At 63.8% G+C, this 56,403-nt stretch carries 55 protein-coding genes (2 of these 55 running past the window's edge); 18 read left to right on the plus strand and 37 right to left on the minus strand.

What is annotated here, in order from left to right; translation table 11 throughout:
• Positions 1 to 550: the 3' portion of a hypothetical protein gene (locus UB31_RS32890; RefSeq protein WP_045013940.1), read on the plus strand. Its footprint begins 443 nt before the window's first position; 550 of the gene's 993 nt are visible here — the last part of the coding sequence; the start codon falls outside the window, past its left edge; its stop codon occupies positions 548 to 550.
• Here UB31_RS32890 and UB31_RS32895 read toward each other — a convergent pair whose 3' ends face one another.
• From UB31_RS32895 to UB31_RS32920, 6 genes are all read right to left on the minus strand, one after another.
• Positions 551 to 2,578 carry a methyl-accepting chemotaxis protein gene (locus tag UB31_RS32895; protein ID WP_045002766.1) on the minus strand — a complete coding sequence of 676 codons (2,028 nt, stop codon included), beginning with the start codon at positions 2,576 to 2,578 and terminating at the stop codon, positions 551 to 553.
• A 16-nt stretch (positions 2,579 to 2,594) separates the two neighbouring features.
• Positions 2,595 to 3,578 (minus strand): TRAP transporter substrate-binding protein, encoded by a 984-nt coding sequence (locus UB31_RS32900; protein ID WP_045013811.1) that lies wholly within the window; start codon positions 3,576 to 3,578, stop codon positions 2,595 to 2,597.
• Between the two features lie 103 nt (positions 3,579 to 3,681).
• The gene (locus UB31_RS32905; RefSeq protein ID WP_045002764.1) at positions 3,682 to 4,179 is read right to left on the minus strand and encodes a DUF6622 family protein; all 498 of its coding nucleotides are present in this window, start codon (positions 4,177 to 4,179) and stop codon (positions 3,682 to 3,684) included.
• A 13-nt stretch (positions 4,180 to 4,192) separates the two neighbouring features.
• A complete protein-coding gene (locus UB31_RS32910; protein WP_045013812.1) occupies positions 4,193 to 5,005 on the minus strand; it encodes an ABC transporter permease in 813 nt (270 codons plus the stop codon).
• Between the two features lies 1 nt (position 5,006).
• Positions 5,007 to 5,918 carry an ABC transporter permease gene (locus UB31_RS32915; protein WP_045013813.1) on the minus strand — a complete coding sequence of 304 codons (912 nt, stop codon included), beginning with the start codon at positions 5,916 to 5,918 and terminating at the stop codon, positions 5,007 to 5,009.
• Positions 5,915 to 7,087, minus strand: a complete 1,173-nt coding sequence (locus UB31_RS32920) for an ABC transporter ATP-binding protein (RefSeq protein ID WP_045013814.1) — start codon at positions 7,085 to 7,087, stop codon at positions 5,915 to 5,917. The genes UB31_RS32915 and UB31_RS32920 overlap by 4 nt, the downstream gene beginning before the upstream one ends.
• Positions 7,088 to 7,209: 122 nt before the next feature.
• On the opposite strand from UB31_RS32920, the gene UB31_RS32925 reads away from it, so the two are divergent.
• Positions 7,210 to 7,425 carry a hypothetical protein gene (locus tag UB31_RS32925; protein WP_045013815.1) on the plus strand — a complete coding sequence of 72 codons (216 nt, stop codon included), beginning with the start codon at positions 7,210 to 7,212 and terminating at the stop codon, positions 7,423 to 7,425.
• A 3-nt stretch (positions 7,426 to 7,428) separates the two neighbouring features.
• On the opposite strand, the gene UB31_RS32930 is transcribed toward UB31_RS32925, so the two are convergent.
• A complete protein-coding gene (locus tag UB31_RS32930; RefSeq protein WP_045013816.1) occupies positions 7,429 to 8,889 on the minus strand; it encodes a glycerol-3-phosphate dehydrogenase in 1,461 nt (486 codons plus the stop codon).
• A 141-nt stretch (positions 8,890 to 9,030) separates the two neighbouring features.
• The gene (locus tag UB31_RS32935; RefSeq protein ID WP_045013817.1) at positions 9,031 to 11,718 is read right to left on the minus strand and encodes a sensor domain-containing protein; all 2,688 of its coding nucleotides are present in this window, start codon (positions 11,716 to 11,718) and stop codon (positions 9,031 to 9,033) included.
• Between the two features lie 205 nt (positions 11,719 to 11,923).
• Between UB31_RS32935 and UB31_RS32940 the strand changes: the two genes are divergently transcribed.
• Complete coding sequence (locus UB31_RS32940; protein ID WP_045002758.1) at positions 11,924 to 13,027, plus strand: NAD(P)/FAD-dependent oxidoreductase; 1,104 nt, start codon at positions 11,924 to 11,926, stop codon at positions 13,025 to 13,027.
• Positions 13,028 to 13,147: 120 nt separating this feature from the next.
• Here the strand turns inward: UB31_RS32940 and UB31_RS32945 are convergent, their stop codons facing one another.
• A complete protein-coding gene (locus tag UB31_RS32945; RefSeq protein ID WP_027532476.1) occupies positions 13,148 to 13,330 on the minus strand; it encodes a YdcH family protein in 183 nt (60 codons plus the stop codon).
• 330 nt (positions 13,331 to 13,660) lie between these two features.
• Between UB31_RS32945 and UB31_RS32950 the strand changes: the two genes are divergently transcribed.
• From UB31_RS32950 to UB31_RS32960, 3 genes are all read left to right on the plus strand, one after another.
• Positions 13,661 to 13,867 (plus strand): YdcH family protein, encoded by a 207-nt coding sequence (locus UB31_RS32950; RefSeq protein ID WP_045013818.1) that lies wholly within the window; start codon positions 13,661 to 13,663, stop codon positions 13,865 to 13,867.
• A gap of 103 nt (positions 13,868 to 13,970) precedes the next feature.
• Positions 13,971 to 14,183 (plus strand): hypothetical protein, encoded by a 213-nt coding sequence (locus tag UB31_RS32955; RefSeq protein ID WP_045002756.1) that lies wholly within the window; start codon positions 13,971 to 13,973, stop codon positions 14,181 to 14,183.
• A gap of 24 nt (positions 14,184 to 14,207) precedes the next feature.
• Positions 14,208 to 14,459, plus strand: a complete 252-nt coding sequence (locus UB31_RS32960; RefSeq protein ID WP_045002755.1) for a hypothetical protein — start codon at positions 14,208 to 14,210, stop codon at positions 14,457 to 14,459.
• Positions 14,460 to 14,461: 2 nt separating this feature from the next.
• Here the strand turns inward: UB31_RS32960 and UB31_RS32965 are convergent, their stop codons facing one another.
• Positions 14,462 to 15,172: a GGDEF domain-containing protein gene (locus UB31_RS32965; RefSeq protein ID WP_082078708.1), complete on the minus strand. Its 711-nt coding sequence runs from the start codon at positions 15,170 to 15,172 to the stop codon at positions 14,462 to 14,464.
• 142 nt (positions 15,173 to 15,314) lie between these two features.
• Here UB31_RS32965 and purE point away from each other — a divergent pair, with 142 nt between their 5' ends.
• Both purE and UB31_RS32975 read left to right on the plus strand, forming a co-directional pair.
• On the plus strand, positions 15,315 to 15,803 hold the full coding sequence (gene purE, locus UB31_RS32970) for a 5-(carboxyamino)imidazole ribonucleotide mutase (protein WP_045002753.1): 489 nt from the start codon (positions 15,315 to 15,317) through the stop codon (positions 15,801 to 15,803).
• Positions 15,800 to 16,906, plus strand: a complete 1,107-nt coding sequence (locus UB31_RS32975; RefSeq protein ID WP_045002752.1) for a 5-(carboxyamino)imidazole ribonucleotide synthase — start codon at positions 15,800 to 15,802, stop codon at positions 16,904 to 16,906. The genes purE and UB31_RS32975 overlap by 4 nt, the downstream gene beginning before the upstream one ends.
• A gap of 36 nt (positions 16,907 to 16,942) precedes the next feature.
• On the opposite strand, the gene aqpZ is transcribed toward UB31_RS32975, so the two are convergent.
• Complete coding sequence (gene aqpZ, locus UB31_RS32980) at positions 16,943 to 17,665, minus strand: aquaporin Z (RefSeq protein WP_045013820.1); 723 nt, start codon at positions 17,663 to 17,665, stop codon at positions 16,943 to 16,945.
• Positions 17,666 to 17,928: 263 nt separating this feature from the next.
• Here aqpZ and rpsU point away from each other — a divergent pair, with 263 nt between their 5' ends.
• Together rpsU and UB31_RS32990 are read left to right on the plus strand one after the other, a co-directional pair.
• Complete coding sequence (rpsU, locus tag UB31_RS32985; RefSeq protein ID WP_014439827.1) at positions 17,929 to 18,237, plus strand: 30S ribosomal protein S21; 309 nt, start codon at positions 17,929 to 17,931, stop codon at positions 18,235 to 18,237.
• Positions 18,238 to 18,379: 142 nt separating this feature from the next.
• Entirely contained in the window at positions 18,380 to 19,027 is a 648-nt protein-coding gene (locus tag UB31_RS32990; RefSeq protein WP_045013821.1) for a tetratricopeptide repeat protein, read from the plus strand.
• A 27-nt stretch (positions 19,028 to 19,054) separates the two neighbouring features.
• Here UB31_RS32990 and UB31_RS32995 read toward each other — a convergent pair whose 3' ends face one another.
• The 12 genes from UB31_RS32995 to UB31_RS33050 form a co-directional block, all read right to left on the minus strand.
• The gene (locus tag UB31_RS32995; RefSeq protein ID WP_045013822.1) at positions 19,055 to 19,981 is read right to left on the minus strand and encodes a hypothetical protein; all 927 of its coding nucleotides are present in this window, start codon (positions 19,979 to 19,981) and stop codon (positions 19,055 to 19,057) included.
• A gap of 117 nt (positions 19,982 to 20,098) precedes the next feature.
• A complete protein-coding gene (locus UB31_RS33000) occupies positions 20,099 to 20,383 on the minus strand; it encodes a cupin domain-containing protein (RefSeq protein ID WP_045002748.1) in 285 nt (94 codons plus the stop codon).
• A gap of 11 nt (positions 20,384 to 20,394) precedes the next feature.
• A complete protein-coding gene (locus UB31_RS33005) occupies positions 20,395 to 21,492 on the minus strand; it encodes a calcium:cation antiporter (protein ID WP_045013823.1) in 1,098 nt (365 codons plus the stop codon).
• Between the two features lie 59 nt (positions 21,493 to 21,551).
• Positions 21,552 to 22,352, minus strand: coding sequence for an alpha/beta hydrolase (locus tag UB31_RS33010; protein WP_045013824.1), 801 nt, complete (start codon positions 22,350 to 22,352; stop codon positions 21,552 to 21,554).
• 21 nt (positions 22,353 to 22,373) lie between these two features.
• Entirely contained in the window at positions 22,374 to 23,771 is a 1,398-nt protein-coding gene (locus UB31_RS33015) for an NAD(P)(+) transhydrogenase (Re/Si-specific) subunit beta (protein WP_045013825.1), read from the minus strand.
• A gap of 42 nt (positions 23,772 to 23,813) precedes the next feature.
• Positions 23,814 to 24,131, minus strand: a complete 318-nt coding sequence (locus tag UB31_RS33020; RefSeq protein ID WP_018453812.1) for a proton-translocating transhydrogenase family protein — start codon at positions 24,129 to 24,131, stop codon at positions 23,814 to 23,816.
• 10 nt (positions 24,132 to 24,141) lie between these two features.
• Complete coding sequence (locus UB31_RS33025) at positions 24,142 to 25,269, minus strand: Re/Si-specific NAD(P)(+) transhydrogenase subunit alpha (protein ID WP_045013826.1); 1,128 nt, start codon at positions 25,267 to 25,269, stop codon at positions 24,142 to 24,144.
• Positions 25,270 to 25,406: 137 nt separating this feature from the next.
• On the minus strand, positions 25,407 to 25,559 hold the full coding sequence (locus UB31_RS33030; RefSeq protein WP_008136857.1) for an aa3-type cytochrome c oxidase subunit IV: 153 nt from the start codon (positions 25,557 to 25,559) through the stop codon (positions 25,407 to 25,409).
• A gap of 96 nt (positions 25,560 to 25,655) precedes the next feature.
• Positions 25,656 to 26,051: a type II toxin-antitoxin system death-on-curing family toxin gene (locus tag UB31_RS33035; protein ID WP_082078709.1), complete on the minus strand. Its 396-nt coding sequence runs from the start codon at positions 26,049 to 26,051 to the stop codon at positions 25,656 to 25,658.
• A 13-nt stretch (positions 26,052 to 26,064) separates the two neighbouring features.
• Positions 26,065 to 26,289 (minus strand): AbrB/MazE/SpoVT family DNA-binding domain-containing protein, encoded by a 225-nt coding sequence (locus UB31_RS33040; RefSeq protein ID WP_045002743.1) that lies wholly within the window; start codon positions 26,287 to 26,289, stop codon positions 26,065 to 26,067.
• Between the two features lie 97 nt (positions 26,290 to 26,386).
• Positions 26,387 to 29,350: a patatin-like phospholipase family protein gene (locus UB31_RS33045; protein ID WP_045013827.1), complete on the minus strand. Its 2,964-nt coding sequence runs from the start codon at positions 29,348 to 29,350 to the stop codon at positions 26,387 to 26,389.
• A 157-nt stretch (positions 29,351 to 29,507) separates the two neighbouring features.
• The gene (locus tag UB31_RS33050; RefSeq protein WP_045013828.1) at positions 29,508 to 31,370 is read right to left on the minus strand and encodes a M3 family oligoendopeptidase; all 1,863 of its coding nucleotides are present in this window, start codon (positions 31,368 to 31,370) and stop codon (positions 29,508 to 29,510) included.
• Between the two features lie 139 nt (positions 31,371 to 31,509).
• On the opposite strand from UB31_RS33050, the gene UB31_RS33055 reads away from it, so the two are divergent.
• The 3 genes from UB31_RS33055 (at position 31,510) to UB31_RS33065 (ending at position 37,472) form a co-directional block, all read left to right on the plus strand.
• Positions 31,510 to 33,006 (plus strand): sigma-54-dependent transcriptional regulator, encoded by a 1,497-nt coding sequence (locus tag UB31_RS33055; protein WP_045013829.1) that lies wholly within the window; start codon positions 31,510 to 31,512, stop codon positions 33,004 to 33,006.
• A gap of 346 nt (positions 33,007 to 33,352) precedes the next feature.
• Entirely contained in the window at positions 33,353 to 35,560 is a 2,208-nt protein-coding gene (locus UB31_RS33060) for a L,D-transpeptidase family protein (RefSeq protein ID WP_045013830.1), read from the plus strand.
• A gap of 271 nt (positions 35,561 to 35,831) precedes the next feature.
• Complete coding sequence (locus UB31_RS33065) at positions 35,832 to 37,472, plus strand: peptidoglycan L,D-endopeptidase MepK (RefSeq protein WP_045013831.1); 1,641 nt, start codon at positions 35,832 to 35,834, stop codon at positions 37,470 to 37,472.
• Between the two features lie 15 nt (positions 37,473 to 37,487).
• Here the strand turns inward: UB31_RS33065 and UB31_RS33070 are convergent, their stop codons facing one another.
• From UB31_RS33070 to UB31_RS33080, 3 genes are all read right to left on the minus strand, one after another.
• Complete coding sequence (locus tag UB31_RS33070) at positions 37,488 to 37,907, minus strand: hypothetical protein (protein WP_050044896.1); 420 nt, start codon at positions 37,905 to 37,907, stop codon at positions 37,488 to 37,490.
• Positions 37,908 to 37,969: 62 nt separating this feature from the next.
• Entirely contained in the window at positions 37,970 to 38,242 is a 273-nt protein-coding gene (locus tag UB31_RS33075; RefSeq protein ID WP_007596286.1) for a DUF2312 domain-containing protein, read from the minus strand.
• A 199-nt stretch (positions 38,243 to 38,441) separates the two neighbouring features.
• Positions 38,442 to 38,744 (minus strand): DUF1244 domain-containing protein, encoded by a 303-nt coding sequence (locus tag UB31_RS33080; protein ID WP_045013832.1) that lies wholly within the window; start codon positions 38,742 to 38,744, stop codon positions 38,442 to 38,444.
• A gap of 164 nt (positions 38,745 to 38,908) precedes the next feature.
• Here UB31_RS33080 and UB31_RS33085 point away from each other — a divergent pair, with 164 nt between their 5' ends.
• The gene (locus UB31_RS33085; RefSeq protein WP_045002736.1) at positions 38,909 to 39,493 is read left to right on the plus strand and encodes a DUF1036 domain-containing protein; all 585 of its coding nucleotides are present in this window, start codon (positions 38,909 to 38,911) and stop codon (positions 39,491 to 39,493) included.
• Positions 39,490 to 40,926, plus strand: coding sequence for a pyruvate kinase (gene pyk, locus UB31_RS33090; protein WP_045013833.1), 1,437 nt, complete (start codon positions 39,490 to 39,492; stop codon positions 40,924 to 40,926). Before UB31_RS33085 ends, pyk begins: the two co-directional genes overlap by 4 nt.
• 470 nt (positions 40,927 to 41,396) lie before the next feature.
• On the opposite strand, the gene UB31_RS33095 is transcribed toward pyk, so the two are convergent.
• The 4 genes from UB31_RS33095 to UB31_RS33110 form a co-directional block, all read right to left on the minus strand.
• Positions 41,397 to 42,200: a hypothetical protein gene (locus tag UB31_RS33095; protein ID WP_045013834.1), complete on the minus strand. Its 804-nt coding sequence runs from the start codon at positions 42,198 to 42,200 to the stop codon at positions 41,397 to 41,399.
• 136 nt (positions 42,201 to 42,336) lie between these two features.
• The gene (locus UB31_RS33100) at positions 42,337 to 43,017 is read right to left on the minus strand and encodes a TetR family transcriptional regulator (RefSeq protein WP_045002733.1); all 681 of its coding nucleotides are present in this window, start codon (positions 43,015 to 43,017) and stop codon (positions 42,337 to 42,339) included.
• A 148-nt stretch (positions 43,018 to 43,165) separates the two neighbouring features.
• Positions 43,166 to 44,392: a glycosyltransferase family 87 protein gene (locus UB31_RS33105; RefSeq protein ID WP_045013835.1), complete on the minus strand. Its 1,227-nt coding sequence runs from the start codon at positions 44,390 to 44,392 to the stop codon at positions 43,166 to 43,168.
• A gap of 240 nt (positions 44,393 to 44,632) precedes the next feature.
• Positions 44,633 to 44,797, minus strand: coding sequence for a Flp family type IVb pilin (locus UB31_RS33110; protein ID WP_045002731.1), 165 nt, complete (start codon positions 44,795 to 44,797; stop codon positions 44,633 to 44,635).
• A gap of 397 nt (positions 44,798 to 45,194) precedes the next feature.
• Between UB31_RS33110 and UB31_RS33115 the strand changes: the two genes are divergently transcribed.
• Entirely contained in the window at positions 45,195 to 46,712 is a 1,518-nt protein-coding gene (locus tag UB31_RS33115) for a hypothetical protein (protein ID WP_045013836.1), read from the plus strand.
• 11 nt (positions 46,713 to 46,723) lie between these two features.
• Positions 46,724 to 48,529 carry a hypothetical protein gene (locus UB31_RS33120; RefSeq protein WP_045013837.1) on the plus strand — a complete coding sequence of 602 codons (1,806 nt, stop codon included), beginning with the start codon at positions 46,724 to 46,726 and terminating at the stop codon, positions 48,527 to 48,529.
• Positions 48,530 to 48,828: 299 nt separating this feature from the next.
• On the opposite strand, the gene UB31_RS41790 is transcribed toward UB31_RS33120, so the two are convergent.
• Positions 48,829 to 49,116 carry a hypothetical protein gene (locus tag UB31_RS41790; protein WP_045013838.1) on the minus strand — a complete coding sequence of 96 codons (288 nt, stop codon included), beginning with the start codon at positions 49,114 to 49,116 and terminating at the stop codon, positions 48,829 to 48,831.
• Between the two features lie 143 nt (positions 49,117 to 49,259).
• Positions 49,260 to 49,412, minus strand: coding sequence for a hypothetical protein (locus tag UB31_RS42720; RefSeq protein ID WP_245305455.1), 153 nt, complete (start codon positions 49,410 to 49,412; stop codon positions 49,260 to 49,262).
• 102 nt (positions 49,413 to 49,514) lie between these two features.
• Between UB31_RS42720 and UB31_RS33130 the strand changes: the two genes are divergently transcribed.
• Positions 49,515 to 50,711: an acyltransferase family protein gene (locus UB31_RS33130; protein ID WP_050044897.1), complete on the plus strand. Its 1,197-nt coding sequence runs from the start codon at positions 49,515 to 49,517 to the stop codon at positions 50,709 to 50,711.
• A 78-nt stretch (positions 50,712 to 50,789) separates the two neighbouring features.
• On the opposite strand, the gene UB31_RS33135 is transcribed toward UB31_RS33130, so the two are convergent.
• The 5 genes from UB31_RS33135 to ybgF form a co-directional block, all read right to left on the minus strand.
• A complete protein-coding gene (locus UB31_RS33135; protein WP_045013839.1) occupies positions 50,790 to 51,989 on the minus strand; it encodes an ABC transporter substrate-binding protein in 1,200 nt (399 codons plus the stop codon).
• A 192-nt stretch (positions 51,990 to 52,181) separates the two neighbouring features.
• Positions 52,182 to 52,568, minus strand: coding sequence for a DUF3052 domain-containing protein (locus tag UB31_RS33140; protein WP_245306110.1), 387 nt, complete (start codon positions 52,566 to 52,568; stop codon positions 52,182 to 52,184).
• 40 nt (positions 52,569 to 52,608) lie between these two features.
• Positions 52,609 to 54,531 carry an ATP-dependent zinc metalloprotease FtsH gene (gene ftsH, locus UB31_RS33145; protein ID WP_007596301.1) on the minus strand — a complete coding sequence of 641 codons (1,923 nt, stop codon included), beginning with the start codon at positions 54,529 to 54,531 and terminating at the stop codon, positions 52,609 to 52,611.
• Between the two features lie 266 nt (positions 54,532 to 54,797).
• On the minus strand, positions 54,798 to 55,913 hold the full coding sequence (gene tilS / locus UB31_RS33150; protein WP_045013841.1) for a tRNA lysidine(34) synthetase TilS: 1,116 nt from the start codon (positions 55,911 to 55,913) through the stop codon (positions 54,798 to 54,800).
• A gap of 76 nt (positions 55,914 to 55,989) precedes the next feature.
• Positions 55,990 to 56,403, minus strand: the 3' portion of a protein-coding gene (ybgF, locus tag UB31_RS33155) for a tol-pal system protein YbgF (protein WP_045013842.1). It continues 618 nt past the right edge of the window; 414 of the gene's 1,032 nt are visible here — the last part of the coding sequence; the start codon falls outside the window, past its right edge — the gene reads right to left on this strand; it ends in the stop codon at positions 55,990 to 55,992.

Raw genomic sequence — 56,403 nt, forward strand, 5'->3', positions numbered from 1 at the left:
CCGGTCCGGCAGCCGGGTACAGGCCGCACTGGTGGTCGTCTACCTGCTCGCGATCGCAACGATCCTGCTGCTGCCGCCGACAGCCGAAATCCGCATCGCAAGCTTCGCCCGCGTCGGGCAGGATTATTTCGGCAATGTCGGCCCGGCGCTGGGCCGGCTGTTCGGCATGCCCGGTCTCGTGCTCGACACCAGGCTGACGAGCCTGCTCGCCTTCGTCTACACCTATCACTACCTCAACTGGTTCATCAAAGCCGACGTGATCCGTTGGGCGGAGGTGCCGAAGGCACGGCTCGCAACCATGATTGCCGCCAGTGCCGCCTCCACCGCGCTGTATTTCTACGACTACGCGTTCGGCTTCACGTTCCTGCTGGCGCTGAGCCTGATCCACATCCTGCTCGAGTTTCCACTCAACGGCCTCGCGCTGCGGCAGCTCGGCGCCGCCGTCCAGGGCGCAGTGCGCGCGCGATATGCCGGGCCCGTCGCGACCTCCGCAACGCGGTCGCGCATGACCGGCGCAAAGGCGTCGAAACGGGTACCCCGGTCGCGCTGATTACCCCGCCTTGCGCACAGTCTGCAGAAACTCTGCGACGTCTTTCTTGAGCGCGCGTGCCTGATCTTGCAACGCCGAAGCCGCTGTGAGCGTCGCTTCAGCGCCGGCATCGGTCTCTCCGGCCACGGTGCGGACGTCGTCGACCTGGTCGGTCACGGCCGCCGTGCCGTTCGCTGCCTGCTCGACATTGCGGGCGATCTCGCTGGTTGCCGCGCCCTGCTCCTCGACGGCGGAGGCAATCGTCGTTGCGATCTCCGTCATCTCGGCGATGGTTTTACCGATCTGGCCGATCGCGGCGACGGACTGTCCGGTCGAGCCCTGGATCTCGGCGACGAGCCCTGCGATCTCCTCAGTGGCGCGCGCGGTCTGGGTTGCAAGGCTCTTCACTTCGTTTGCGACCACGGCAAAGCCCTTGCCGGCGTCGCCGGCTCGCGCCGATTCAATCGTGGCATTGAGAGCCAAGAGATTGGTCTGGCTTGCGATCGCCTGGATCAGTTGGACTACCGTGCCGATCCGCTCGGCGGAATCCGACAGCGCACGCATCAGCGTCTCGGTACGGGACGCCTCTTCCTTGGCCTTGTCCGACACCGATACGGAGCGCGAGACCTGGCTCGAAATCTCCTTGATGGAGGCGGCGAGTTGATGCGTCGCGGCCGCAACGGTCTGCACATTCGACGAAGCCTGGGCCGATGTCGCGGCGACCTGCTCGGCGAGCGAGCGACCGCGCTCGGCAACACGGGCGAGACTTTGGGCGCTCTGTCCCATCTCCTCGGCACGGCTTGAGACGCCGCCAATGACGCCCTCCATGCCACGATCGAAGCGATCGGCAAGTTGAGCCATCATCGATGCACGTTCGGTCTCGGCCGCGGCACGCTGCGCGGCAGCCTCCTGCTCCATGCGCCGGACGGTCTGTGCATTCTGGCGGAACACTTCGACCGCTCCGGCGATATGACCAATTTCGTCGCCGCGCTCGCCACCCGGGATCGCCTCATCGAGCTCGCCCGCCGCGAGGCTCTGCATGCGCAGGGTCATCTGGCCGATTGGCCGCGACACGCTGCGTCCGATCAGCCAGGCCAGCAATGCGCCCAGGACGAGTGCGGATGCGGCGACCGTGAACACGAGATTGCGGGTCTGATCGACCGATTCAGCCGTCAGCCGGCTCTGCTCGGTGCGCGTCGCGCCGAGGGCCCGGCTGATCTCAGCCGCCTTGGCATCGATCGCACCGCTGGATTTGACGAGATCGGCTTGCGCCTTGCGCAGCTCGCCTATCGCGGCAGACAGCTCCGTCAGCGTCGCCGATTGATCGGCGAGCACCTTCTTCAAGGCTGCGATCAGGCTCTTCAGTCGCGGCGCCTCGACATCGGCGATCTCTGCCTCGCTATCGGCAGCCGCGGCCAGCGCATAACCGATCGTCAGCGAAACGTCATCGGCGTCGACCTGGGCCTGGGTGATGGTGAAACGCAGCACCGCGACACGCATCGCATCCACCGTGCCGGCCAGACGCAGCGGCTGGAGCAGACGGTCGGGCTGGTTGGCGAGCGTCACATTGATCGCGCCGACGTCGAGGCCTGCCGAGGCGCCGAGCGCCTCGCCCTTGGTGCTCGCGTTGCGCAGACGATCGACGGCGCCGGCGACTGCCGTGAAGGATTTTCGATAGGTACCAAGCGCATCCACCAGCGCGCTTCGGCCCGCGGCAATAGCCGGCAGGCGCGCGAATTGCTGGTCGACCTGGTCAAAGGTCTGGCCAAAGCCGTCGATCGCCTTCGTGGCGCTATCGCGGTCGCCGAGATTGCGCGTACGGATGAATTTCTCGACAGCGACGTTCGACGAGAGCAGCGCGGCATGCACCCTTGCCATACCGGCATCACCATCAGCGCTGGTGACGAGCTCTCCGACGGTGCCGCCGATCTCGGACAGCCGCAGCACGGCGAGCAGCGCCAACACGCAGAGAAAGCCCAGGACCAGCGCGAAGCCGCCGAAGATGCGCGGGCGGATACCGATGCGCGACAGGAGCAATGACAGGTTCATGATGTTTCCAGGAGAATTACGGCGTAGCCCGGATCCGGGCGAGCAGATCCTTGCCGAAGCGCTTCTCGAATTCCGGCTCCAAGGGCTTCACGGCATCGATGAAGGGCTGGCGATCGACCTTCTCGATGATCTCCATGCCGGCCTTGCGCAGCTCCTCGAGCTTCTTCGTCTCGTCCGCGGCACCACTCTGCCAGGTCGCCTCCGCACCGGCCTTGGCTGCGGCAATGAGGGCGGCTTGGTCGGCGGGCTTAAGGGCCTGGAACACATCGCGATTGGCGACGAAGGCGATGGGGGCAAAGAAATGCCCGGTCAGGCTGGCATATTTTTGCACTTCTTCGAGATGGCTGGTGGCAATCGTCATGACCGGATTCTCTTGCCCGTCGATGCGGCCGTCCTTGAGTGCGGAATACACCAGCGTGAACTCCATCGGCACGACCTCGGCGCCCAGCGCCTTGAAGGTCATCTGATAGACCTCGTTCGGCAGGACGCGGATTTTCAACCCTTGGAGGTCCGCGGGCGAACGAATCGGCCGTTTCGAATTGGTGACGTTGCGAAAGCCCTGTTTGCCGATCGCGAGCAGCACCAATCCCTTATCGGCGAAAGGTTTGGCGAACAGAGCCCCGACCGGCCCGTCCGCGACCGCTTTGGCCTGCGCGGCATCGCGGAACAGGAACGGCACGTCGAAGACACCGAATTCCGGCACAGCGGAGCTGACGACCGAGCCAGACAGCGTCGCCATGTCGACCACACCATTACGCATAGCGGCAAGGAGCGCCGTCTCGCTGCCCAACGCGTTGCCGGCGCGTTCATCGACGATGATGCGGCCCTGTGCGATCTCGGCGAGCTTGCGGCGAAATTCGTCCGAGCCAATCTGCTGCGGCGACTGCGGCGAGCCGTTGTACAGCAGCGACACCATCTGCGTCGCGCCAACCGATGGCCGAACAGCGAAACAAAATAACGCCAGCGCAGTGCTGGCCACACCAATATAACGCCGCTTCATCGTCCCCACTTCCCCAAGCGATGCGACGATAACCAGATAAGCTATACGAACGGTTAACCTAGATACCCCGGAAGCCTCAATACGGGCGCCCCGGTCGCGCCGATCACTCCACTGCGCGTTTGCGTCGATATGCGATCAGCAATGCGATTGTCGAGCCGATGAAATAGCCGGCTGTCGCGCCGGAGATAGCACGGCCGACGATCAGCGCCAGCGCACGGTCGCTGGCGTCGATCGCGGAGATCACGCCGACGGCATATTGCAGGACAAACACGATGAGGTTGCGGACCAGGGCGAATGCGCTGCCCGGGCGGATGATTTGTCCGGTGGTGTGATCGACCTCAAACGGGCGCGGCGTCAGCACCCCAAGGGGAAACAGCGCCAAAGCCGCCACGATCCAGGCGACCAGCGGCCATGCGCCGTCCTGGTGCCCGAAGCCGATCCGCGAGATCCCCCAGACGATGAACACGACCGGGACGATCAGCGCACGCCAGATCGGCGTCGTACGCGGCTGCATCGCCTGGATGCCCTGCCAGACGAGATAGGCAAACAGGACGAAAACCCAGAGCGGCGTGTGGGTCAGGATCTGGTAGGCGAATGTCATAATCGCCCCCGATTCATAATGGCGCTGCGCTCTCGCCCTGCGAGCTCGATAGTTTTGAGGCAAGCGAGGCGACGACGATGACCATTGCGATCAGGCCGATCACCAGCGTGCAGATCGCGTTGATCTCGGGCTTCACGCCCAGCCGGACCTCCGAATAGATCCGGATCGGCAAGGTCGCCGAGCCCGGGCCGGTGGTGAAGCTCGCGATCACGAGATCGTCGAGCGACAGGGTGAAGGCGAGCATCCAGCCGGCGACGATTGCGGGCGCGATCAGCGGCAGCGTGACGGCCACGAACGCGCGAACCGGGTCGCAGCCGAGGTCCATCGCCGCCTCCTCCAGCGAGCGGTCGAGCGAGCCGAGGCGGGACTGTACGACCACGGCGACGAAGCACATCGTCAGCGTGGTGTGTGCGATCGTCACCGTCCAGAAGCCGCGCTCGGCGTTCAGCGCCACGAACAGCAGCAGCAGCGACAGGCCGGAGATCACCTCCGGCATCACCAGCGGCGCGTAGAGCATGCCCGAGAACAGCGTGCGGCCGCGGAATCGCTCGCCGCGCGACAACGCCACCGCTGCGAGCGTGCCGATCAGCGTGGCGATGCTCGCGGAGGAGACCGCGACCTTGAGGCTCATCCATGACGCCTCGATCATGGCGCGGTCGTTGAAGAACTCCTGGTACCAGCGCAGCGACCAGCCGCCCCACACCGTCACCAGCCGCGAGGCGTTGAAGGAATAGATGACGAGAATGAGGATCGGCAGATAGAGGAATGCCAGCCCCAGCGCCAGCGAAGCGACGTTGAAACGGGACAGGCGAGAGAATTTGCGCATCTCACCGCTCCTCCAGCTGCCGGCGCTGGAGCCGCTCGTAAAGCAAGAGCGGCAACAGCAGCACCACGAGCAGCACGATCGCCGCTGCGGAAGCGACAGGCCAATCCTTGTTGGTGAAGAATTCAAGCCACAGCGTCTGGCCTATCATCAGCGAATTGGAGCCGGCGAGAAGATCCGGAATCACGAACTCGCCGACGATCGGGATAAAGCAGAGCAGCACGCCGGCTCCGACGCCAGGCAGCGACAGCGGAAAGGTGATGAGCCAGAACACCTGCCAGGGCGGCGCACCGAGATCGGAAGCCGCCTCTTCCAGCACCGGCTCCATCTTGGCGAGCGTGGCATAGAGCGGCAGGATCATGAACGGCAGATAGGAATAGACGATGCCGAGATACATCGCGCTGTCGGTCGAGAGCCACACCACCGGCTGGCTGACCAGATGCAGCGCCAGCAGGATCTGATTGAGCAGGCCGTCGTGCTGGAGGATATTGATCCAGGCATAGATGCGGATCAGGAACGAGGTCCAGAACGGCACGATGACCAGCACCATCGCCACTGCCTGCCAGCGCCGCGGCAGCCGCGCCATGCCATAGGCGATGGGGTAGCCGATCAGGAGCAACAGCGTCGTCGCCGTGATCGCCACGGTGAGGCTGCGCACATAGGCGTAGACATAGAGGTCGTCGGAGGCGAGCAGCCTGAAATTGTCGAGAGACAGCGCGGCAAAGGCCACCCTGATCGCCGTCCATCCCGCCGTCAGGTCGAACACCGGCTCGTAAGGCGGCTGCGCGATCGCGGTCTGCGACAGGCTAATCTTCAGCACGAAGCCGAACGGCACCAGGAAGAACAGCACCATCCAGACATAAGGCGCGATGGCGGCGAAGCGCGCCGGTCGGGCAAAGATGCGGCGCGCGCTCATGACGGCAGCACCACGCAATCATCAGGCGTGAACCAGGCGACGACGTGCTGATTCAGACTATAGGCATCGACATCGAGGCGCGCGCTATTGGCCACCGAGGCCTGCACCATCCCGCCGGAATCGAGCTTCACCTTGTAGGTGGTGGTGCCGCCGAGATAGCAGATGTCCGCGACCACGCCCTCCAGCCGGTTGATCGCCGTTTCGTGACCGGCCTCGCTCACCGGGCCGCGGCGCGACAGCTTGATCTTCTCGGGGCGAATCGCGACCGAAAATTTTCCCGCGCCGACCGGCTCGCGCGGCTCGGCCACCACCAGCGCACCCGCGTCACGCGTGCCAATGACCAGACGATGACCGTCGCGTAATTTGGACTCGCCGTCGAACAGATTGATGTCGCCGACGAATTCCGCGATCCAGCGCGAGCGCGGCGCCTCGTAGAGCTCGCGCGGAGTTGCGACCTGGGCAAGCTTGCCGGCGTTCATCACGCCGATCCGGCTTGCCATCGTCATCGCCTCTTCCTGGTCGTGGGTGACGATGATGAAGGTCATGCCGAGCCGGCGCTGGAGCTCCATCAGCTCGCCTTGCGTGCTCTCGCGCAGCTTCTTGTCCAGCGCTGCGAGCGGCTCGTCGAGCAGCAACAGCTGTGGCCGGCGTGCCAGCGCACGGGCCAGCGCGACGCGCTGGCGCTGGCCGCCGGAGAGCTGGTCCGGCTTGCGCTTCTCCAGTCCTTCGAGCTTCACCAGCGCGACCATCTCCGCGACGCGAGTGGCGATTTCGACGCGCGCCATCCCGGTGCGCTTCAGGCCGAAGGCGATGTTGTCGCGCACTGACAAATGCGGAAACAGCGCATAGTTCTGGAACATCATGTTGATCGGGCGCTCATGCGGCAGCGCCTGTGCGATGTCCTTGCCGCCGAGCAGGATGCGCCCCTCGTCCGGCGCCTCGAAGCCGGCGAGCATGCGCAGCAGCGTGGTTTTGCCGCAACCGCTCGGACCCAACAGCGCAAAGAACTCGCCGGCCTTGATGTCCAGCGACACGCCGTCCACCGCGCGGAACGTCCCAAACGTCTTCGCCACACCCTCGATGCGCAGCAGCGGCTGGTCGGCCGCCGGATGCGCGTCTCCGCCGGCCGTATCGACCGCGCCGTCCGTCTTAGGCAACTCTCCAGCCATATTCCCTGCCAACCCCAATGCCGCCGCACGCTAGCGGCGGATCGGCCTTTGCTCAACCGGTTCGAGACGGATCGTCCCAGATTGGCCTTCGTACCGGACATCAAAAAGCGTATAATCGCGACATGACCAAGTTGCTCGACCAGGCGCTGGAAATTACACGCAGTCTGCCTTCGGACGCGCAGGATGACATTGCACGGATCGTGTTGCAGCTCGCCGGCGCAGAAGCGGCCACTGTCATCCTCTCGGATGACGAGAGGTCTGCAATTGCAGCATCCAAACAGGCAGCTGCACGAGGCGAATTCGCGACCGAGGCTCAAGTCCGGGCGACTTGGCGCTGATCCTTAAATCACATCCGCCATGAATGCGGCCAGCGCGTCGCGGTCCGCCGCAGGCATCGTCAACCCGAGCTTGGAGCGGCGCCACAGGATATCGTCCGGAAAGCGCGCCCATTCGTGGCTCATCAGATAACGCGCCTCGGCGCCGGTGAGCTCGGGGCCGAAGGCCGGGCCAAGCTCGTCACGTGTCTTCGCCTCGCCGAGCACAGCCGATAGCCGCGAGCCATAGGCCGCGACCAGCCGCTGGGCCTGCGTCTCCGCGAGAAAGCGCCAACGGTCGCGCGCGAGGTCGACCTCGGTCTCGAAACGATCCCAGGCAAAATCTCCGCCGGGCAACGCGGCGCCTGCCGTCCAGCGCGGCGACATCGGATAAAACGGCGTCAGCCGCGTCACTGCCTGCTCCGCGCGCAGGCGCGATGTGGTGACGTCGCCGCCGAACATCGTGAGCAGCGGCGCCTTGCGCCGTCGCGCGTGGAACAGCGTTGTCCCGTCGCGTCGTCGCGCGGATGCCGGCGTCAGATTGACGCCGGAGACCGTCCGCACCACATCCGTCGGCGCGACGCGCTCGCGAAAATAACGGCTCGCCGCCTCGCAGAGATAGCTGACATCGGCACCCGGTATCGCGACGATCGCGGGATCGCCCGTGAAGGCGTGCGTGATCGTACCTATCAACGTGAAGTCGCGCTCGAAGGGGCTCGCGAAGATCAGCCGCCCATCATTGTTCTGGAAGACATAGACGTTGTCAGATTCGAACAGCCGCGGCACGATGATCTGGCTCATCTGCATGGCCGCCATGGCGGGTTGCGGCTGCCGCAGCACGGTGTCCGCGACCATCGAGGTCCAGCCGCCGGTGGCATTGGCCAGCGCGCGCGTGGTGATCACCCGGCGATGACCGCGATCGATCACCGCTAGCCGCCAGATATCGGCCCTGTCGGCGCGCACGCAGCGTGCCCCGGTCCGGATCTCGGCGCCGTGCTCAGTGGCGTCCAGCGCCGTGAGCACCACCAGGCGGGAATCGTCGACGACGCAGTCGGCATATTCGAAGGCGATGCCGAACGGACGCTTCAGGGCATTGCCGACCGGATGATGCGTGATGTCGAGTGTGGCCGATCCCGGCAGGCCGCTCCGGCTCGCGAGGCTGTCATAGACGAACAGGCCGGCACGCAGCAGCCAGGGCGGACGTTCGTCGGAATGGGCGGGGATCACGAAACGCATCGGCCGGACCAGATGCGGCGCGATCCGGAGCCAGGTCCGGCGCTCGGAGAGCGCCCGGCGCACGCGCCAGAAGCCGCGCCGCTCCAGCACCGACAGATCGCCGTGGATCAACCGCGGCGTCGCCGACGAAGCAGCACCGCCAAGATCGCCCTGCTCGATCAAAATCACCCGGAGGCCGCGGCCCGCAGCATCGCGTGCGAGGCTGACACCGTTCAGGCCGCCGCCGATAATCGCGAGGTCGTAATCCGCCATGAAGCCGTCGAGAAGGAGCGAGATAAGCTCCCGCCATCACTAGAGCCATTTCCATTCCGATGAAATCGGAACGGGGCTCTGGATTCTTGTTTTGACGGGTTTTCTTTAGGCGAACCGGGATCCACTTCGCTCGAAAACGCTCTAGCCGGTCTTGAGCGCAAGCTCCATGGCCTCGGTACGGCCGACGAGGCCGGCATATTGCCCGATCGGCAGCGGCTTGCCGAGCAGATAGCCCTGCACGCCGTCGCAGCCTTCCTTGGCAAGGAAGGTGAGCTGCTCGACGGTCTCGACGCCCTCGGCGATGATCGACATTTCCAGGCCGTGGCCGAGATCGATCACGGCGCAGACGATCGCCGCCGATTGCGGGTTGCGGCCAAGATTCATGATGAAGGCGCGGTCGATCTTGATCTTGTCGAACGGGAACGCTTGGAGATAGCTCAGCGAGGAGTAGCCACTGCCGAAATCGTCCATGGAGATGCGCACGCCGAGCGCCTTCAGCCGGCGCAGCAGCGCCAGGCCGCGATCGAAATCCTCGATCAGGACGCCCTCGGTGATTTCGAGCTCGAGCCGGCCGGGCGCAAGCCCGGTCTCGAGCAGGATGGAATGCACCAGCCCGACCAGGTCGCCGTGCATGAATTGCGCCGGCGATAGATTGACCGCGACCTGGAGCGGTTTCGGCCACGACGCCGCCTCGCGGCAGGCCTGGCGCAAGATCCATTCGCCCATCTCGACGATCAGGCCGCTTTCCTCCGCGATCGGGATGAATTCGGCCGGCGAGACCTGGCCACGCACCGGATGCGCCCAGCGCGCCAGCGCCTCGAAGCCGATGATCTCGCTCTCGGCGACGCTGTGGCGCGCGATGCCCTGCGGCTGGAACGCGAGCGACAGCTCGCCATTCTTGATCGCCTTCGAGAGGTCCTGATGCAGCACGCGGCGGTCGCGGATCTGCTGGTCCATCTCCGGCTGGTAGAGGCTGATCGTGCCGCGCGACTTCTGCTTGGCGCGGAACAGCGCGGCGCCGGCATTGGCGAGCAGCGAGGCACCGTCTGCGCCATTATGCGGGAAGATCGACATGCCGGTGGTGACGCCGGCGCGCACCGCACGGCCGTCGATCTGGAATTCCTGGGCGATGGCGTCGCCAAGCTGCTGCGCCAGCGCGAGGCCCGCCTCAGGCTGCTTGCCGTCGATGATCAGGCCGAACTCGTCGCCGGAGAGGCGCGCCACCACGCCGCCGCGTGCGGCGTCCTGGAGCCGCTGGGCCACCTCAACGAGGAGCTTGTCGCCGAGCGCATGACCGAAGACGTCATTGACCTCCTTCAACCCGTCGAGATCGATGCAGAGGACGGCGAACTCCTCGTCGGTGCCCTCGCAGGCCTCGATCATCTGGGTCAGCGCCTGAAGGAAGGCGGCGCGGTTCGGCAGGTCGGTGAGGCCGTCATGATAGGCCATGTGCGCCATGCGCGACTCGGTCTGCCGCCGGTCGGTGACGTCCTCGTGGGTCTTGATCAGATATTGCGGCTCGCCGGCATCGTTCAGCACGGTGGCGCGGCGGGTGAGGAACAGTCGCAGCCCATCCTTGGTGGAGATCGGATGTTCCTCGGTGACCATCCCACGCTTCTTGATCGCGGCCTCGTCGCGCGCGATGATCAGCTTTGCTTCCTTGGGATTGAAGATGTCGGACGCGGTCAGTCCGGTGGCTTCCTCGCGCCTGCGGTTGAGGATCGTTTCCGCGCTGCGATTGGCAAGCAGATAACGGCCATCCTTGACCTGCTCCACGATCAGCGCCACCGGGATGTTGTCGACCACCAGCTCGAGGAATTTCTTGGTGCTCTCGAGCTCCTGCGAGAGCGAGCGGCGATCGGTGATGTCCTCGAACAGGAGCAGCAGAAATTCGGGCCGGTTGCTTTCGTTGCGGACCACGATCCGGATCGAGGCGACCATGCGGCGCGTCCCGCCGAGCTCGACCTCGAATTCATTGCGATACTGGCCGGCTGGCGCCACGAGCGCAGACCGGTCGGCAGCCTCGATGCTCGCCGCCGTGGCGAGCGGGAACAGCTCCCGCGCGTTCTTGCCGACGGCATGGTCCCGCGAGAAACCCCAGAAGCGCTCATAGGCGCTGTTGGCGAAGATGTAACGGCCATCCTCGATGGTCTTGGCGGCGACGCAGCCCGGCACGTTGTCCAGCACCGATTCCAGGAACTGCTTGGTGGAGGCGAGCTGTCGCGACAGCCTGCGCTGCTCGCTGACGTCAAGATGGGTGGTCACTGAACCGCCGTTGGGCAGCACGAAATGCTTCACCATGATGGCCCGCCCGTCCGGCAGTTCGGTGATCAGGCCGTTGGGGCTTGCCGCCTTCTCGTAAAAGTCGTCGTTGGAGACACCACCGATGACCCCGCGCTTGCGCCGGAGCTCCAGGATGTCATAGCCGTTCATGTTGGCCCAGAGATCCGACCGCGACAGCCCGTAGATCTCGAGATAGCGGTCGTTGCAGAAGATGATGCTCCGCTGCGCATCCGTCATCATCACGCCCTGGTTGAGATTGTTCATGGCGGAGGAGACAAAGGCGTTGCGCCGCAACTGGGACCGCTTGGCGCGGCGCAACGCGGAATGAATCCACAGCGCGACAGCGGCCAGAAGCGAACACACGACAATGCCGCCGATCAGGCCTTCCCAGACCAGGCTGGGATCGAGCCCGTCCAGATAGGCGCTCGGGGCAAATTGTTCGGACAACGCATAGGCGCGCGCGGGCGTGATCGCGGCGCCCAGGCACACGACGGCCTGCACAGCAATCAGAACAGTGCTGCCAGCGTGCCAGTTCTTCTCAGCCATCAGCCACCCGCGATTTCAACTGCGGATTGTCTGGCTTCACGGGTTTGGATCGGGTAAACGCCTGTACGCCCAACAGAAAAATGTGTCCCGAAATACGGCAATTGCCCTGACATGATAAACGCTTCGTTAATGGAGAACGGCTTCAAAGCGCATTTCCGGGGCAGACCGGCTCCATCGGCACCTTCAGCGAGAATTCTGCACAACCATGGATAGGGTCGATAGCGTCGTCATCGGAGCCGGCGTGGTCGGGCTCGCGGTGGCCCGGAAGCTTGCCCAGGCCGGGCACGAGGTGATCGTGCTCGAAGAAGCCGAGGCCATCGGCACCGTCACCTCCTCGCGCAACAGCGAGGTGATCCATGCCGGGATCTACTACCGCGCCGGAAGCTGGATGGCGCGCATGTGCGTCAGCGGCAAGCACGCGCTCTACCGCTACTGCGGCGAACGCGGTATCCCGCACAAGAATTGCGGCAAGCTGATCGTCGCGACCAGCGCGAAAGAGACCGAGAAGCTGCAATCGATCAAGGCGCATGCCGAGGCCAATGGCGTGCTCGACATGCAATTGCTCTCGGGGGACGCCGCGCGCGCGCTGGAGCCGGCGCTTGCCTGTGACGCCGCACTGCTCTCGCCGTCGACGGGCATCATCGACAGCCATGCCTACATGCTCTCGCTGCGCGGCGAGGCCGAGGCGGCAGGCGCGGCTTTTGCGTTTCACACGCCCCTGATCCGCGCCAAGGTCGCGGGCGGCGTCATCGAGATCGACGCCGGCGGCGAAGCGCCGATGACGCTGCAATGCAGCCTGCTCGTCAACGCCGCCGGGCTTTCGGCGACGACCGTCGCGCGCCACATCGACGGCATGCCGCTGGATCGGATTCCACCGGCCTATCTCGCCAAGGGCAATTACTTCAGTTGCAACGCGAGAGCGCCGTTCTCGCACCTGATCTATCCGGTGCCCGAGCCCGGCGGGCTCGGCGTGCATCTGACGCTGGACATGGCGGGTCAGGCGCGTTTCGGTCCCGACGTCGAGTGGATCGAGACGATCGACTATGAGGTCGATCCGTCGCGCGCCGAGCGCTTCTATCCGGCGATCCGCAAATACTGGCCGACGCTGCCCGATGGCGCGCTGATGCCGAGCTATTCAGGCATTCGCCCGAAGATCGTGCCGCCCGCTGTCGCCACGCAGGATTTTCTGATGCAGGGTCCGCGCGACCACGGCGTCGAGGGCCTGGTCAATCTGTTCGGCATCGAATCGCCGGGATTGACGTCGTCGCTTGCAATCGCGGACCACGTCGCCGAGCTCGCAGGACTCTAAACGCCGCAAACGCCGCGCAACGATGATTGCGCAACGCGCACCTTACAGCAGGGATGAGCGCAAGAACTCCCATCCCTGCGTGAAAGGGTACGATCAAACTCTACGCTGTTACGGGGGTTACTAGTGAAGCGTGTCGCCGGTGTGCTTCAGTCGCTCGATCTGGTCCTTGACCATCAACTTCCGGCGCTTCAACTCAACAATTTGCAGGTCGTCTGTTGAAAGGTGCACGAGAGCGTCGTGCAATTCGTTTTCGAGAGTCTTATGCTTCCGTTCCAATTCAACCAGATGTGCCTGAATTGTCATTCGAAACCTCCTCGGTAGGGGTGAACCTTGGATTCGATCCGGACGAGCAAGTGTACATCACCGATTCGTTCTGTCGATGGGTATCCGTCGTCGCAATGTCATTTTTGAAAATTCATATGTAACGAAGCGTGAGTAAGGAACCACGCGGCGAAAAATCCATGATATCAATGCACTTGCGCAAGCCGTGTTAAACGATCCACCGAAATATCTTGCGAGAGAACGGTACCCGACGACCCAGATCGCTTGCGATCACGACGCGCAAGGACGATAATTTCCACAGGGCATCCACAGCCTTAATCTCAAGCTTATCGGTTTTCGGCCACCGCAGACATGACCAATGAAGACGAGCGCGAGCTCGAAGCCGAACTCGCCCGGTTGCACCAGGAACACCGAGATCTCGATGCGGCGATCGATGCACTGCATCAATCGCCCGCCCCCGACCTGTTGCGGTTACAGCGGTTGAAGAAACGCAAGCTGTTGTTGCGCGACCGTATCGCCTTCATTGAAGACCAGATCACGCCTGACATCATCGCCTGATCCACAGCCGTCGCGTTGCGACGAAGCTGCGGCATTTGAATCCGCTTGACTCAATCAGAACAAAGAGGGAACATTTGGACCCAACCGGCCCAGGAAAACGCAGATGTCAGCAACCGCCCTCTTCGACAACAGCCACTATGAACAGGCCTGCGATCAGGCCATCGCGATGTGCGACGGCAATCTGCGCAGCACCATCAAGGCGCTGATCATGGCCAATGAATATCTGGAAGCCGAGCTCGAGGAATTGCAGGCGGCGATCTCGGCCGGCTGCATTCCGGAGACTTCACGCAGCAAGGCGCGGAGCAGCGCCGCTTAACTCCACCATCCCTGGAGCAACGCCATGTCCGATGTGACCTATTACGTTGCAATGCCCTTTCTGATCGATGCCGACGGATCGCCTGTCGCCGGCGCGGCCGAGGAATGTCAGTCCTCAACGGCCGCGCTGCGGCGCGCCGAGATTTTGTCCCGCGGAGCCGGCTGCATCGGCGCGGTCGCGTTCAGCCGCAGCGGCGATCCTATGACCGGCGAATTCGGCGACGCAACGTTGCTACGCAAATTCGGCAGCGTGCCGGAAGATCTGGCCACCCTCTAAGTTCAACTGCTCACAAGTCTGATCCGCGGCTCGTGCCGGCGGTGCGCCTTGCGCACATACATGGCAGCATCGGCCTCTTCCAGCGCGCGGGCTGCATCGGATTGCGGGCCGAGCAGCGCAACACCAGCAGAGGCGCCCGCCGTCACATGCTGGCCGCGAAAGACGAACGACAATTCGTCGACCGCCTGCTCGAAGATAACGGCCTTCGCCTTGGCGTCGGTCTCGCTGAGATTCCACAACAGCAACGCAAATTCGTCGCCGCCGAGCCGGCCGACCACATCGGACGCGCGGATCTGCCGCGTCAGCGTGGTCGCGATCGCTTTGAGCACCTCATCGCCGGCGCCATGGCCAAAGGAATCGTTGATCGGCTTCAGCCGGTCGACGTCGAGCACGATCAGTGCACCGCTGGCACGGTAGCGCTTCATGTAGGCGATGGCGCGCTGAAGCTCGCGCTCGAAACCGCGCCGGTTCGGAATATCCAGCAGGAAGTCGGTGTCGGCCGCCGCTTCGAGTTCCGAGACGCGCCGCAGCGCCCCTTTGAGCTTGGTCCGCAGGCCACGGATGGTCGCCTTGATCGCTTCCTTGCCGCCGTCATCGGCGGACGCGCGGCGCCGCGCCGGCGCGGAACGCTTGGGTGCAGCTTTGGCTTGGCTCCCGCTGGTCGTCCGGCCCTTTTTGGCCTTCGCGGCGGTCGCCCTTTTTGGTTTCCTCATGGGCATCCTGCTCAATGAAGGCTTGCGGGGATTCACCAAGACAGGATAGTCCATTCCCTTCTCCTTGCCACCGCCTTGCGATCCGCCGGCCGGAACCGTTAATCTGGCCTATGTTTCTGTTTTCCCGAGCACAATTGACGACATGACAGCGCCGATCGCCATCATCATGGGAAGCCAGTCGGACTGGGACACCATGCGGCATGCCGCCGACACGCTTGCAGCGCTCGGCGTCGCCTGTGAATCCCGCATCGTCTCGGCGCACCGGACCCCAGACCGGCTGTTTGCCTTCGCCAAGGGCGCCAAGGCGGCCGGTTTCAAGGTCATTATCGCCGGCGCCGGCGGCGCCGCGCATCTGCCCGGCATGGCCGCGGCACTGACGGAACTGCCAGTGTTCGGCGTGCCTGTCGAATCCAGGACGCTCAAGGGCATTGATTCGCTCTATTCGATCGTCCAGATGCCAGCCGGCATCCCGGTAGGCACTCTGGCGATCGGCAAGGCCGGCGCGATCAACGCGGCGCTGCTTGCAGCAGCCGTACTGGCGCTGTCCGATCCGGCTCTGTCCGACCGCCTCGCCGCCTGGCGCAAGGCGCAGACCGAGGCGGTCGCCGAGCGCCCGGAGGATAAGGCGTGACTGACTCGAAGCAGGTGAAGCTGAAGCCCGGCGACACCATCGGAATCCTCGGCGGCGGCCAATTGGGCCGGATGCTGGCAATGGCCGCGGCACGGCTCGGCCTGCGCTGCCAGGTGTTCTCGCCCGATCCGGATTCGCCGGCCTTCGACGTCGTGCTGAACGCGACCTGCGCGGAATATGCCGATGTCGAGGCGCTGGAGCTGTTCGCCAACGACGTCGACGTCATCACCTACGAATTCGAGAACGTGCCGTCTGCCGCCGCGATGGTGCTGGACGCGCGCCGCCCGGTGCTGCCCAATCGCAAGATCCTGGAGACCACCCAGGACCGGCTTGCCGAAAAGGATTTTGTGACGCGCCTCGGCATCCGCACGGCCGCCTATGCCGACGTCACCTCGGTTGCTTCGTTGCGCGAGGCGATCGTTAAAATCGGCCTTCCCGCCGTGCTGAAGACCCGCCGCTTCGGCTATGACGGCAAGGGCCAGGCCATCATCCGCGAGGGCGACGACATCGCGAAAGTATGGACCAGCCTCGCCACCAAATCGGCGATCCTGGAAGCCTTCGTGCCGTTCGAGCGCGAGATCTCCGTGATCGCCGCGCGCTCGGCCACAGGCCAGGTCGAATGCTTCGACGTCACCGAGAACGAGCACCGCGACCATATTCTGAAGATATCCCGTGCGCCCGCGCAGATTCCGGACGCGCTCGCCGAAGAGGCGCGCAGCATCGCCGGCAAGATCGCAACTGCGCTCGATTATGTCGGCGTGCTGGCCGTGGAGATGTTCGTGCTCGCCAACGGCACCGGACCAAAGGTGCTGGTCAACGAGATCGCACCGCGCGTGCACAATTCCGGCCACTGGACGCTCGACGGCGCGTCCGTCTCGCAGTTCGAGCAGCATATCCGCGCCATCGCCGGCTGGCCGCTCGGCAAGCCCGTGCGCCACGGCGAAATCGTCACCATGACCAATCTGATCGGCGACGAGATCAACGATTACGAGACATGGCTGAGCGTGCCGGGCGCAACCGTGCACATCTACGGCAAGGGCGCACCGCGCCCCGGCCGCAAGATGGGCCATGTCACCGAAGTCAGGCCTTCGAAAGGCAAGTGAGGGGACCGCGGCAAATGCCGCGATCCCGCTCGCCGATCATGCCTTCTTCGCGCCCGCGACGACGCCCGTGGGCTCCTCGCTGAGCCAGCGATAGATCACCCCGCCCAGCGCGCCGCCGATCAAGGGCGCGACCCAGAACAGCCAGAGCTGCGCCAGTGCCCAGCCGCCGACGAACAGCGCGGGTCCGGTGCTGCGCGCTGGATTCACCGACGTGTTGGTGACGGGGATGCTGACGAGATGGATCATCACCAGCGCAAGCCCGATCGCGAGCGGTGCAAAGCCTGCAGGCGCGCGGCCATGGGTCGAGCCCATGATGACGAACAGGAACATCATGGTCATCACCACCTCGGTAATGAAGCACACGACCATGCTGTACTGGCCGGGCGAATGCGCGTCATAGCCGTTGGAGGCAAAGCCCTTGGTGACATCGAAACCCGGGGCGCCGCTTGCGATCACATAGAGCAACTGGGCGGCCACGATCGCACCGCAGACCTGCGCGATCACGTAAGGCAGGATCTGACCTGCCGGAAAACGCCCGCCGGCGGCAAGCCCGACCGTGACGGCGGGGTTGAGGTGGCAGCCCGAGATGTGGCCGATCGCGTAAGCCATGGTGACGACGCTCAAGCCGAAGGCCAGGGATACGCCGACCAGGCCGATGCCGACCTGCGGAAAGCCGGCCGCGATCACCGCGCTGCCGCAGCCTGCGAATGTGAGCCAGAACGTGCCGATGGCCTCGGCGGCATATTTCTTCATATCCATGTGGCGTCTCCCCTGATTTCAAGATCTCCGGATCAACCTCCGGAAAAACGGCCCGTCTTTTGGCGCCAAATCACCCAAATTAGGACCGCACAGGGGAGTTTTCGCCCCATTTAATGGCTGAACTTGGCCCGAAAGGCCGCCTCACAGGTGGACATGTCAGGTTTTGTCTGATACATCCGCGCCCTCAAGGTTAAGGGCCGGGCGTTTAGCCATCCCCTTAGACTTACCAGAATTCAAATCCGATCCACTGAAGAGGATGCCGCGTGCAGGTTCTCGTTCGCGATAACAATGTCGACCAAGCTCTCAAGGCGCTGAAGAAGAAGATGCAGCGCGAGGGCATTTTCCGCGAGATGAAGCTCCGCGGCCATTACGAAAAGCCCTCTGAGAAGAAGGCCCGCGAAAAGGCCGAAGCCGTGCGCCGTGCGCGCAAGCTGGCCCGCAAGAAGCTCCAGCGCGAAGGCCTGCTGCCGATGAAGCCGAAGCCGGTGTTCGGCGCCGGTCCGGGCGGTGATCGCGGCGGTCGTGGCGGCCCGGGTGCGGGCGCAGGTGCAGGTCCGCGCGGTCCGCGCTGATTTTGCCGAAGCTGCAGCACTGAGTTTTCCAAGAGTTTAGTTTTCAATGACGCGGGCCCTGGGCCCGCGTTATTATTTTGTAGCGGTGCCTTTCTGGGACGGGGCACTACAGATGCGGCACCAGCGCGCGAGCGAACCGTAGATGGCCGACCCTTTCCCCCAGCCCGGCCTTGCACGGTCAGCTCGACCGTGCCGACGCCCGCTCGCTTTGGCGTTGATGGCGATCGCATTGTCCGGCTGTTCCTTCGACATGAGCTCGCTGATGCCCGAGAAGGACAAGCCACGGGAAGAGGCCAAGCCGATCGCCGCCGAGAGCGCTGTCAGCGCCGGGAACGTCAGCGAAGCACAGATCCACACGGCCAAAGCCCAGACCCTGGCAAAGTCAGGGGACACCACCGCGGCGCTCGACGAGTTCAATCGCGCCGTCGCGCTCGATCCCTACAATGCACAGGCCCTCTATGGCCGCGCCTTGATCTACCAGGGCACCAACGACCACGATTCCGCGATCGCCGATTTCGGCGCCGCGAGCGGGCTCAATCCCCAGAAGGCCGAACCGCTGCTCGGCCGCGCCATCAGCTATCTCGCCACCGGCAAGGTCAAGGAGGCGGCAGCCGATCTCGATGAGGCCTCCGAAGCCGATCCGCACAACGCCCAGGTCTGGACGGCGCGGGGGCAGGCCTATGAGCGGCTGGGCGACAAGACCAAGGCGGCTGCGTCCTACACCAAGGCCGTCTCGCTTCGCCCACGCGACGATGCCGCCCGCAGCGGTCTTGCCCGGGTCGGCGGCTGAGAGATTTGGTGCAATGCAGGCGCCGTCTTAATCGGCGGTCGCGCTCTTGGGCAGGACGGCGTGGAACATCGACTTGACGCCGGACAACATCTCGTCGGCGACATTGGTCTTCTTCGGCCGCGGCATGGGTCCGTCTGCGTCAGCGCGCAGATCGAGCGGCGGTGCAATCACCGGGACCGGAATATCGGCCGGCGGCGTCAGCCGGTTCGGGTCGTCATTGCCGACCGAGGCCGTGTAAGGCGGGTTCGCAGGCGTCTCGACAGACGGGGTCGACACCGTGATCGGCGGCGGCAACGGGCGCACGGCCGAGGGCATAGCGGTCACGACGCGCGGAGCGTCCTGAGCACGCGGCGCTTCGGGCGCGCGAGCGGCCTCCTGCGGCGCAGCTTCAGCCGGCTTCTCGGCCGCCTTGCTCTCAGGGAACTTACGCAGGCGCTCGATCGCGGCGCGCGCCAGATCGTTGGCATCGGGGCTCGCGGCCGCAGGCGCGGCGGACGGAGCCGAATTGGCCTCCACCACGGGAACGCTGGCGGGAGCGGTAACGGCCGGGGTGGACGCTGGCGTGGACTTGGCGACGGCTTTCTCACGCGCCGAGGACCGACTGCGCGGGCTAGCGGGAGCGGCATCGGCCGGTGCCGCGTCCGCAGCCTTGACGTCCGCGGCCTTGGTCTCAGCGCCCGGCTGGTCGACCGGCTTATCGGCAGGCTTCTCGACCGCCGCCTTGTCCGTCACGTTCTTCTCGGAAATGCCTTTGGCCTTGACGCCGGGTGCCGGGAGGTTGGCGACATCGGCGGGCTTGCCGTTCTTGCCGGCTTGGGCAGGCGCCACCAACGCGGCTGGCGTATCCGCCGCCGGCCTGGCGTTGATGTAGTGATTAACGATGTAGGCCCCGATGATCGTGGCGAGCACCGAGGGGAAGATATCCATCGAGATTTTAGCGATGTATTTCAGCATTTCTCGGCCACTCCCCGCGCGATCTGATGCGGGAACTTTGAGGCATAGTAAGGGATCAACTGCGACGGATCGATGGCAATTGGTAACGTCAGCCCAAGGCGTCACGCAAGGCTTCAACTAGGGCTTCAGCTCGATCTCAAGGAACACGATCTCGGTTGAGGTTTCGTTAAGCACATCATGTTGGACGCCGGCCTTGCGAAAATAGGATTTCCCGGCCGCAAGCTGCGCCTTGGAGCGCTCACCATTGGGCGCCACGATGGTCATTTCGCCGGCGGCCACGGGAACGATCACGTAGTCCATCCCGTGGGTGTGATGCCCGGTGGCGCTGCCCGGGGCGAGCCGCCATTCGGTCACCCGGACTTCTTCGTTGTCGATTTGAACCTCGGACTGGGCGGCGAGCATCGGAACCTCTTCTAGGGAACAAAGACCATAAACACGAAGACCGCGAATACCACCATATGGACCAGTCCGAACAGGATGTTCGTCCTGCCGGTTCCGAAGGTCAGCATGCTCAGCAGGAATGTCAGGAACATCAGCGTGGTGTTCTGGGGATTGAGGCCCAGCAGCAGCTCCTTGTCGAGCACATAGGAGGCCAGCCCGACCGCTGGTATCGTCAGCCCGATCGTCGCAATCGAAGACCCGAGCGCCAGATTGATGCTCTTCTGGAGGTCATTCTTGCGCGCGGCCGCAATCGCCGAGACGCCCTCCGGCATCAGGATCAGGAGCGCGACCAGGAGGCCCGCGAACGCCGGCGGGGCGCCGATCCGGTCGGCGACGGCGTCGACGACCAGCGAGAACTTCTTGGCGAGGAGCACGACGGCCAGGAGCGAGACCAGCAGCAGCGCGATGGTGAGCCCCAGCATCCTGCCCGACAAATGAGCCTCGCCGCCCTCGCCGTCCGCCCGCTCGTGGACGAAATAATCCTTGTGCAGGACGGTCTGGGTATAGAGGAACACGCCGTAGAGCACGATCGTCACGAGATCGACGAAGCCGAGCTGCAGCGTCGAAAAGAAGGGCCCCGGCGTCGTCAGCGTATAATTGGGCATGATCAGCGTGAGGGTCGCGAGCGCAATCAGCACGCTGAGATAGACGTTGGCGCCCGAGACCTGAAAACCCTGCTCGCGGTAACACAAACCGCCGATGAAGATGCAAAGCCCGACCAGCCCGTTGCAGACGATCATCACGACCGCGAACACGGTGTCGCGCGCCAGAGCCGGTGCCGGCTTGTCACCCAGCATGATCGTGGTGATCAGCGCAACTTCGATGATGGTGACCGCCAGCGTGAGCAGCAGCGTGCCGAACGGCTCCCCGATCCGTTCCGCGATCACTTCGGAATGATGAACGGCCGCGAACACGGTGCCGAACAGGATCACCAGCAGGACGATCGCGAACAGGCCGCCGCCCGCCGACAGGGTGAAGCCGTAGCCGGTCGCGGTCACGATCAGGAACAGCAGCACCGCCAAGGCGGGGAAGATCCATGATGACCGCGGCATCGGTCCGTGTGCGCTCATGCAGACGATTCCTTCATTAGGGGATCGATTATGCGCGAGAAGATCGCGCCCGTCAGCCCTCAAGCGCCATTGACGAATTGCCGCGCGGTCTCCAGAGCCCCAAAGTCGTCGAGATTTTCGTGTCCTCCGCCGGGAAACCGCACCAGCTTCTTGGGCTCACGGGCAAGCGCGAACAATCGCTCGCCGAATGTGATGGGAATCGCCGGATCGTTGGTACCGTGCATGATCAGCAACGGCACCGCAACGCGTGCGATGCGCTCGTCGGAGCGAAACTGATCGCGCATCAGGAGACGAACCGGAACGAAGCGAAAGAGCGAAGCTGCGACGTCGACCGTCGACGTGTAGGGGGCTTCCAGAATCAGCTTGCCGACCGGATGCTCGGATGCGGCTGCGACCGCAACGCCGGTCCCGAGCGAAAAGCCCCAGGCGATGATGCGCTGCGGGTCATAGCGCGCTGTCGCGAAGGCGTAGGCCGCCTCGGCGTCCTGCAAGAGGCCCCGCTCGCTCGGCGCGCCGGTCGAGCCGGCATAGCCGCGGTAAGACAGTGCGACGAGGCCAGTGCCGTCGGCTGTGATGCCCTTGAAGCGGTTGAGGCGCCCGGCGAGAAAATCGCCATTGCCCGGAAAGAACAGCACCACGGGATGTCCGGGCTTTGCCGGCACGTGCCAGACGATGACCTTCTCGCCATCGGATGTGGTCAGGACGTGTTCCTCGGCCGCCGGAAATCCCGCGGCGGCGGGCGCCGTTCGCTCGGTGGTGGGAATCGGAAACAGCATGTCGCGCTGCTTCACGTAGATCAGGACGAGACTCGCGAAATAGCCGGCCGCAAGGACGATGACGATCCATTTCACGAATGTCATCGCTACGCCGCGGCTACGGCACTACATCGCCTTGACGATGTTCTCGGTGACCTTCTTGGCGTCGCCGAGCAGCATCATGGTGTTGTCGCGATAGAACAGCGGATTGTCGATACCGGCATAGCCCGAGGCGAGCGAGCGCTTAATGAACATCACGGTGCCGGCCTTCCAGACCTGGAGCACCGGCATGCCGTAGATCGGCGAGGTCTTGTCATCTTCGGCGGCCGGGTTGGTGACGTCGTTGGCACCGATCACGAAGGCGATGTCGGCCTGCGCGAATTCGGAGTTGATGTCTTCGAGCTCGAACACCTCGTCATAGGGCACGTTGGCTTCGGCCAGGAGCACGTTCATGTGGCCGGGCATGCGGCCTGCGACCGGGTGAATGGCGTACTTCACCTCGACGCCTTCCTTCTTCAGGATGTCGCCCATTTCGCGCAGCGCATGCTGGGCTTGCGCCACCGCCATGCCATAGCCGGGCACGATGATGACCTTCTGCGCGTTCTTCATGATGAAAGCGGCATCGTCGGCCGAACCGAGTTTCACGGGCTTCTGCTCGCCCGTACCGCCGCCAGCCGCCGCGGTCTCGCCGCCGAAGCCGCCGAGGATGACCGAGATGAAGGAGCGGTTCATCGCGTGGCACATGATGTAGGACAGGATCGCGCCCGAGGAGCCGACCAGTGCGCCGGTGATGATCAGGGCGGAGTTGCCGAGCGTGAAGCCGATGCCGGCCGCAGCCCACCCCGAATAGGAGTTCAGCATCGAGATCACGACCGGCATGTCGGCGCCGCCGATCGGGACGATCATGAGCACGCCGAGCGCAAGCGCGATGATGACGATCAGCCAGAAGTCGAGCGCACTACCCGACATCACCAGCCCGACGATGAAGAACACCAGCGCCACGGCGAGCGCGATATTGATGACGTGGCGGAACGGCAGAATGATCGGCGCGCCGCTCATCCGCGCGGACAGCTTCAGGAACGCGATCACCGAGCCGGTGAAGGTCAGCGCGCCGATGGCGACGCCGAGCGACATCTCGACCAGGCTCTGCGGATGGATGTTGCCGGGCGTGCCGATGTCGAAGGCCTCGGGCGCGTAGAACGCGCCGGCGGCGACCAGCACCGCGGCCATGCCGACCAGCGAGTGGAAGGCTGCGACCAGTTCCGGCATCGACGTCATCGGCACGCGGCGGGCGATCACCGCGCCGATCGCGCCGCCGATGGCGATACCGAGGATGACGAGGACCCAGGCCAGGCCGTCCGCCGGCGGATGGCTGGCGAGCGTGGTGGCGACCGCGATCGCCATGCCGATCATGCCGAAGAAATTGCCCTGCCGGGATGAGGCGGGGCTGGACAGCCCGCGCAGTGACAGGATGAACAGCACACCCGCCACGAGATAAAGAACTGCAGCCAGATTGGCGTTCATCTCAGGTCCCCTTTGTCTTCGTCACCCCGAGGTGCACGCCGCTCACTTCACCTTCTTCTTGTACATCGCCAGCATGCGCTGGGTGACAAGGAAGCCGCCGAAGATATTCACGCAGGCAAAGATCAGCGCGATGAAGCCGAAGCCGCGCGCCCAGCCCGAGCCGCTCGAGATCATGCCGACGCCGACCGCGAGCAGTGCGCCGACCACGATGACCGAGGAGATCGCGTTGGTCACGCTCATCAGCGGCGTATGCAACGCAGGCGTCACCGACCACACCACGAAATAGCCGACGAAGACGGCGAGAACGAAAATCGACAGCCGGAAGACGAAGGGGTCGACGACCTGTGCAACATGCTCCATGGCGGCTCTCCTATGCTTTCGGCTGGAAGTTCGGGTGGATGACGGCGCCGTCCCTGGTCAGCGCAGTCGCCTTCACGAGTTCGTCGTCCCAATTCACGGCGAGGGCCTTGGTACCCTTGTCGATCATGGTCTCGATGAAGTTGAACAAATTGCGCGCGTAGAGGCTGGAGGCCGAGGCCGCGACACGACCGGCGACGTTGGTGTAACCGACGATCTTGATGCCATCGACGTCGGCGACCTCGCCCGGCCTTACACCTTCCACATTGCCGCCGCGCTCGACGGCGAGATCGACCAGTACCGACCCCGGCTTCATCGACTTGACCATGTCGGCCGAAACGAGCTTCGGCGCCGGCCGGCCCGGAATGAGCGCAGTGGTGATGACGATGTCCTGCTTCTTGATGTGCTCGGCGGTGAGCGCGGCCTGCTTGGCCTGGTACTCCTTGGACATTTCCTTGGCGTAACCGCCCGCTGTCTGAGCGTTCTTGAACTCCTCGTCCTCGACGGCGAGGAACTTGGCGCCGAGCGATTCCACCTGCTCCTTCGTGGCGGGCCGCACGTCGGTCGCGGTGACGACGGCGCCGAGACGCCGCGCTGTCGCGATTGCCTGGAGGCCGGCGACGCCGACGCCCATCACGAACACCTTTGCGGCGGGAACGGTGCCGGCGGCGGTCATCATCATCGGGAAGGCGCGGCCGAAGGCCTCGGCGCCCTCGATCACGGCGCGGTAGCCGGCGAGGTTCGCCTGCGACGACAGCACGTCCATCACCTGCGCGCGCGTGATGCGCGGCATCAGCTCCATCGCGAAGGCGGAAACGCCGGCATCGGCGATCGTCTTCAGCGCGGCTTCGTTGCCGTAGGGGTCCATGATGGCAATGACGAGCGCACCGCGCTTGTACTGCGCGAGCTCGGAGGCCTCGGGACGCTTCACCTTGATGATGATGTCGGCGTCCTTCAGCGCGTCGGTGCTGACGGTGGCGCCCACGGCGGTGAATTCGGAATCCGGAAGGCCCGATTTGAGGCCGGCGCCCGGCTCGACGGCGATCTCGACGCCCAACGCCCTAAACTTCTTCACCGTGTCCGGCGAAGCGGCAACCCGCGGCTCCGACGGGTCGATTTCCTTGGCAACGGCGATCTTCATGGGCCCTCCGGCGACGCGGGACAAGACGCGCACGCGAACTTAGCGTTACTCCCGCAACGTTGGATACCGGTTTTGGAACCGGCTTGAATGCAAATTTTCCAAGCAACCGCCATCGTTGGCGGCCGGTCGATGATGGATCAGGTCAGGAAGATCGCCATCAGGATCACGATGAGCGCGACCGAGGCCGTGCCGTACTTCACGAGCTTGATGAAGCCCTCATAGGTCTGCTCGTGGGCAACGTAGTCGTTACCGTCGGCGGTGGTGTACGCCACTTCGCTATGGTCAGCCATGGATGTCCCCAGTCGAAACTCGAATTTCACGGTTGGGATACCGCAAACCTTCGGGCAGGGCAACGGCACGGAGGCGCGGTTTTCGGGCAAATCAGCTCATTTGGAATCCAGATTGTCGCGGATCCAGCGGGCGAGGCTCTGCTCGCTGACTTCGCCGGCGGCAAGCGAGAGGATGATGGTTGTAGCCTCCGCAGGATCGGGACCGAAGGCCACGCCGTTTTTGTGAAGAAAGACCATCATCGCCATGAAGGCGATACGCTTGTTTCCATCGACGAATGCATGGTTCTTCGCGAGCCCGAATGCATAAGCTGCGGCGAGTTCATCGAGCGGTGCCTGCTCATAGCGCCACTTGTTGATCGGCCTCTCCAGCGCCGAACGCAACATGCCTTCGTCGCGCAATCCGGCCGCACCGCCGAAACGGCGGAGTTGTCGGCTGTGAATTGCGACTGCCTGCTCGTAGGTGATCCAGAGCGGCTCCTGGGGATCGCTCATGCGCGCGTGCCGGCTATTTTGCGAGCACGGCGAGCGTGTCGCGATACTTCTCCATCACCTCGTCGGCGATTTCCATCGTCCGCTCGAAGTCAGGATCGTACGGCAGCAGCTGGAAACCACCCCCGGGCAATTCCATGATGTGCAATTGCTGCCCGCGCTTCAGGTCGAGCCGCTGCATCAACTCGCGAGGCAGCAGCAGGCCATCCGAATTGCCGATCTTCTTGATTTCGATCTTCATGGGCTTTCTCGCAAAAGCGACGTTATACACTTGTATAACAGGCCAGCGAGAGTCGTTCAACAGATGTTTTACACCCCTGTGGACACCCCGCGCCGCCCTACCCCATATCCAGGACCGCCATTGTGACCGTGGACGGCGGCGGCTCCTCGACCGACAGGCCGAGCGCGCGGCGAACCGCCCGGATCGAGTCCACCTTGCTGTCGCAGAAGCCTCGCTTGGCGCAGCGCTCGCCCGGGACGTTGACGACGACCGCATCCGCCCCGGCATCCTCGGTGAGGGAGCTGTGCATCATGTGGAAGCCGAGCGCGCGGTAGACCTCGAACTGCTCCTCCGAGAAGAACTGGTCGCCCGTGGTCTCGTGCGGGAAGGTGTCGTTGCGACGTGCGTAGTCGCGGATGTAGTCGTTCTCGTCACCGCTCAGGGACGACTTGATATAGACGAGATATCCGGTTTCGCCCCCGCCGTAGTCGATGCTGCCGACCGCGACATGCGGTCCGGCAGACGATCGCGGCGGCGGATCCGCAGGCTTGCCGGCGTTGCACTTCATCCATTCCCGCGTCGCGTTGCGGATCGGCGTCCACGGCAGGTCGATGATGATGCCGAGATCGATGCGCGCGTATCGCTGCAGGGTCACCAGCGCGGAGAAATTCATTGGCGCGTCGGCCTCCGCGTCGACCGCGATGATCACCCTGCACCGCCGGCGCAGCAATTCGTAGACGCCCAGATTCTCGATATGACCGCCATCGGTGAGATAGACCGCGTCGGCATTCTCGTAGAGGCGGCCCGAGATTTCCGACCACAGGAACAGCGGCGTCGAGTGATGTTGCGGCCTGCCGTTCGACGCGACGTAGCGCGGATTCTTCAGCCAGTAGCCGAGACGCACGTTGAGCAGCGCCAGCGTCGGCGTTAGAGGTTTGATCGAGCCCGATCCCATGTTCGAGGATGCGGCCGCGCCGGAGATCGCCATGACCGTTGCGAGGTCCAGGCTCGGGAAAGCCTCGGTCGCCGCATAGCCCGTCGCCTCACTGCCAACGTGCAAAGGCGAGAACATGAAGAAGTCGGCATTGCGGCCGCGCCGATTGGCGAAATCCGATCCCTGAATGTTCAATGCGGCATTCACGATGTGATAGGGCGAGGCCAAAAGGCGGTCAGGAGATTTCACGCCCGCTATCGCCTGCCCGTCAGGAGCGGTGTCGGCGGGATAAACGGTCGGGTAAAGCAAGTCGCTCAGCTTCTCCTCGTCGAGCGGCAGGAAGTCCCGTCCCTGATCCAGGCTGGGTTCGTTCCGCGACGGTTCGCCATCCGCATAGAATCTCGGATTGAAGAGGAAGGCCTTGCTCAGGCGGTCGCGGTAGAGGCGGTGCAGCGAGTTGGCGTTGGGTCCCAGGATCCAGGACAACGCAAACAGAATGACCGCCGCAACGAGATAGAGAGGCGCCATCGCCCAATTGACGTTGTTGCCGAACTCGTACTTCGACCATTTGAACGCGACGGGCTTGCACCAGCAGCCGATCGAGTACAACCATTGGGGAACGTGGGAGACCGCATTGACGGGTTTGGCGATGCCGGGCTTCGCTTCGTCCTTGCTGTTGATTTCCGCCGAAAGCGTTCGAGCCTCACTGTTGAATTGAACGTTGCCCGTTACGCCTGCCGCGGCCTTCGCCGCCGTTGGCAGCACGGCCTTATCACCCCATTCCTCCACCATCGAATATTGACGGTCCGTATCTGTCAGCACCTTGTCATTGGCGATGCCCCAATAGCAGAGATAGAGATACCCGACCCAAATCAGCAGCGGCAACGCCAGGCCGGCGATCCACACGGCGGCTCTTGCGCCATAGGCAAGTAGTCGCGACGAAAGGTCTGACGCTCCCGCACCCTTCAGCAGTTCGGCGAATTGCTGCCTGAACAGCGTGACCGCCGCTGCAACGGGCGCCGCGACGGCGGCAAGCGACTGTATCCATTTGACTGCCACGCCCGTGACGATGCCGCTCGACTGCGTCGCGTTTGCCTCGGCGACATCGAACATTTGAGCGATCATGAAGGGCTGGAACTCAAAGAAGCAGATCACGGCGAGCAGCACGAGGTATGTGGCGCCGGCCGTCGGCGGATAACCGCGGAATTCACCTCGGCTGCTGGGCATCACCGATCGCAGCAGCGCCCAGGCAAAAAAGATCAACAAACCGAACAGCGCGGCCGCGAGCGTGAGCGCAAAATGATCGACCTTCAGGTGACGTGCGATCGTGCACACGAATCCCAGCGCCAGTGCGAGCCCCGCCACATAGGAGAAGAAGTCGCGTCGTTCGACCTTGAATATCCGGCGGTAAAAGAAGCCAATAAGCACGGCGGCAGCAGCGATGGCCACGCCGGCGAAGATGAACGAAAGCTCCGCTCCAAGCCAGGCGAAGAACCCGAGCGCCTGCCCGTCATCGACTCTGAGCCCGAATAGATTCGGCACGTAGAGCGAGGATCGAGCGGCGTTGGAAAGGATCGTGATCGCCGCGACGATCAGCACTGCCGGAAGCGTCAGGCTGAGATTTGCGACCAGGCCGCGCACGACGATGGCAATTCCAGTGACGAGATCGCGCGCGCCCGCAGGGATCAGATAGTTCGAATAATTGCGGATGTGGCCGACCGCGGGGGTGTCGCTGATTTCATTGGCAGGCCTTCCCTTGGAAGCGCCGCCAAAGACGAACTCGCGCGCCCTGGTCATCGTCGCGGTGAGCGAACAGCCGATATAGCCGCCGCCCGAAACCGTCGACAGATAGTCGATGCGCTTGATCAGATCGTGATGATTGAGCGCCTGCAATACGCCGAGACAAATGGCGGAGGACCGGATGCCGCCGCCTGAGAGCGCAAGCCCAACGGTCTCGATCGGCTTCTCGTCACCGGCATAATCGACGGTTGAAAGACCTTCGGCGCGACGACGGGTGTTAATCGCCTCGAGCTCCTGCCGGACCATGTCGCCGTGCTGCTGGCCCCAGGATTTTTGCTCTTCGACAGCCCGTTTCGGATCCGGTCGTTTCGGATCCGGTTGCTGGACGTGAGGTCCAATACTGACCATGTCCGCCTCCCTGCCAGGGCATCCAGACAATCAACAATCAAAAATTGCATTCTTAAAAATAAGATACCGTACACGGTTAGTCTTGCCACCCGCGTGAACGTTCAATCCCGGGTAGCAGGTCTCCAGACCCAGAAGCGGCGCGGCGTGAGCGCCGCCCTCAGCCCATCGCCTCCAGTTCGTCGATCATGCCGGCGATGACCGACAGGCCGCCATCCCAGAATTTGGGATCCTTGGCGTCCAGTCCGAACGGGCGCAGCAGCTCGGAATAATGCTTGGTGCCGCCTGCGGCGAGCATGTCGAGATAGCGCTCGGCAAAGCCCTCGGTCGCGTTCTCGTAGACCGCGTAGAGCGAGTTCACGAGACAATCGCCAAACGCATAAGCGTAGACGTAGAACGGCGAATGGATGAAGTGCGGGATGTACATCCAGTAGTTCTCGTAGCCCGCCTTGATCTCGATCGCGGGCCCAAGGCTCTCGCCCTGCACCGACAGCCAGATCTCGCCAAGCCGCGTCGCGGTGAGCTCGCCGTTCTTGCGCTCGGTGTGGACCGCGCGCTCGAACGAATAGAACGCGATCTGCCGCACCACGGTGTTGATCATGTCCTCGACCTTGCCGGCGAGCAGCGCCTGGCGCTGCTTGGCGCTCTTGGTCTGCGCCAGCAACCGCCGGAAGGTCAGCATCTCGCCGAACACGCTCGCGGTCTCGGCCAGCGTCAGCGGCGTCGGCGCCATCAGCGCGCCGTTCTTCGCGGCCAGCACCTGGTGCACGCCGTGGCCGAGCTCGTGGGCGAGCGTCATCACGTCGCGCGGCTTGCCCTGGTAGTTCATCAGCACGTAGGGGTGCGCCGATGGCGTGGTCGGATGCGAGAACGCGCCCGGCGCCTTGCCCGGACGCACCGGCGCATCGATCCAGCGGTCGGTGAAGAAACGCTCGGCGATGTCGGCCATGTCAGGCGAGAAGCCGCGATAGGCCGACAGCACCATGTTGCGCGCCTCGGGCCAGGCAATGGTGTCGGTCGCGGCAAACGGCAGCGGCGCGTTGCGGTCCCAATAAGCGACGCGCTTCTTCTTGAACCACTTGGCCTTCAGCGCGTAATAGCGGTGCGACAGCTTCGGATAGGCCGCGCGCACGGAGGCGACCAGCGCATCCACCACCTCGCGCTCGACGCGGTTGCTCAGATGACGGGAATCCGCGACGTCCTTGAAGCCGCGCCAGTTGTCGGAGATGTCCTTGTCCTTGGCGAGCGTGTTGGTGATCAGTGCGAAGGTGCGCTCATTGGCCTTGAAGGTTTTCGCCAGCGCTTCCGCCGCGGCCTTGCGCTTGGCGCCGTCGCGGTCAGCCAGGAAATTGAGCGTCGGCTCGATCGCGAGTTCCTTGGCCCCGACCTTGAAGCGCAGACCGGAGATGGTCTGGTCGAACAGCCGGTTGAAGGCGGAATAGCCGGTCTGCGACTTCTCCAGGAAGAGCTGCTCGAGCTTGTCGTCGAGCTGGTACGGCTTCTCCTTGCGCAAATCCTCGATCCAGGGACGGTAGTGCGCGAGCTCCGGCGCCTGCATCGCGCGAGTCAAAATATCGTCATCGATCCGGTTGAGTTCGAGGGCGAAGAACAGCAAATGCGTCGATGCCGCCGTCAGCCGCTCGGACACATCGCCGTAAAACTTTGAAATCGCAGGGTCCACGCTGTCGCCGGCATGGACGAGGCCGGCATAGGAGCCTAGGCGGCCCGCTAGATCATCGATCGCCTCATAGCGTCGCACGGCTGCCGTGAGCCATTTTCCGCCATCTTCGTTTGCTGTGCCTGTTGCGAGCTTGCCCTTGAAGTCGGTCTCGAACGCGACGCAATCGGCATCCATGGTTTCGAGATCGCGCGCCACTTCCGGCGCGTCGATCCCGGAATAGAGATCGGCGAGGTTCCACTCCGGAAGCTTGCCGGTCTTGTTCGCAGGCTTGCTGGAGGGTTTTGCCTTGGTGACTGCTTTTTTGGTGTTTGGCTTGCGGAGAGCAGAAGAGCGCGAAGTCATCGTGTTGGAAACCTGTGTTCAACGATCGCAATGGCAGGGATCGCAATGGCTGGGGTCGGCAAGGTTTAAGAGTGCGTTAATCGGCTTCGGCGAGAGTGCCCCGATTCGAGACAGATAGTTGTAGCGTGCGGGGAACACCATGGCTGCCAGTATTTTGATTGCCGATGACGACGCCGTGGCACGCCGTCTGGTCGAGAACATGGTGCAGAAATGCGGCTATGAGACGATCGTCGTGGAGTCCGGCGACGCTGCTCTCACCGTCCTCACCGCCCCCGATGCACCGGCGATCGACGCCGTGATCCTCGATCTCGTGATGCCCGGCCTCGACGGCATGGGCGTGCTGGCGAAAATCCGCGAAGCCGGCCTGACCGTGCCTGTCATTGTGCAGACCGCTCATGGCGGCATCGACAATGTGATCTCGGCGATGCGCGCAGGCGCAGCCGACTTCGTGGTCAAGCCGGTCGGCGTGGAGCGGCTCCAGGTCAGCTTGCGCAACGCCCTCAACGCCTCCGCGCTCAAGGGCGAATTGCAGCGCATCCGTCACAGCCGCGAGGGCCGGCTGAGCTTCTCCGACATCATTACGCGCGCCGAGGCGATGGCGCCGGTGATGCGCGCAGCGCAGAAGGCTGCGAACTCATCAATTCCCGTGCTGATCGAAGGCGAGTCCGGCGTCGGCAAGGAGATGTTTGCGCGCGCCATCCATGGCAGCGGCGAGCGCAAGGCAAAGCCGTTCGTCGCGGTCAATTGCGGCGCGATCCCCGACAACCTCGTCGAGTCGATCCTGTTCGGCCACGAGAAGGGCGCCTTCACCGGCGCGACCGAACGGCACATGGGCAAGTTCGTTGAGGCCCATGGCGGCACGCTGTTCCTGGACGAGGTCAGCGAGCTGCCGCTGAGCGCGCAGGTCAAGCTGTTGCGCGCGCTCCAGGAGGGCGCCGTGGAAGCGGTCGGCGGCCGCAAGCCTGTGAAGGTCGACGTCCGCATCATTTCCGCGACCAACCGCAAGCTTCTGGAGCGGGTGAAGCAGGGGCATTTCCGCGAGGACCTGTTCTACCGCTTGCACGTGCTGCCGCTGACGATCCCCTCGCTGCGGGCCCGGCGGGAAGACGTCCCGCATCTGCTGCGGCATTTCCTGGCGCGCTTTGCCGCCGAGGAGAACCGCGCGATCACCGGCATCAGCGGCGAGGCCGTGGCGCACCTTGCCCAGCTCGATTGGCCCGGCAACATCCGCCAGCTCGAAAACGCTGTCTACCGCGCCGTGGTCATGAGCGAAGGCGACCAGCTCGGCCTCGATGATTTCCCGCTGCTCGCCTTGCATCCGCATTCCGCAACGGACATTCCGACCGCGCCGCTGATGATCGAGCCGATCGCGGCGCCGACCATGATTTCGGGTAATGAAATACCGATAGCGCCGCTCCCCTCGTCAGGAACCCTCGCCATGCTGACCGCGACAGGCGATGTCCGCTCGCTGGAGGACATGGAGAACGAGATCATCCGCTTCGCGATCTCGCATTACCGCGGACAGATGTCCGAAGTCGCCCGCCGCCTCAAAATCGGCCGCTCCACCCTCTATCGCAAACTCGACGAGGCCGGCGTGCACGGGCATGGCGGGAAAAGCGGCGAGGAGACGCACTGAACCACACTGTGAATGGCGGTTTGCCTGATGGTGCGATGTGCTCTTAAGCCGTTCGGATGACGGAAGAATCCAAGCCGTTGGGGAACCGTGACTTGGAAGTGACAGCGAGGGGGAAAAGCGCGTGCGAGAGGCGCACAATCCGTTGCAAAGCGGCCTTCTTGAAGTCAGTTTGTCGTGAGTTGTCCCGGGTAGCGCTGGCTGCAAAATCGGGGCCTGTATATCGTCTGCGTAAGAATCGTTGCGTGCAGGCGTGCAACTTTCGAGAGGCCGGCGCGGTTTTGCCGAAGCTGAAGACGATAAACAAAGCTGTTCCACGAGGGACAGTTCACCCGAGGGGTGTGACACAATGCGTGACTGTTTGAACCACCGTGCAGGCTTTGACCGCGTTTTGATGACGGTCGCAGCGACCTTCCTCACGGTATCGGCCAGTTCAGCCCTGGCGCAGGATCAGGCGCGCAGCAATGCCGCCGAGCTCGCGATCGAAGCCGCGATCCCGCGCCCTGAGCCCGCAAACGTTCCGCCCCCGACCGCCTCAGACATCAAGCTCGACACCACCGCCACGGTGCAGGACGCCCCGAAGGATGCAGCCAAGGAGCCCGTGAAGGCCGAAGCTGCTGCCCCGGCCCCCGAGAAAGTCGAGACCAAGCCCTCCGACGTCGCCACCACGCCGCCCGCAGCCGACGCGCCGAAGAGCGAGACGGCCAAGACGGAGCCCGCGAAAGCCGAGCCGGCCAAATCTGAACCGGCCAAGGCTGATACTGTCGCAGCACCGGCTGCTCCCGCAGCACCCGCTGCCGCAGCAGCGACCCCGGCCGCCGAGCCGGTGAAGGCCGCGAGCAACGTTCCGGCCGCCGACCAGCCGGTCGCCGACAAGCTCAAGGACGCCCTGGGCGCCAAGACCTCGCGCTATTTCGACCGCAAGAACGAGCGCGCCGCCGTCGAGAAGTTTTATGGTTCGCGCGACTACGCGCCGGCCTGGACCCAAGGCGGCAGCCTCACCGCCGCGGCCAAGGGAGTGATCGCGCGGCTGAAGGATGCCGCCTCCGACGGCCTCAATGCCACCGACTATCCGGTGCCGGATTTCGCCGCCGCCACCACACCCGATGCGCTTGCCGATGCCGAGCTGAAGCTCACCGCCAGCATGTTCGACTATGCGCGCCAGGCGCAGAGCGGCCGCATGCACTGGTCGCAGGTCAGCGCCGACATCCTCTACCCCGAGCATCCGGTCGATCCGAGCGACGTGCTCACCAAGGTCGCGACCGCGGCCGACGCGTCGGCTGCACTCGACAGCTACAACCCGCCGCAGAAGCTCTACAAGGAGCTGAAGGCGAAGCTCGCGCAGCTCCGCGGCCAGGGCGAAGGCCCGGTGGTCGAGATCACCGACGGCCCGGCGCTGAAATACATCCCCGCCAAGGGCAAGAAGCAGGCTGAGGTCGTGGTGGAAGATCCGCGCGTGCCGCAGCTTCGCGCCAAGCTTGGCATCACCGAGAACGCCAACGACGACCGCTATGACGCCACGGTCGCCGAAGCCGTGCGAAAATTCCAGGACGGCGCCGAGATCAAGGCGACCGGTGTGCTCGACGCGCCGACCGTGAAGGCGCTGAACAGCCCGAAGCGCGACAAGCAGATCGACACGGTGCTGGTGAACATGGAGCGCTGGCGCTGGCTGCCGCGCGACCTCGGCGTGCCCTCGCTGGGCGATGCTTATGTCATCCTCAACATTCCCGACTACACGCTGAAGGTGATGCAGCGCGGCCAGCAGGTCTGGACCACCCGCGTGGTCACCGGCAAGCCGGGCCAGCACGCCACGCCGTTACTGACCGAGACGATGAAGTACATCACGGTCAACCCGACCTGGAACGTGCCGCCGTCGATCGTCTATGGCGAATATCTGCCGGCATTGCAGCAGGACCCGACCGTGCTTCAGCGCATGGGCCTGAAGCTCGAGCAGAATCGCGACGGCTCGGTGCACATCTCGCAGCCGCCCGGTGAGGCCAACGCGCTCGGCCGCATCCGTTTCAACTTCCCGAACAAGTTCCTGGTCTATCAGCACGACACGCCGGACAAAAACCTGTTCGCCAAGGACGAGCGCGCCTTCAGCCACGGCTGCATGCGTGTTCAGTATCCGGATCAGTACGCTTCGGTCCTGCTGAACATCGCCCTGCCGAACGAGAAGTACACGCCGGAGCGCGTACGCAGCATGTACGGCTCGGGTGAAGTCGACCTGAAATTCCCGACCCCGATCCCGGTCAACATCACCTACCAGACCGCGTTCGTGGATGACGGCGGCAAGCTGCAATTCCGCAAGGACGTCTACGGCCGCGACGCGGTCATGAACAACATCCTGAAGAACAGCCGCGGCAAGGACCTCGAAAACGTCGTTGCGCATTCCCAGCCGAGCTATTCACGCCCCTCGACGACGCTGCCCGCCGGTGTGGCGGTGGCCAACAATGGCGGCTCGTCCGGGCCGAACTTCTTCGAGCGGCTGTTCGGAGCGCCGAGCCCGCCGCCGGCTCCGGTCGGCCGCAAGCCGCAGCGGGTGTTCACCCGCTGAGCCAGACCGGACGCCTTGTTTCCTGAAATTCTTCAATAAAATCAGCGATCCCGTCCCTTGGGCGGGATCGTTTGACGTTAACCATTCTCTACCCGCACCCGGGCAGTGGGCGTTTTTTCGCCACACTCAACCGCTTAGGTTTGTATTCTGACTTGGTTTGGGGGCGGGAAGGTAAACCTCCAATTAACCTTCTCGCTTTAACAAAGCGTTCATCCTCTTTCGCGCGCTAGCGGGGTTGGCGGGAGAGTCCATTTGAACGCTCGTCGACTGGGTGGGCTCATACGTGCTGGCTGGTTTCGCACGCCAATTCGCTGCGTTGTCGTTGTCCCATGCGGGAGTGAAGGTCGGATCTCGGATCGGCCTCGCCTCGCTGGTGCTGCTTGCGGCTGCCGGCTCGGTCCATGACGCCGCGGCGCTGAACGAAACCAAGACGCTCTCGTTCCACCACACCCATTCCGGCGAAGACCTCACCGTCACGTTCAAGCGCGATGGCCGCTACGACGAAGCGGCGCTGAAGACACTCAATCACTTCCTGCGCGACTGGCGCACCCAGGACGAGACGGTGATGGACCGTCACCTCTTCGACATCCTCTGGGAAGTCTATCGCGACGTCGACGGCAAGCAGCCGATCCAGATCATCTCCTCCTATCGCTCCCCCGCCACCAACGCCATGCTCCGCCGCCGCTCCTCGGGCGTGGCGCGCTTCAGCCAGCACATGCTGGGACATGCGATGGACTTCTACATTCCGAACGTGCCGCTGGAGCAGATCCGCTTCGCCGGCCTCCGGCTGCAGCGCGGCGGCGTCGGCTTCTACCCGACCTCCGGCTCGCCCTTCGTGCATCTCGATACCGGCAGCATCCGGCACTGGCCGCGCATGACGCATGACCAGCTCGCCCGCGTGTTCCCGGACGGCCGCACCGTCCATGTCCCGACCGACGGCACGCCGCTGAAGGGTTATGAACTCGCCAAGGCCGACATCGAGCGGCGCGGCGATGGCGATGGCGCCGCAACCGTCGGCAAGCCGAGCTTCCTCGCCGCGTTGTTCAAGGGCAAGTCGGCGCCCACCGCCAGCAGCAGCGACGAGGATGACGAGGGCGCACCTGCCGTGGCCGAGAAGCCGGCGGCGCCCGTCGTGGTCGCAGCCGCCGCAAAACCCGCCGATCCGGTCCCGACGCCGCGCGCCAAGCCGCAAGTCGCCGCCACGTTCCAGCTCGCGTCCGCCGACATGCAGATGGTTGCGCCGCCCAAGCCAAAGCCTGCTCCTGTGGCTGACAAGCCGGCTGCCGGCAAATCTGCCGACAACAAGCCCGAGACCCCGGCCGACATCATCAATGCTCGTGGCTTCTGGGATGCCCCGGCCACGCCGCAGCAGGCGACGCCGGCCCAGGTCGCAGCCCTGAGGGCGCGCCAGGCGCTCGCAGCCGCCACCGATCCGCAGCCGACCGCGAGCGTTTCCAATGCGGCCTACCAGGCGCTGGCCTACGCACCGGCTGCCGCCTCGCCGGTTGACCGCGCCAATGTCGTCGCCGCCTCCGCGCCGATCCCGCGCGCAGCGCGGCCTGTGTCTGCAGCGCGCAATTCGGCGCCGGCCACCGAGATCAACACGGTGGTCGCCAAGAGCACCGACGGCATGGTCGCGACCGCAACCCGGCTCTCCGCGGCCAAGGGCGAGAGCATCTGGCTCAAGATCGTGATGCTGTCGCCGAGCGCCAGCCGCGCGATGTCGGTCACGCTGATGGGCGAGCTCGATATGGCGGCGATGCGCGCCTATTTCGTCAAGCCGCAGACCGTCGTCGCGATGGGCTTTGCCGACGATCCGATGCAGGGCCTGTCCTGCGACAGTTTTTCGGGCAGCGCCACCGCCAAGCTCGAGACGACGTCCTTCGTCGTGCGCACCGCCGCGCTGCGCTGACGTCTTCAAGCGCTGCTAGCGTTTCCGCCGCCGATCCAGATGATACGTCAGCGCCAGCGACAGGCAGACCGTGAGCTCCTGCTTCGGCAGCGCGCCGGCGACGCTCAGCAATAACGCCCGTGTCTGCCGATATTCGAACTGATCGGGAAAGCGCTCGCGAAAAGTGTCGACCAGCGTCGTCTTGCAGTTGAACAGGATGGCGGGGTGCTCGCTGTCCTTCACGCGCCCGAGCCGGATCGTGGAGCCACTGCCGGTCTCATCGGTGAGATAAGCAGGCTCGCCCCATTTCAGGGTTTCGGTGAGCCGGCCGACCTTGTCATGCGCAGCCGCCGTCGCGAAGATCAGCGCACGCACCTGAAGCAGCCGCTTGCCGATCGGCGCCGGAAGAGCGTCGAAGGCACGGCTCACCTCGCGCGGTAGCTGCGGCGCAGTCACGACGTCTCTCCCGACTCAAACTCTGGCTCGTCCTGGCTTTCGCCAGGACGACAGCACTGGCCTCAGATCATTCCCAGCGCCTGCATGTAGGTCTCGAGAATCGTCTCGGCCTCGGCACGCTCGTTGGGGTCCTGCTTGCGCATGCGCACGATGGTGCGCAGCGCCTTGACGTCGTAGCCGTTACCCTTGGCTTCCGCGAAGACGTCGCGGATGTCGTCGGAAATCGCCTTCTTCTCTTCCTCTAGCCGCTCGATGCGCTCGATAATGGATTTGAGCTGGTCCTTGGCAAATTTCGTCGCGGGCTCATCGTCGCGAACGGCGGCGGAGGTGGCCATCTTGGTACTCCCAATGGAACTGGCAAAACGAGGTGACGCCGGCATCCTCACCGCGCGTGCTGCCTGACCCTTAGGGTTGGCAGCCTCCGCGTTCAAGGCAACATCGCGCTCGTCCACAGCGCGCCCACACCTTCCTGCGGCGGAGCAAAGAAAGCTGTTGTGTGGTGCGACTCAGGGCTCGCGCCGAAGGCCGAGCCGTTTAGTGCCCTGGATGGACCTTCTTCATCGCTTCAAGCTGCTCGGCCGTTGCCGTACCCTGATGTTTCGCCTTCCACGTCTCGTAGGGCATGCCGTAGATGTCCTCACGGCTCTCGTCCTTGCTCAGCGCGACGCCTTGCGCGTCGGCGGCGTCCTTGAGCCAGTTGGACAGGCAGTTGCGGCAGAAGCCGGCCAGATTCATCAGATCGATGTTCTGGACGTCGGTGCGCGTCCGCAGATGCTCGACCAGGCGCCGGAAAGCGGCCGCCTCGAGCTCCGTTCTGGTTTTGTCGTCGATTGCCATAGCTGGACCCCTTGGCTCAGACCCGATGTCACCCTTACGGGATCAGGTGGGGTCCCGTCACAGATTTTGCCATATCGCAGCGCAAACGGAGTCGAGGCCGGCCCGGACCGGTTCCGCTGCCCTCTACGCCAAATCGTCAATGATCTGATATAGCTTCCGCGACAATGATCGCCGAATCTCCCCGCCTCGCCCTCCGCCTGCTTGCCCGGTTCGCCCCGGTGCTGGTGGTTGCCCTGTTCTGTCTCTCGAGCAGCCCCGCCGCCGCGGACTTCCGCCTCTGCAACAACACCTCGAGCAGGGTCGGCATCGCGCTCGGCTACAAGGACGCCGAAGGCTGGACCACCGAGGGCTGGTGGAACATCTCGTCCCGCTCCTGCGAGACGCTGCTCAGGGGCACGCTGGTCGCCCGCTACTATTACATCTACGCGATCGACTATGACCGCGGCGGTGAATGGTCCGGGCAGGCCTTCATGTGCTCGCGCGACAAGGAATTCACGATCCGCGGCACCGAGGACTGCCTGGCGCGCGGCTATGACCGGACCGGCTATTTCGAGGTCGATACCGGCGAGCAGCGGGCCTGGACGGTCCAGCTCACCGACGCCAACGAGCAACCCGCGCAGTCGCGCGTGCCCGGCATGCCCGGCCCGGTTGGCCCGGGTGGCGGCGTTCCGGGTTTGCCCAATGGCCCGCCCGGTGCTACGCCCCCGGGCTCGCCCGGCCTGCCACCCCCGCCTGGAAATAAGCCATGAGGCGCCTTCGCCGTATCAAGATTCTCGCGACCCTGGGACCCGCTTCTTCAGATCTCGCGATGATCCGCCGCCTGTTCGAGGCCGGCGCCGATCTGTTCCGCATCAACATGAGCCACACCCCGCATGACAAGATGCGGGAGCTGGTGGCGACGATCCGCAATGTCGAGAGCAGCTACGGCCGCCCGATCGGTATTCTGGTCGATCTCCAGGGGCCGAAGCTTCGGCTTGGCGCCTTCGCGGAAGGCGCGGTCCAGCTCCAGAACGGCCAGTCCTTTACGCTCGATTCCGACAAGACGCCGGGCGACGCCACCCGCGTCAATCTCCCGCATCCGGAGATTTTGGCCGCGCTGCGGCCCGGCCATGCGCTGCTGCTCGACGACGGCAAGGTGCGGCTGATTGCGGAAGAGACCACGAAAGAGCATGCGGTCACCCGTGTCGTGGTCGGCGGCAGGATGTCCGACCGCAAGGGCGTCAGCCTGCCGGACACGGATCTGCCGGTCTCGGCGATGACGCCGAAGGACCGCGCCGACCTCGAGGCCGCGCTGGTCACCGGCGTCGACTGGATCGCGCTGTCCTTCGTGCAGCGCGCCGACGACGTCATCGAAGCCAAGAAGATCATCCGCGGCCGCGCCGCGGTGATGGCCAAGATCGAGAAGCCGCAGGCCATCGATCGCCTCGCCGAGATCATCGAGGCCTCCGACGCGCTGATGGTGGCGCGCGGCGACCTTGGCGTCGAGATGCCGCTGGAGCGCGTACCGAGCCTTCAGAAGCAGATGACGCGGATGGCGCGCCGCGCCGGCAAGCCGGTGGTGATCGCAACCCAGATGCTGGAATCGATGATCCAGTCGCCGGTGCCGACCCGCGCCGAAGTCTCCGACGTCGCCACCGCCGTCTATGAAGGCGCCGACGCCATCATGCTGTCGGCGGAATCGGCAGCCGGCAAATTCCCGGTCGAGGCAGTCTCGACCATGAACCGTATTGGCGAAGAAGTGGAGCGCGACCCGATTTATCGGGACGTCATCATGGCACAGCGCCCCGCGCCGGAATCCACCGCCGGCGATGCCATCGCGGACGCCGCGCGGCAGATCGCCGAGACGCTCGACCTGCCCGCTTTGATCTGCTGGACCAGCTCGGGCTCGACCGCGGCGCGCGTGGCGCGCGAGCGGCCGAAGCCGCCGATCGTGGCGATCACGCCGAACATCACCGCCGGACGCCGGCTCGCGGTGGTCTGGGGCGTGCATTGCGTGGTGGCCGAAGATGCGCGCGACCAGGACGACATGGTGAGCCGCGCCGGCCAGATCGCATTCCGCGACGGCTTCGTCCGCGCCGGCCAGCGCGTGATCATCGTCGCCGGCGTGCCGCTCGGCATCCCCGGCACCACCAACATGGTGCGCATCGCCTCCGTCGGCCCCGAGGGCAACCCGGATATCTGATCTCCCGCGAGGCCCTTCGACAAAAAAGTCGAAAACAACCCCATGCACAGTAGCCGCGGCCTGCGGGATCAATGACTTACGCGAGTGACGGTGCCGTTTGACTCGTCGGGCAAAACAGGGGCATTGTATCATCTTCGGAAAATCCGTCGGAAGTGTTGCCGGGGCTGCCCATGTCGGACCGCTAGTCCTGGCGTCGCCCGAGCACAGAGCACTTTCTGTCATCCGCCTGTAGCGATCGGAGCCTGCGCGATATCCCAAGCTTGGGGCCACAAGCGAAACGCCTTCGCTGCCTTCAGCTCGCTTGATCGCCAAACCGACGGATCTTCACTTTTGCTACCACAGGTCATCCTAAAAATGAGCCTGTCACTGCAATTACCGTGTCTCACTTACGGGGTGCAGTCCAACTGCTTGTCCCCGCATTAATTGCAGAGCTTTGCAGCAATTTACAGAGGTCACAGTTACTTCAGATTCTAGGCCTGCTGAGAAGCCCCAAACGATGCAGCGATAGCGTCGAATAGCTCAATGTAAGCCCGGATTCCGAGAATACATTCGTCGGGATCAACAGATGCCCAATACAATCGGCTTCCGCAAATGAGCCGGTCAAACGCTTCATTCCCTCCCATTTCAAAAACACATTCTGGATCACTCTCATGGAATATCCGAAAAACCAGGGGAGCTCCCACCCGCTGGGGGTCGCCGCCGAGGTCTAGGCCAACTTCGAAGATAAGGCCACAACCCAGATTCTTATGCCAACGGTTACGGCGACGCTTGAATGCGAGCGCAACACAGAACTCATCAACAAAAGGAATGATACCCCGCTTTTTTCCGGTCCATCCTGTGGTCTGGATTCCCAGACGTGTGCACTCGCGCTTCTGTAACTCTTTTCGAAAGGCTATGTCTTTATCTCGAAACTCCCGATCGCTCCATGCTCTTTTGAAATGATCGAGCAAGCCTTTGATGAGAGGCCCATTCGGAACAGCGGGGTCGGCGAAATCCCTCCGAGCAAACAGATCATCCAGAAAGGCAGAGCGATATCGCGGCTCAATGAGGAATCTCCTGAGGTCCGAATGCACCTTTCCGATAGATCGCATCGTCTCCATCGCTACCTCATCCCAATAACGATTGAGCAAATCCGCCTGGCTGGCTCCGCAGAACTCGATCATCCTGTTCTGCCAAGCGGCCGGGATCAGGAAGCCACGTGCCTCGAAGGCACGCTGAGTCGGAACCCGGCCTGGCCAGCTTCCTAAAACATCAAAAATGGGATGATCGCCCATTCGTGCGACCTCATGGAATTGCAAAACGTATCAGAGGCGACAGAAAGGCGGCGCCATGCGCGGTGGATTGAGCGAACCCGTTGATACGTCGGGCCGATCAGACCGCGAGGCGCACCGGGCCTAGATCAGGCTCGGCTCAGGCTCCGACCAGCGCTTTCGCGGCCGGCAACAGCGTCTGCTGCACCACCAGGCCGCGGGCGCGGGCGTCCATGACGCCGACGGCGCGCAGCGCGAGCAGCGTCACGGTCTGCACGGCATCGCGCATCTTGGCGGGATCTTCGAGATTGTCGGGCGCGAGCGGCCCGACCAGCGCCTCATGCAGCGCGCCGAGCAGCGCGGTCGCGGCGAGCGCGGTGTCCTGCGCCGGCAGATGGCCGGCGCGCACGGCGGCGTCGATCCGGCCAGCAATTTCGCCGGCAATCTCGCGCCGGCTGGCAAGCCTGGAGGCGCTGACATCGACATCGACCGGTTCGGCCAGAATGCCCCAGGCCAGCCGGCGCTGCGACAGGGTATGGACGGCCACGGTGGTCACGGCAGCCGCCAGCGCCGAGGACGGGCCGGGCGCGGCATCGGCCGCCCGGCGGATCGCCGCGAGCTCGTCGCGGGACACCTCGGAAATCAATTCGGAGATCAGCTCGGCCTTGGAGGGGAAGTAGCGATAGACGGTGCCGGCCGCCACACTGGCCCGGACCGCGACCGGCGCGATCTGCACCGCCGCCATCCCGCCTTCCGCCGCGGCCTCCCTCGCCGCCGCCAGAATGGCGCTGCGCCGAGCCGCAAGACGCTTAACCACTTGATGCGTCCGCCGATAGACCATGGCGCGCTTCCTGTCCCACTCGACGCCAGTCGCACGCCCCCGCGGACCAACGCTTCGTCACCGATTTCGCCGCAAATCGTCCCGCAAGGACTGAACAACTATTCAGGGAGGATGACAAGAAGCAAATGCGCTGACGCTGCTCTGCTGATCACGCTCGTGTAGTGGCGAGCTGCATCGATGCGGCCTCGGCCGAGCGCCACGCTGCGCAACGGCCGAGGATCAACCCGAAGACGATGAGGATCGCCGGGAAGCCCACCGGCTGACCGAGAAACAGGAAGGTCGCGAGCAGCGCGAAGACGAGGACCAGGGCCATCACCTCGTGGCGCGCGAAACCTTCGTCGAGTCCGGCGCGGATGAGAAAGGCAATCGCGATGGCCAGCACCACGAGGTCATACATGAAGAGATACGGTGTCGTGAGCAGCGTTGCCGCCGCAAGCATCGCGGCCTTCAAAGCGTAGGGCAGCCTGCTGCGCCACATCACGACCAGCACGACGGCAACCGCGGCCGTCAACACCCACTGGAATATCCACGCGAGCTGCTCGGTGCCCCCAACATAGCGCACAAACGAGAAGATGCTTTGCATCTTGAACCAGGGCGCGCGGCCTTCGGTGAGGAAGGCCTGCGAGAACATCGGAATCCAGTGGAAGAAGGCCTGCCAGCTTTCGGTACCGAAGGCCAGCCACGACACCGCAGCGATCGCGGCGGCGACGATTGCGGCGGTGACGAGCACCGTCCATTCGGCGGCAGCGATCAGGACCAGTGGAAACAGCAGTCCGTATTGCGGCTTGTAGCTCAGAAGGCCGAGACAGATTCCGGCCAGCACCGGCCGCGTCGGCAACAGATAGAGCATGCCGCCGATCAGCGACGCCGTCAGGAAACCGTTCTGCCCGACCAGGATGTTGATGAACGCCGCAGGAAATCCAATCGCAAGCACCAGGCCGGCGTTGCGCCCGATGATCGCGCGCATCACCGCGAGATAGGGCAGCATGCTGAAGGCGGCCCAGCCGATGAACGCCGCGGCATAAGGAAACTTCGCCAGGAACGATGCGACGAACAGGAAGGGCGGCGGATAGTGCCAGGCGAAATGGCCGACGAAATCCTGCTTGAGCAGGTCGAGCTCGACCTGCTTCTGGATGTCCCAATCCCAGGCCTGCGCGGGATGGCCCTCGAGCGCCAATTTTCCGGCCGCCCAGACGTTGACGAAGTCGGTCGGGATTCCGCGTCCGTCCGCGCCGAAGATCCACACGTGAGTGAGATAGGCCGACGGAAAATATGCCAGCGTGACGATCGCCAGCACGAAGGAGATCTTGATGAGCGTCGCAGGAACCGCGCCGTGATGGCCGACGGCAGGCGGGACGGACGAGACTTCAGCCATTCGGCTTCCTTTGCGGCTTCCTTTGACGCAACGCGGTGACGCAGGTGCATCCAAGCCGTACACCCGAGTGACTTGAAGGAGGCTTAAGCCTGATTGTCGAATGCCGCGCGCCGCTCGTTCTTTTTGTTTTGACGCGTTTTCTTGACGCGAACCGGTATCCACTTCGCTCGAAAGCGCTTCGGACAAAGCAAAAGAGCCCCGTCGATGACGGGGCTCTTTTTATTCCAGGTTCGTCAGCTCTTACTTGAGGCTGGACGAGATCGAGCCGAACTTGGCGTTCAGCGTGGTGCCGAGGTTGTTGACGACGGTGATGATCGCCAGCGCGATGCCGGCAGCGATCAGGCCGTATTCGATGGCGGTGGCGCCGGATTCATCCTTCACGAAACGCGAAACGAGGTTCTTCATAAACTGCTCCCAAAGAGGACACGAGGCTACAACTGGTCTGGTCTTATTCGGCTTCCCAGCGCCGCCCGACCATGGAACCGAACGTAGGGGCAAAGAATTGCGCCGCAGTTAATTCGGCTGCGTAAACACAGAGCGGTTTGCGTGTATTCGACGATGGTAAACCGAAATATAAAACAATCGGTTAAATTGCGAGGACATCAAGCAGTGCCAGAGCCCTTTCCATTCCGATGGAATCGGAACGGGCTTCTGGATTCTGTTTTGACGCGTTTTCTTGACGCGAACCGGTATCCACTTCGCTCGAAAACGCTCTAGCCCCGCCGATTTACTGGAAGTTATGACCGGCCGTGGTCCAATGCCGCCCGCTCGGCCAACAGGACCAAGAACAAGACGAGGCGGCATGTCCCTTTCCTTCACCCACAGCATCGCAGTACAGAGCCGCGCGCGCGCGCTGGTGCCGCTGTGCGTCGGCGCGGGCGCCTATCTCTTCTTCCTCTATATCGGCGACACGCTGCTGCAGGACTCAGACTCGTTCTGGCAGATCAAGATCGGGCAGTGGATCCTCGATCACCACGCCCTGCCCTACACCGACTTCTATTCCTTCACGCGGCCGGGCGCGCCCTGGATCTCGACGTCATGGCTGTCGCAGGTGCTGTTCGCCTTCTCTTATGCGCAATGGGACTGGGCCGGGCCGGTGATCCTCACCGCGCTTGCGATTGCAGCGTCGGCCGCGATCTTCGTTGGTCTGCTCGATGCGCATCTCGAGATGCCGCGCTCCGTGCTGTTCGCGATGCTGGCGGTCGTACTGTCGCTGCATCACATCCTGGCGCGGCCGCATATCCTGGCGCTGCCCGTGATGATCGCGTGGGTCGGTATGCTGATGGCGGCGGCCGATCGCAAGGGCACGCCGTCCTGGTATTGGCTGCCGCTGATGTCGCTGTGGGCGAATTTGCATGGCGGCTTCGTGCTCGGCCTCGCGCTGATCGGCCCGATGGCAATCGAGGCGATCTGGACTCTCGACTCCTCCGGCAAGCAGGTCCGGCTGCTGCTGCGCTGGTTCCTGTTCGGCGTCGCGGCCATGCTTGCTGCCTGCGTCACGCCCTATGGCTGGCGCACGCTGCTCGGCGCCACCAACATCCTCAATCTCGGCGAGCTGTTGTCGGTCATCTCCGAATGGATGCCGGCGAATTTTGCCTCGTTTTCCGCGTTCGAAGGCGCGCTGCTCGGCCTGATCGCAATCGGCCTGTTTCGCGGCCTGACGCTGTCGCCGCCGCGCATTCTCCTGATCCTGCTCTTCACCTGGATGGGGCTCACCCATGTCAGGAGCATCGAGGCTTTTGCGTTCCTGGTGCCGCTGGTGCTGGCCAAGCCGCTCGGCGAAAAATCGCCGCTGCCGCAACCTGACGCGCAAGATACCGAGCAAGCCACCGAGAGCTGGCCGGCCCGCTATGTCACCGCTTTGGGTGCGCTGATGATCGCGGCCGCGGCCTGGACCTCGACCTCGATCTACATGTCGCATCATCGCTTCACCTTCACGATGGGCCAGACACCGGTCGCCGCCGTCGACCTGCTCCAGCAGCGCAAGGCGCAGCGCATCTTCAACGCCTACCAATTCGGCGGCTATCTGATCTCGCGCGATATCCCGGTCTTCGTCGACGGCCGCGCCGAGCTCTATGGCGAGAAATTCGTGATGGACTTCTTCAAGGCTGTCGAGGTCAAGAAGCTCGACAATCTGACGCGGCTGCTCGAGGAGTACCAGATCGACGCCACGCTGATGGTCTCCGACGCTCCCGCTGCCCAGGTGCTCGATCACATCAAGGGTTGGAAGCGGCTCTACGCCGACGACATCGCCGTGATCCATGTGCGCGATGACCAGCCGAGCACGGGCAACACGCCCATGCCCGCGCACTCAAATTGAGACGCCGGACAATGTCGCCGCTCATCCCACCGACCGCGCAACGATCGGCCGCGGGGCCGAAGCCTGCGATCGTGCTCACGATGGCTTGGGCGGTGATCGTGGTGGCGCTCGGACTTCCTGCGATCAAGACCGGCGTGTTCGACGCGCTGTCGACCGACGACGCCATGCGTCTGGTCGAAGTGCGCGATCTTCTGGCCGGCCAAGGCTGGTTTGACCTGACCCAGTACCGGCTCGACCCGCCCGGAATTGTCATGCACTGGTCCCGCATCGTCGATGCGCCCCTGGCCATGCTGATCCTCTTGTTTCGGCCGCTGCTCGGCCAGCATCATGCCGAAGCGCTCACGCTGGTGCTGTGGCCGTCGCTGTTGATGGGCGCAGCGCTATGGCTCGCCGCGACGATCGCAAGTCAGGCAAGTGCCCCGGCAGACCGGCCGCGGACACGGCTTGCGACGATTCTGGTTACGGCGTTGTCGATTCCTGCCCTGATCCACTTCCGCGCCGGCGCGATCGACCATCACAATCTACAGATCGTGCTGTTGCTCGGCTTCGTGCTCTGCGTCTCCGATCTGGAGCAGCATGCAGCCAAGGCGGCTTTGGCGGGATTCCTCGCGGCGCTTTCGCTGTCGGTCGGATTGGAAATGCTGCCCGCCATCGCCGTGGCGAGCGCGGCCGTAGTGGGACTCTTGGTGTGGAAAGGCACTGAAGTCCTGCGCCCCGCCTGCGCCTTTGGTGCAGGCCTTGCCGCATCGTCACTGCTGCTGGCGCTGCTGCTGCTCCCGATAGACAGTCTCCTCAGGCCGGTCTGTGATGCCTTCGGAGGACCCATCCTGCTCTTGTGCGCGGGCGGCGGCATCGCGCTGCTCGCGGTTGCCGGTGTTAGCCGCCTGCGCGAGTGCTTGTGGACGCGGCTGACGGCGAGCGCGCTCGCCGGTGCGCTCCTGCTGGGCGCATTCTTCAAGTCATACCCGAGCTGTGTTGCGTCACCCTATGCGCAGGTCGATCCCCTGCTCGTCAGCTTCTGGCTTGGCCGCGTCGCCGAGACCATGCCGGTGACGGAACTGACACAGATGCAGCCACAAAAGCTGCTGGGCTACTATGCTTTTCCATTGCTGACGCTCGGCCTGTGTGTCGCTGCCATGATCGGCTGCACGCCGCAAACGCGCTTTCGCTGGATCGTCTCGACCGTCACGCTCGCAGCGCTGTTCGGCGAGAGCCTGTGGGAATTGCGCGGCGCCGCTGCCGCTAACATCGTTGCCGCCCCACTATGCGTCGTCGGAATTGCCAGGCTTCGCACGAATGTCGTAGCCGGTTGGCGGCTGGTACGTGTGGCGCTGCTCGTGTCGCCCGCCACACTTGGCGGCATCGGTTTTGCGGTCTGGCCGGCGCTCGCCACCGGCACGGGCGGACAAGAGATCGCGCTGGCTGATCCCGCCGCTTCCTGCCAGACCATCTCCAGCGCCGCGCCGCTCGCCGACCTGCCGCCCGGGCGGGTGATGGCGCCGATCGATTCGGGTCCCGCGATCCTGGCCGCGACGGAACACTCCGTCTTCGCTGGTCCCTACCACCGCAACAATGACGGCAACCTCGTCATGGTGCATACGATGATGGGAACACCGGAGGCCGCGCGCGAAATGCTCCGCGCACGACAGGTCGACTACATCCTGACGTGCAACCACTCCTTCGATCAGGAGGATCTCGTCCGCATCGCGCCGGAAGGCCTCGCCGCGCATCTCGGCCGCGGCGAAGCTCCAGACTATCTGGAGCCAGTGCAGGCCGTGTCGAAACCCGGCTGGACTGTCTGGCGCGTGCGCAGGTAAGAGCGCGCGAACCACACCTTCAGTCGCCCATCCGGGCCCATCGCGCTCACCGCGGCGCAGACGCCGGTTGCGGCGGTCGACGCGCCCGGCCTGCTGCGCAGGCTCGACCACAACAGGATCGACGCGACGCTGCTCACCGCGGATTCGCCCGCCGCCCAGATCCTGGATCGCATCAAGGGCTGGAAGCGGGTCCATGGTGACAAGATCGCGGTGATCCATGTGCGGGCAATGCGGAAGGCACGGCCGCTACGACGTCGAAGTGAGACGCAGCTCAAGGAGAGCCGGTCATTCATCTTCGATCATAAAAACAGAAAGGTCCCGATCAGCAGGCCCGCAGCGAAAGCGAGAAGCCCCAAAGTGGAGGCTGAAACAATACGGACGAGGATGCGAACCTGCTCCTCGTACTCCTCTTCTGCGGTCTTGTGGGACTGAGCCGTCATTGCAACTGCCCTGCCATCGCCCAGATCGGTCGAATGTACGCTCGAAATCATGGCCAGCAAGAGGCATTTTAGCCCCGCCACGATACCCTGTTCGTGATCTGGCGGGCATCTCTTCAAGGGGGAGGAGCATTGAAGCCCAAGGATCATTGAAGCCTTCCTTGAGGTCACTGACCCCGCATTAGCCATTAATTCCCCGTCTGCAATTCGCCAAAGTGCTCCCAACTCTTGCCGTTAAAGCACATGAACTGCATCTGATCGACCGGGATGTGGTCGGTCGTGCCGGTGTTGATCTAGATGCTGGGCAACAGCATCGGCAGTTCGAGATCGCGGATCGAAAACGCCTGCTTCAAAATGTTCTCGGCGGAGAGACCATCGCCGCAGGCTTTCAGGACCATCTCCAGCGCCTGCACGCTTGGTCGTGTTCGCTCCGTCGATGCAACCACAGCGACTCTTGTCAGAGGCCTTAAGAGAATTTTAGTTCGCGCCCGTCCAGGTTGTGACCAAGCCCCCCTTCTACGCGGCCCCCTGGCCCGGAAAGGTACTGGATGCGCACCTTGGGTTCCGCCCTGGACGAGCAAGGAGGTTTCGCCCAAGGGTTCGATTTCCTGCGCATATTTTTGGCGGCCGGCATCATCGGCTGGCACACCGCGTGGCTGACCGGGCATGTGGAAACGGCAAAGGCCTCCGCCTTTTGGTTTTCCCAATACATGCTAGTGCCCATGTTTTTTGCTTTAAGCGGATTTCTCGTAGCGGGAAGCAGCATGCGCCTCTCTACGAAAAGCTTCCTGTTGAACCGTGCGGCGCGCATCTTGCCAGCACTCTTTGCCGACATCGTTTTCGCAGCACTTCTAATTGGTCCGCTGGTGACGACACTGCCTGCAAGGCAGTATTTTACGGACGCAAATTTCTTTACCTACTTCCTCAATCTCACGGGCTGGATGCAATACTCCCTTCCGGGTGTGTTTGAGAGCAATCCAAAGCCAGAGGTAAATGGGGCGCTTTGGACGATCCCCTTCGAAATCGGTTGTTACGCCATTATCGCCGGACTGATGATTTCCGGAGCAATCAAACGCCCAGCATTGGTATTACTGTTCACTTACGCCGTTTTGATCGTCGGGACTCCGCTCAGGCTCGCGACATCGTATCTGGTAGGCGATCATGTCTCGTTTCTCGAAAACCTCGCGATGCAAATCTTCTCTTCCTTCGGGTCATTACTTTGGCCTTCTTTTTTGATCGGAATTGTCCTTTACCAACTGCGGTACTACGTGCCGTTCTCCCGAACGATCGCGATTGGCTTAGCGTGTGTGGCGATCCTGGTGAGCGCGTTTGGCGATGCTGCGGTCCTGCTTGGCAATTCCACGATCGTCTCCATCATGCTTCCGCTCATCGGATATTTGACTGTGATGATTGGGCTTTCGCCGATGCCTCGTCTTCCCGGATTCGGGACCGGTGATTATTCATACGGGCTATATCTCTACCACACGCCATTCCTCCAATTGCTGATCCACTATTTCCCGGAGGCCTGGATTGGTAACCGATGGTGGACGTTGTTTTTCGCTGGGTTTCCACTCACGCTCATGGCAGCCGTGATCTCGTGGCACGTGTTTGAATATCCATCGCTGAAGCTCAGGAGGTCTTTCGTAGTCAAACACCGACCGGAGGGCGGCTTTGGTGGTTTCGAAGATCGTACTCATGCCCCCAACAGCCAATCTGCGCCTCGCACGGCGCCGCTCTCCGGATAGCTGATCAAGTCCATGGACTTTTCATGGGGAGCCCGCCAAAGCGGGCGTCTCGAACCATGCAGGCCCCCGCGTTAGCTATCAATTCCCGGTCTGCAACTCGCCAAAGCGCTCCCAGCTCTTGCCGTTGAAGCGCATGAACTGCATCTGGTCGACCGGGACGTGATCGGTCGCGCTGGTGTTGATCCTGATGCCGGGCAACAGCATCGGCAGTTCGAGATCGTGGATCGCGAACGCCTGCTTCAAGATGTTCTCGGTCGAGAGATCATCGCCGCAGGCTTTCAGCACCACCTCCAGCGCCATCGCGCTGTTGTAGGAATTGACGTAGTTGGTGTCGTGCTGGTCGGCCTCCGGCACATATTTCGTCATGAACGCGTGCCAGTCCTTGACGCCGGGATCGTCCTTCCAGGCGGGATCGTCGGGGTCCTTCACGTAAGCGGTGGAGAGAATGCCGGTGCCGGCTTCCAGGCCTGCGGGCTCCATCACGGTCGAGATCCAGACCGCGACATTGGACAGGAAGGTCATCGGCCGCCAGCCGATCTCGAAGGATTTGCGGATCGCTTGGGCCGCGAATTTCGGTGTCGCCGCGATCACGAAGACGTCGGCGCCTGATGCTTTCAATTTCACGATCTGGGAATCGATGGTCGGGTCCTGGATCTCGTAGGTCGCATTGGTGACGAGGGCGTCGTATTTCTCGCCGAGCACGTCCTTGAGGCCCGCGAGATAGTCGCGGCCGTAATCGTCGTTCTGCGAGATCACGGCGAATTTCGCATTCGCGTTCTTGGCCAGCGCGTAGCGGGCATAGAGCCGGGCCTCGTAGCGGAACGGCGCCTGCACGCCCATCGTCGCCTGCGGATATTGCGCGATATCGGCGAATTTCGAGGCGCCGGAGCCTATGAAGAGCTGCGGCAGGTTCTTGCTCTGGAGATATTTCGCGATCGCGGTGTTGTGGGCGGTGCCGATCGAGGAGAAGATCAGCGCGACCTCGTCGCTCTCCACCAGCCTGCGGGTCTGCTCGACCGATTTCGGCGGCGCGTAGCTGTCGTCGAGCGAAATCAAATTGACCTTGCGGCCGTTGATGCCGCCTCTGTCGTTCAGCATCTTGAAATAGCCGACCTCGCCCTTGCCGAGCGCGCCAAAGGCGGAGACCGGCCCGCTATAGGGCATGGTCTGGCCTATTCTGATTTCGGTCGCAGTAACGCCGCGCATCTCGGCGCCAGGTGAAGCGACAGGCAACAGCAGGATTGAAACGGCGCCAAGCGCGCTCCATGCCAAACGCATCGGCTTCCCCTCCCCTTTGCTGGTGCGATCGCGCCGCACCTTTGTTTGAAGCGAGCATGCCATGACATCGGCACTGACTCCACTCATTATAAGTGACAGCTATCGTAGGGTGGGCAAAGCGCAAGCGTGCCCACCACTTCTGTCGCGACTGCCGAGAGATGGCGGGCACGGCGCTTCGCGCCTTTGCCCACCCTACTTTGCCTTGCGGTCCTTGACGGGGATCACGAGCTTGAGGCCGGACCAGATCTCGTCGACGGCGCAGACCTTGATATCGACGAGGCCGCTCGCGAGCGCGGTCTCGCGCACCAGGGCTTCCGTCACGTCGGTCACAACGCCTGAAGCCTTCTTCGGCCATGACGCCCAGATCATCCCATCGGGCGCGATCGCCTTGCGGTAGCCGCGCAATTTGGCGGCGAGGCCTTTGGCTTCGGTCGCGAAGACATGCACCATGTCGAGCGGCGGCTTGGCGGTGGTTGCGATCCTCACATCGTCAGGAAATGGACCGACGACATCGGCATAGGCAACGGAGAGGCCATCCACAAAAATACAAAAGCCCGGCTTGATGCCGAGCTTTTGCACTAACGGTTTGCCGGAATAGCCGGCCACGGCGCGAGAGGTGTTACGCCTGCGGCTGCGGCTCCAGGCCGGGATCCGGATCGGGCCGCGGGCGCGACTTGCCGGCCGGCGGCACGGCGGAGGCGCGCGGCGTGGTCGGCTCGAGCACGGACTCGCGGTTCGGCTTCTTGCCCTTGAGCAGGTCGATGATCTCGTCGCCGGAGAGCGTCTCGAACTCAAGCAGGCCCTTGGCGAGCGCTTCAAGATCGGCGCGCTTCTCGGTGAGAATGCGCGTCGCTTCGTTGTAGCCCTCTTCGACGAAACGCCTGATCTCGGTGTCGATCTTCTGGACCGTCGCCTCCGAGGCGTTCTGGGTGCGCGACACCGACATGCCGAGGAAAACCTCGTCCTGGTTTTCGCCATAGGACACGGTGCCGAGCGCCTCGGACAGGCCCCAGCGCGTCACCATCATGCGCGCAAGCCGCGTGGCCTGCTCGATGTCGGAGGACGCACCCGAGGTCACCTTCTCGCGGCCGAAGATCAGCTCTTCGGCGACACGACCGCCCATCATGATGGCGAGGCGCGAGGTCATCTGCTCGAGCGACATCGACAGCTTGTCGCGCTCGGGCAGCTGCATCACCATGCCGAGCGCACGGCCGCGCGGAATGATGGTCGCCTTGTGGATCGGATCGGTCGCGACGACGTTGAGGCCGACGATGGCGTGGCCGCCCTCGTGATAGGCCGTCAACAGCTTCTCTTCCTCGGTCATGACGAGCGACTTGCGCTCGGCGCCCATCATCACCTTGTCCTTGGCCTCTTCGAACTCGGCCTGGGTCACCATCCGCTTGTTGCGGCGGGCGGCGGTGAGGGCTGCTTCGTTGACGAGGTTCATCAGGTCGGCGCCGGAGAAGCCCGGCGTGCCGCGCGCGATGGTCTTGAGGTTGATATCCGGCGCCAGCGGCACCTTGCGGACGTGGACCTTGAGGATCTGCTCGCGGCCGACGACGTCCGGGTTGGGCACCACGACCTGACGGTCGAAGCGGCCGGGACGCAGCAGCGCGGGATCGAGCACGTCGGGACGGTTGGTCGCGGCAATCAGGATCACGCCCTCGTTGGCTTCGAAGCCGTCCATCTCGACCAGCAACTGGTTCAGCGTCTGCTCGCGCTCGTCATTGCCACCGCCGAGGCCGGCGCCACGGTGACGACCGACGGCGTCGATTTCGTCGATGAAGATGATGCAGGGCGCGTTCTTCTTGGCCTGCTCGAACATGTCGCGCACGCGGGACGCACCGACGCCGACGAACATTTCGACGAAGTCAGAACCGGAGATGGTGAAGAACGGCACATTGGCTTCGCCCGCGACCGCACGCGCGATCAGGGTCTTACCGGTACCGGGAGGTCCGACCAGCAGCACGCCGCGCGGAATGCGGCCGCCGAGGCGCTGGAATTTGCCGGGGTCGCGCAGGAATTCGACGATCTCCTGGAGGTCCTGCTTGGCCTCGTCGACGCCGGCGACGTCCTCGAAGGTGACGCGGCCATGCGCTTCAGTCAGCATTTTCGCGCGCGACTTGCCGAAGCCCATCGCCTTGCCGGCGCCGCCCTGCATCTGTCGCGACAGGAATATCCAGACGCCGATCAGCGCGATGAACGGCAGCCAGGAGACCAGCAGCGAGACGAACCACGGCACGTTGTCGCCGGGCGGCTTCGCGGTGATCTGGACCTTGCTGTCATAGAGGCGCTTCACCAGCGTCGGATCGCTCGGCGCATAGGTCTGGAAGCTGGAGCCGTTGGTGAAGGTGCCGTGGATGTCCGGCCCCTGGATCACGACGTCGCGCACATTGCCGCGATCAACTTCGCTCAAGAGCTGGGAGAAGGCGATGTCCTGCGAGGAGGCGCGCTGACCCGGGTTCTGGAAGAGCGTGAACAACGCCAGCAGCAGCAAGACAATGATAACCCAGAGGGCGAAATTGCGCAGATTGGCGTTCATCGATCTTCCTTCGTGGTCGCGCGGATCGCGGCCTGATCCTTGGGTCGTTATCTTGGGTCGTTGTTTGTGCAGTACGAGGAAATCCCCAAGGAATCCTCTCTGTTAGACGGATACAATTTAGGTGCCGCCCCTGTCGCTGCCAAGGGAACGAGATGGGACTATTTATCCCATCTTAGAGCGATTCCCGCTGAAATAATGGCGCCCGATTCGGGGTTTTTCCCGCCTGGTTAAGGTGGCCTGACGGCGCGCCACTGAGCCGGCCGGTGTCATGATCCGCCCTTGTCAGCCTTCTTATCAGCCTTCTTGCGCCGCCGGACCGGCGCCGGCGCGACGTGGATACGCCCCCCGGCAAGGCTGATCAAGGCTCCCGCAAGGGTCTGCTTCAGGATGGGACGGCCATTTGTGGGTGAACGGCGGGCCCCGACGATGGCCTGATCCAGCGCGGCCAAGAGGGTTTCGACCTTGCCGAGTTCCGCCGGTCCCTCATGCCCGAGGGCGTCGATGGCCCGCAGCAGCAGCCGCAGCCGGACCTCCTCCGGCAGGCTGGCGAAGGCTTTAGCCTCGAAGCTTCGCGCGCCCGGGCCGTGCGGCGCATCGCCGCGATCCTCAAGACCACGATCCCCAAGACCACGATCGCGAAGCCGAAGGAAGCGCTCGGCGCCGTCGGTCAACACCTCGACCGCCGCGTTGGCCCTGGCGAGCCTGCCTGCGAGCCGCACCAGATTGCGCGCATCGCCGCCTTCGCTTGCGAGCTGCGGCAACAGCGCGCGCAGCCGCGGCCGCGTAAATGCAGCGTCGCGGTTGGTGGGATCATCGACAAAGCCGAGCCTGGCCCGCTTCAGGGTGGCGATCAGCTGCGACTTCGGGACATCGAGCAGCGGCCGCGCCAGCACGATGCCGTCGCGCATCGTAAGGCGAGCCATCGCCGACAGGCCGGCGATGCCGCTGCCGCGCAGCAGCCGCATCAACAGGGTCTCAGCCTGGTCGTCGCGGGTATGCGCGGTCAGCACATGGGTCGCACCGATGGCGCGCGCGGCCTGCGTAAGCAGACGGTAGCGGGCGTCGCGCGCCGCGGCGGGCAGACCCGTCTTCGGCTTTGCACCACGCCAGCGCAGGGTCCGGTGCGTCAGCGCCAGCGCAGTCGCCTGCCGCTTGACCTCGCGTGCCTCGCGCGCTGCCTCCGGCCGCAGGCCGTGATCGACGGTGACGACGACGAGCTTCGGGCCGCGGGCAAGGCTGCGCCGCCAGCGCGCCGCGAGCCACATCAGCGCGACGGAATCCGGTCCGCCGGAGACTGCGAGCACCAGCGCGGGCGTGTGCTTCAGGTCGGCGAAGAGCCGCCTCGCCTCGCGCACCGAGATTGGTGAGTTGTCGTCTGACATGACGCTGCAATCGTCCGCGGATGGACCGCCTGTTTAGCGCAGCTCCATCGGTCTTGTCAGGCTCAAGCGCCGCGGGTCAGCACTTCACCCGCTTCTGCTCGCGGTCGACGGCGGCTTTGACGCCGGCGGACGCACGCGGATATTTGCGGCCGACCTCGCCGAAGGCGGCGCAGGCCGCCTCCTTCTCCTTCAGCGCGGCGAGCGACTGGCCAAGCCGCAACAGCGCATCCGGCGCCTTGGCGGATTTGTCGTATTTGGTGGTGACGGCGAGGAAGGCTTCCGCCGAGTCACGATATTGCTGGCGCTGGAAATAGCTTTCGCCGAGCCAATATTGCGCGTCGCCGAGCAGCGGGTCGCTCGGATATTTCTGCGCAAAGCCCTTCATGGTCTGCTCGGCCAGCGCATAATCCTTGCGCTGCATGTAGCCGATGCCGAGGTCGAACTCGTCGCGCGGCGTTGCCGAGGGCGGCAGGGTCGTCACACCGCCGCC

The sequence above is a fragment of the Bradyrhizobium sp. LTSP849 genome (assembly GCF_000938255.1).
In the GTDB taxonomy this organism is placed as follows: domain Bacteria; phylum Pseudomonadota; class Alphaproteobacteria; order Rhizobiales; family Xanthobacteraceae; genus Bradyrhizobium.

Bases quoted from the DNA above. Each gene is read 5' to 3' on its own strand.
- UB31_RS32895 (WP_045002766.1), bottom strand. From the start codon at position 2,578: ATGAACCTGTCATTGCTCCTGTCGCGCATCGGTATCCGCCCGCGCATC.
- UB31_RS32900 (WP_045013811.1), bottom strand. From the start codon at position 3,578: ATGAAGCGGCGTTATATTGGTGTGGCCAGCACTGCGCTGGCGTTATTT.
- UB31_RS32905 (WP_045002764.1), bottom strand. From the start codon at position 4,179: ATGACATTCGCCTACCAGATCCTGACCCACACGCCGCTCTGGGTTTTC.
- UB31_RS32910 (WP_045013812.1), bottom strand. From the start codon at position 5,005: ATGCGCAAATTCTCTCGCCTGTCCCGTTTCAACGTCGCTTCGCTGGCG.
- UB31_RS32915 (WP_045013813.1), bottom strand. From the start codon at position 5,918: ATGAGCGCGCGCCGCATCTTTGCCCGACCGGCGCGCTTCGCCGCCATC.
- UB31_RS32920 (WP_045013814.1), bottom strand. From the start codon at position 7,087: ATGGCTGGAGAGTTGCCTAAGACGGACGGCGCGGTCGATACGGCCGGC.
- UB31_RS32925 (WP_045013815.1), top strand. From the start codon at position 7,210: ATGACCAAGTTGCTCGACCAGGCGCTGGAAATTACACGCAGTCTGCCT.
- UB31_RS32930 (WP_045013816.1), bottom strand. From the start codon at position 8,889: ATGGCGGATTACGACCTCGCGATTATCGGCGGCGGCCTGAACGGTGTC.
- UB31_RS32935 (WP_045013817.1), bottom strand. From the start codon at position 11,718: ATGGCTGAGAAGAACTGGCACGCTGGCAGCACTGTTCTGATTGCTGTG.
- UB31_RS32940 (WP_045002758.1), top strand. From the start codon at position 11,924: ATGGATAGGGTCGATAGCGTCGTCATCGGAGCCGGCGTGGTCGGGCTC.
- UB31_RS32945 (WP_027532476.1), bottom strand. From the start codon at position 13,330: ATGACAATTCAGGCACATCTGGTTGAATTGGAACGGAAGCATAAGACT.
- UB31_RS32950 (WP_045013818.1), top strand. From the start codon at position 13,661: ATGACCAATGAAGACGAGCGCGAGCTCGAAGCCGAACTCGCCCGGTTG.
- UB31_RS32955 (WP_045002756.1), top strand. From the start codon at position 13,971: ATGTCAGCAACCGCCCTCTTCGACAACAGCCACTATGAACAGGCCTGC.
- UB31_RS32960 (WP_045002755.1), top strand. From the start codon at position 14,208: ATGTCCGATGTGACCTATTACGTTGCAATGCCCTTTCTGATCGATGCC.
- UB31_RS32965 (WP_082078708.1), bottom strand. From the start codon at position 15,172: ATGAGGAAACCAAAAAGGGCGACCGCCGCGAAGGCCAAAAAGGGCCGG.
- purE (WP_045002753.1), top strand. From the start codon at position 15,315: ATGACAGCGCCGATCGCCATCATCATGGGAAGCCAGTCGGACTGGGAC.
- aqpZ (WP_045013820.1), bottom strand. From the start codon at position 17,665: ATGGATATGAAGAAATATGCCGCCGAGGCCATCGGCACGTTCTGGCTC.
- UB31_RS32990 (WP_045013821.1), top strand. From the start codon at position 18,380: ATGGCCGACCCTTTCCCCCAGCCCGGCCTTGCACGGTCAGCTCGACCG.
- UB31_RS32995 (WP_045013822.1), bottom strand. From the start codon at position 19,981: ATGCTGAAATACATCGCTAAAATCTCGATGGATATCTTCCCCTCGGTG.
- UB31_RS33000 (WP_045002748.1), bottom strand. From the start codon at position 20,383: ATGCTCGCCGCCCAGTCCGAGGTTCAAATCGACAACGAAGAAGTCCGG.
- UB31_RS33005 (WP_045013823.1), bottom strand. From the start codon at position 21,492: ATGAGCGCACACGGACCGATGCCGCGGTCATCATGGATCTTCCCCGCC.
- UB31_RS33010 (WP_045013824.1), bottom strand. From the start codon at position 22,352: ATGACATTCGTGAAATGGATCGTCATCGTCCTTGCGGCCGGCTATTTC.
- UB31_RS33015 (WP_045013825.1), bottom strand. From the start codon at position 23,771: ATGAACGCCAATCTGGCTGCAGTTCTTTATCTCGTGGCGGGTGTGCTG.
- UB31_RS33020 (WP_018453812.1), bottom strand. From the start codon at position 24,131: ATGGAGCATGTTGCACAGGTCGTCGACCCCTTCGTCTTCCGGCTGTCG.
- UB31_RS33025 (WP_045013826.1), bottom strand. From the start codon at position 25,269: ATGAAGATCGCCGTTGCCAAGGAAATCGACCCGTCGGAGCCGCGGGTT.
- UB31_RS33030 (WP_008136857.1), bottom strand. From the start codon at position 25,559: ATGGCTGACCATAGCGAAGTGGCGTACACCACCGCCGACGGTAACGAC.
- UB31_RS33035 (WP_082078709.1), bottom strand. From the start codon at position 26,051: ATGAGCGATCCCCAGGAGCCGCTCTGGATCACCTACGAGCAGGCAGTC.
- UB31_RS33040 (WP_045002743.1), bottom strand. From the start codon at position 26,289: ATGAAGATCGAAATCAAGAAGATCGGCAATTCGGATGGCCTGCTGCTG.
- UB31_RS33045 (WP_045013827.1), bottom strand. From the start codon at position 29,350: ATGGTCAGTATTGGACCTCACGTCCAGCAACCGGATCCGAAACGACCG.
- UB31_RS33050 (WP_045013828.1), bottom strand. From the start codon at position 31,370: ATGACTTCGCGCTCTTCTGCTCTCCGCAAGCCAAACACCAAAAAAGCA.
- UB31_RS33055 (WP_045013829.1), top strand. From the start codon at position 31,510: ATGGCTGCCAGTATTTTGATTGCCGATGACGACGCCGTGGCACGCCGT.
- UB31_RS33060 (WP_045013830.1), top strand. From the start codon at position 33,353: ATGCGTGACTGTTTGAACCACCGTGCAGGCTTTGACCGCGTTTTGATG.
- UB31_RS33075 (WP_007596286.1), bottom strand. From the start codon at position 38,242: ATGGCCACCTCCGCCGCCGTTCGCGACGATGAGCCCGCGACGAAATTT.
- UB31_RS33080 (WP_045013832.1), bottom strand. From the start codon at position 38,744: ATGGCAATCGACGACAAAACCAGAACGGAGCTCGAGGCGGCCGCTTTC.
- UB31_RS33085 (WP_045002736.1), top strand. From the start codon at position 38,909: ATGATCGCCGAATCTCCCCGCCTCGCCCTCCGCCTGCTTGCCCGGTTC.
- pyk (WP_045013833.1), top strand. From the start codon at position 39,490: ATGAGGCGCCTTCGCCGTATCAAGATTCTCGCGACCCTGGGACCCGCT.
- UB31_RS33095 (WP_045013834.1), bottom strand. From the start codon at position 42,200: ATGGGCGATCATCCCATTTTTGATGTTTTAGGAAGCTGGCCAGGCCGG.
- UB31_RS33100 (WP_045002733.1), bottom strand. From the start codon at position 43,017: ATGGTCTATCGGCGGACGCATCAAGTGGTTAAGCGTCTTGCGGCTCGG.
- UB31_RS33105 (WP_045013835.1), bottom strand. From the start codon at position 44,392: ATGGCTGAAGTCTCGTCCGTCCCGCCTGCCGTCGGCCATCACGGCGCG.
- UB31_RS33110 (WP_045002731.1), bottom strand. From the start codon at position 44,797: ATGAAGAACCTCGTTTCGCGTTTCGTGAAGGATGAATCCGGCGCCACC.
- UB31_RS33115 (WP_045013836.1), top strand. From the start codon at position 45,195: ATGTCCCTTTCCTTCACCCACAGCATCGCAGTACAGAGCCGCGCGCGC.
- UB31_RS33120 (WP_045013837.1), top strand. From the start codon at position 46,724: ATGTCGCCGCTCATCCCACCGACCGCGCAACGATCGGCCGCGGGGCCG.
- UB31_RS41790 (WP_045013838.1), bottom strand. From the start codon at position 49,116: ATGATCCTTGGGCTTCAATGCTCCTCCCCCTTGAAGAGATGCCCGCCA.
- UB31_RS33130 (WP_050044897.1), top strand. From the start codon at position 49,515: ATGCGCACCTTGGGTTCCGCCCTGGACGAGCAAGGAGGTTTCGCCCAA.
- UB31_RS33135 (WP_045013839.1), bottom strand. From the start codon at position 51,989: ATGCGTTTGGCATGGAGCGCGCTTGGCGCCGTTTCAATCCTGCTGTTG.
- ftsH (WP_007596301.1), bottom strand. From the start codon at position 54,531: ATGAACGCCAATCTGCGCAATTTCGCCCTCTGGGTTATCATTGTCTTG.
- tilS (WP_045013841.1), bottom strand. From the start codon at position 55,913: ATGTCAGACGACAACTCACCAATCTCGGTGCGCGAGGCGAGGCGGCTC.